The organism is Sphingomonas sp. FW306-05-A (assembly GCF_058782275.1).
Genome location: NZ_JBYSXN010000004.1, coordinates 1 through 57,671 on the forward strand (window position 1 = coordinate 1; position 57,671 = coordinate 57,671).

Here is a 57,671-nt window from a genome sequence, read left to right on the forward strand (position 1 = left end):
TGAAACGACCCATCCGACGTCTCCAGATGACGCCGACAAGCATAGCATATCAGGACGTTTTCACACAGCCTCGGTGGATTGCCGCCCGTCCGAGTTCGGATGGCAATCGGCGTAAGCGGACGTTCGTTCAGCTACGGCTCGCCGATTAATTCGAAGGCGGGGCTCGAGACCGCGGCTTCGCCTGCAGAACTTGGGCGGGGTGATGTGTCGGACGAAAGCCGGGGCCGTCAAGCGGGCGAAGGTGGCGCGTGGGGGTCTAGGCCTCCGCCAGCGCCTTCAGGCCGCTGTAGTGAAGTGGTGCGACCGCCTCGATCATCTCAAGCAGGTAGTTCGTGTTCTTCTGGGTTTCCGCCACGAGGGCCGGGTCGAACGACTTGCCGGTGTGGTGCGAGAGATCGTTGGCAAACTTGTAGATTGCCGTCTTCTTGTGCGGGTCGAAGTCGGTCTCCTCGAGCTTCCGGTGCAGGCTCCGGTTGGAGGGCACGTGGAAGTCGAGGAACGTCTCCAGTACCTTACGGGCTATGTTCGGGACGTGGTAGCAGCCGAGGATCGTCCCGTCCGACTTGAAGGTTTGCAGCACTTTGAACAGGTAGTGGTATTCGGTCGCGTGGTCGATGAGTAACCGGTCGAGTCGCGCGAGGCGTGCGGAACGGCCCTCCTCCGTTTCGGAGCATAGGACCATCGTGAAAGTCTTCTCCGCTCTGGGTCCTGGAATGTTCTGGAGCCAGTTGATGACCAGTCTGAGAAACTCGAAGTTATGGGTGAGGATGAAGAGCTGCTTGGCACCCTGTGTCCTGTTCTTCAGGAACGAGAAGGCTTGGTAGATCGCCGAGGCGTCGAGGCTAGAGATCGGGTCGTCAATGATTACCACTCCCTCGGAGATGTCGAAGTCGCGGTCCTTCAGCTGCACCAGGAAGTATAGGAACGCAATCGCGGTCTTCTCACCCTCGCTGAGGCGCCTCGCCGGCCTGCCTCGTCGCATGACATGGTAGCCGTCCACGCCTGAGTCGAACCGTAGATCGGTCCTGCCCAGGAATTGACAAAGATCCCTCGTCAGGTTCTCTCCGCCCTTGTGCTCGTTCGAGACCTGCGCCTGCTTCGCCGCGATGGAGGCGTCCAGCGCCGCGATACTGCGCACGTCCGGCAGGCCCTCGCCACCGTTCCGCAGCAGTGCGATCTCGACCGCGGCGGCGACTATCCGTTCGGCGCGCTCATCAGCCTGCCCCTTGATCGAACGCAGGTAGTGCGCCTCGATCGCGTCGCGCGAAGTATTGCGCGCGCTGTCGAAGCCGGCGGTCTTCTCATTATGGCGGTCGATGATTGCGTTAAGGTCTTTTAAGGACTGCGCCAGCCTAGCCGTATCGCTGGACGCCTTGGCCTCGTATGATCGGGTGCGGTTAGCCAGCTTGCTCGTAAGCGTGGCGTCAACCACGCCCAGTTGGGCCTTGAGCTCAATGAGCGCGGCGTCGAGTTCTTTTGTCGCTGCGTCGTAGCTTTCACGTAGTTCGGAATAAAGGGCGAGGCGGTCCGGCGCGATGATCCGGTTCAGGCCCTCGATTGCCGCCGACAACCGGTCGCGCTCGCGCTCGATGCGCGCCTTCAGTCGTTGGTCCTCCGCGCTGAAGTGGTCCGCCAAAGCTGCGAGCCGTTCAGCGGGCATCGGTCGCGCGCAGAATTCGCAGGTGTCCGAGGAGTGCCGGCCGTGCAGGGAGATGCCTTGCTCGACCCAGCTCGCGATGTCGGGCTTCCCCAGCAGGCGTTCCAGGACGTTCGACTGCGCGGACTCGGCCGCCAGGTCACACGCGCGCCGCGCAGCGCCTCGCGCTACGGCGATGGCGCTCTCTGGTTCGTCAACGTCGAGCCGGACGCTCGGCTCCTGGATTCGGCCGATCGACGGTATCATGTCCTGATGGACGGTGGTGTGGTGGAGGGCGAGCTCGTCGTCGGAGAGCCGCTCGCCCCCGGTAAGGTTCCGGAAGGCGCCCTCCGCGTCAGGCTTGCGGTAGCTGCGGAGGGTCGCCCCGCTCGTCGCCTCGCCGATCGTCTTCGCGATGCCCGAGAACAAGCGCCCGCGCTCGATCTCCAGCTTTGCGACCGATGCGTTCAACTCCGCGATGCGCCTGAGGCGGGCGTCCCGCGTGTCGATCTCTGACTTGATCTCCTCCGCGACCAGCTTGTTCTCCTCGCCCAAAATGAGAATGTGACGCAGCGGCCCGTCCAGAAGGCCGATGTTCGCCTCGATGAAGTCGCTGTTGAACGACCGCACCTTGCGCCCATACTGGGTTCCGCGCGCCAACGCGCCCGATTGGCTTTCGATCGTGAACTCTAGGTCAGGGTGATCCGCGTGCTCGCCCGCCTCAAGGCAGGCGAGCAGACGCGAAAGCGTCGTCTTGCCCGAGCCGTTCTCGCCATAGATCACGTTGTATCGGTTCAGGTCGGGGACGTCAGGGCTGCGCGAATAGTCACCGAAGACCCCGAAGTTCTTGATCCTTCGTATCTGTGTGAGCACCGGCCCGCCTCCCCTAGCCTTGATTAGCATGGCAGGTTTCAGACGAACAGAGCGTGATGTCCGGTCGTCGACGCGCTTCCAGCGACAGCCCGCCTCACAGCTAGCGCCAAGCAAGGTTGCGGCGCTCGCAACTCCTGCCGGTCGGCTCCGACAAAGAATCGGAGAGCGACTTCCAGCTCATCGCAGGCATCAACCGAGACTTGGGCGAGGCCGTCGCGCAGGGCAGGTTTCGCGATGGCCTCTACGCGCAACGAGACAGCGTCCCGCTCTTCCGGCGCGGCAGCCAAGTGCTCGCCCTTGTCCTACACGCAGGTCGCTTGCGTGTTAGCTTGGGTGAGCTTCAGCTTCGCTGTCGTCACTGCGATCACGGATCCGTGCCTTAGCGTCGGCTGCAGCCGCGGCAGTCTGCTGGTCAGGGACACCAGCATCGTTCCTCTCGGATATCAACGCTGCGAGACGGCAATCGGGTACGGCGAAGGATCTGAATGGCTGGATCCGGAGCGAGGCTTATCCTTACTCGTCTAACCACTCAGCTGTGATCTCGCCTCTGTGCCCTTTCGGCGCCAGTGCGACGCGGAGGGCTTCCAGCAGGAGCGGTAGCCCTTGCGTGAAGGCGTAAGGCGGATTGACGATAAAGAGGCCTGCGCCGTTATAGATGCCGGGCTGATCAGCGTCATACAACCAATGCTCCACCGACATGAATTTCGGGATGCTGAGCTTACGTAAGTTGTCCTTCCACCGCTGGTGCGTCGCGCGGTCTTTCAGCGGATACCAGATCACCGTCACGCCATGTGCCCATTTCCGGTGCGCCGCGGCAAGGGTGGCGGTGATGCGGTCGCGTTCGTCAGTCTGCTCGTATGGCGGATCGACCACCACCACGCCGCGAGCCGTACGGGTCGGAAGCAACGCCAGCCAAAGCTCGTAGGCATCGCGTTCGTGCACGGCAGCAGACGTGCCGCGCATCGCGCCGCGGAGGGCACGGACGTCCTCGGGATGCTTTTCATTGAGCATCAGCAGGTCCTGCGGGCGTAAAAGCTGCGCCAGGAACTGCGGAGAGCCGGGGTAGAGGTGTGGCTCTGCCCCGACATTCACCGCTTGTATGGCGGCGCGATAGCTGTCCAGCAGGGGATCGGTGTCGGCAAAGGCCCGCAACACGCCGTGCGCGGCTTCGCCGGTGCGCTGGGCCTGCTCGCCGCCAAGATCGTAAAGCCCGCAGCCGGCATGGGTGTCAATCAGGGTCAGTGCGCCCGGCTTTTGCTGCAAGGCCCTGACAAGGGTGATGAGCAGGCTGTGCTTCACGACATCAGCGCTGTTACCGGCATGGAAGGAGTGGCGATAATTCACTGGAACTCAGAACCCTGGCAACTACACAACTCTTTAAATTGGCCCGGTGATGGGAGCAGCCTAGTCATCGTGAGCCTATATCGGTTGGCGGTGACCAAGTCCTATAGTGCATACCGCCGTAGGATAGGCGGCCTCCTAGTTTCAGCCGCATGCCTCCAGCGCGTGAACGAGCGACCGCTTTCGGGACCGCCACATCTGTCGCTGAGCGGCCGATTGTGGGTCTTCACCGATTAGGCCGCCCGTGCGCTATAGCCAGTGATGCTCGGCATCCCACCCTTGACGTCACGCGAGGGAGGCAGGCCGAACAGACGGACATATTCCCGGCTGAACTGCGACGCGCTTTCATAGCCGACGGCATACGCAGCGGCAGCGACGTCTCGACCTGCAACGATCAGCCGACGAGCTTCCTGAAGCCGCAGGCTCTTCTGATATTGTAGTGGGCTCATCGCGGTGGCTGTGCGGAAATGGCGATGGAACGAGGCAGGGCTCATGCCAGCCTCTTCGGCCAGTGACTCGCTGCGGATCGGCTGATCGTAGCGATCGCGGATCATCGCGATCGCGCGGCGCACCTGCGAGAGGCGGCTGTCTGCACGTGCAATCTGACGCACGATCGATCCCTGGGGCCCTTGCACCAATCGATAGAGGATTTCCCGCTCGTAAAGTGGTGCCAGCGCGGCAACGTCCTCCGGTCGTTCCAGTAGGCGAAGAAGGCGCAGCCAGGCATCGAGCAGATCGGGTGTAACCGGATTGACGGCAAAGGCCGGCTCGGGGGAGGGCGGCTCCGCCTCGACGTCCGTCAGCACCGAGGCCAGTCGCTCGCTGTCGAGGTCGAGGCTGACCGCGAGATAGCGTTCGTCCGGCAGATCCAGCTTGACGCAGCCCGAGGCCGGCAGCTCGACGGTCGCGATGAAGTAGCTCGCCGGGTCATAGCGAAGGCGTCGGTCGCCTATCGCGATCTCCTTCGCGCCGCTGATGATCAGCGCCATCATCGGCTGGTAGACGCCTGAAACCGGCTGCGGCGCGGCGCCATCCTTGTAGAGTGCGACGCGTGGCAGGACGCTGGGCTGGTAGCGACCGGCGGCATGTCGGTCTACGATGGTGCACAGGCTCGCCAAATTCTCGTCCATGCCGCCAACCTGAGCGACTCCGTCGTCGAAGACAAGGTGACTGATCGGATCAGGCAAATTCTCGCGCGGATCGCGCATGCCGGACGCCAGGGGCATCCCATTTGACGAGCCTCTTTTGGAGGAATGCGCATGACGGACAAGCGAAACGCCCTGGTGACAGGAGCGAACAAGGGTATTGGACTGGAGATCGCTCGAGGGCTCGGGAAGCTCGGTTACGCGGTCTGGCTGGGCAGCCGCGACGAGCAGCGTGGTGAAGCGGCGGCGGACGCGCTTCGTCAAGAGGGTCTTGATGTCCGCTTGCTGCTGATCGACGTCGCAGACGACGCCAGCGTCGTAGCGGCCGCAGAAGTGCTGAAAACTGAAGTGGGCAAGCTGGATGCGCTCGTCAACAATGCCGGGATATCGACTGGTTGGGTGGCGCCGAGTGAGGATAAGGTCTCGGACGTGCGCGCGATCTATGAGGTGAACGTATTTGGCGCGATAAGAACGACACAGACTTTACTGCCGTTGCTGAAAGCCTCTGACGCTCCGCGGATTGTCATGATGTCCAGCAGCTTGGGCTCGCTGGCATGGGCGTCTGACTTCGAGGCGCCGATGGCAGACCAAGCGAACCTACTCGGCTACAATAGCTCCAAGTCGGCTCTGAACGCCGTGACAGTGGCGTTTGCCAAGGAGTTGGCGCCCCTCGGCTTCAAGGTGAATGCCGCCTGTCCCGGATACACGGCAACCGACTTGAACCAGCACAGTGGCCCTCGCACCCCGGAGCAGGGTGCCGCGATCGCTGTCCGACTGACCACGCTGGCCGATGACGGCCCGACGGGTGGTTTCTATGAAGATGCGGGCGTGGTCGCCTGGTAGCCACTCCGCGGGCGGGCGCTTGTTCGTGCGAATGAACGACCGTCCGCTTTTGGCTGTCCTCCAAAGGCGCTCGAACGGCCGCAATTGGGTCGATGCGGAAAAATACGCAGCGTTACTCGTGTCTGCTAACCTTACTTTTCAGTGTTATTTGTGGGCTGCTAATCCGTTTTCCCGTAGCATGAAATATCGCGTTACCTATTGTTAGTGCCACCCCAACCACGCCAATCTTACCGACGCTCTTACCGCCTAAAGTTGCGGCCTTCAGATCGGGGTGCCAATCGAGATCGCTTGCATGTCAGGGACGTCGGCGTTCACTGGCACCGCGTAATCTGAAAGAAATTGGCATTGACGGTGCGTCCGTCACGATGATCAATCAGTCCTTCTTCGAGAAGGGTCTGTCCGAGGCCCATGATCATACCGTCGAACCACTGGCCTTCGGCGAGCTTGGGATTAAAGATCCGGCCACTGTCGAACGCTGACACAATCCGCTTCGCGCGGATCGTGCCGAAATTCTCGTCAACACTCACCTCTACGAACTGCGCGCATCAGGCACAGGCGGATACGCCACCCTCGGTCGCTCCCTTCAACTGCGCGGGGCTGCGGTCAGCAGCCTTCTTAATATCTTCGGTAACATCCGCGGCAAACGTGTTGCCCTCGATTGCGAGCTTTACCTTGCCGACCGCCTTGAAAAGGTGACCGATCGCCAGACTTCTGCCGGGACGGCGGGTCGGGCGTATCGCTCTTGCGGAGTAAGTCAGACCGCCGACCATCGCTGTCGCGAGCGGCGAGCGGGGGGGGCGTTCGGTGCCAGCGCCATCAGCGCATCGCGCGTTCTTCGCGGCGCGCGTGACAGCACCACCGAACGGTGCGTACAGAACGTTACCCAGGAAAGCTGCGTAAGGTTTCGCGAATACTGCCAAGTTTCGCAGCGCGCCCCGACGCGTTAACCGGGTGCGAGATCGTGCCCTTGCCCCCGCCAAGCGAAATCGTCGTGACGTTGTTGACGCGGACGCCGGACGTCTCGGGCACCTCGACCGCGCTAGCGAGCACGATCGACGGATCCGCGGTGAAATTTGCGTATACCCCGAAACCTATCGCTTTATGACGGCGGACATGATCCGCAACCTTGTACGCCGCCCAACCGCGATCCGAACCTGCGCGCCATGCGCGTTGGCTTGGGGGATCGTAGGGAAGCTCGTTCTGATAAAAGAAGGTGCGGCCGTCCTCCCCGTTCCAAACGGTCTGCCAGCCCTGGAAGTGTTCGACGAACAGGCCGTAGCACGTGACGGCATCACCATTGACGACGAGGCCATGTGTCCCCCGGCTCTCGTTCCAGCCGACATGAACCTGACCGTGCTCGTGATCGCCATGATCCGCCCGCCAGATCCATAGATGGTCCCCAACGACGTTGTGGCTGTTGATTTCCAGGCACGTCCCGACGTTGCCGATGGCCGCCCCGCCGACGCGGAAGAATACGTCGGCGAAGAGCGTCGGATCGGCACCGTGATCGCGGGCGGCACCGCGCGGACCGACCTCCACAAGCACGGGGGAGGGGCGGAGCCCCGCGTCGATCAGCAGACCTGCGACGGACACGCCCGGTACGTCGGCGATCGTCAACGCCGCATTCCCATCCACACTGAGCAACGTCGCCAGACCGATTCCAAGCACCACCGTGCCGGGGCGACTGACGCGGATCGGTTCGCGCAGGGGGTATATGCCGGGCGTCAGCAACAGGTGACGGCCATCCGCCAGTGCCCGGTTGATCACGGCAATCGAGGTGGTCGGATCGGCGATCAGGAAGGTTTCCAGCGGTAGGTCGCGCCCGGCTTGCTTCTCCCGCCACGAGACACCGCTTGCGTCCCGCCGCAATCCGGGCACGAAGACCCCCCATTCGCCATCCGGTTGCACATGGAGGAAGGGTTTTTCGCGAATTACCGGCACTGTCGGCAGCGTGGTATAGGGTGGCTCGGGGAAGCTGTCCGGGGGTGCCCCCGCGACACCCATGAACATCATGTTCCAGTTGGAACCCTGCCATCCGCCAAGTCGCGACGTGCGGGTGAACCATTGCTGCTGGGTCCCGGAGCGGACGGTGCCTTCGATCAGGCAATCGGCCATGAATCCGCCACTCGACCAGCCGCCGTCGTCGAGCGCGAGGTCCCCGGCGAGGTGGACACGCCGATATGGCGCGGCCTGGGACACCGCCCAGCGATCCGCCCGATCGGGTGGTCGCACCGCCATGTTCTCAACCGAACGCCAGAAGTTCACCAGCGCCATGCCCTTCGCCCAATCCGCCTCGGCATGGACGTGGCCAGTGACGGTCACCGCATCGGGCGTCAGACCGAGACCGGCGACCTGCGTAAAGAAACCGACGTTGATATCGAGCCGGTGCGTGCCCGGCTTCAGCAGCACGGCGTAGCGGCGATCGGTAAAGTGCGCGCTCTCCTGCTGGGCGAACCAGCCGTCGATGCGACGCTGCGCGTCGGACGCGCCGGGGTCGACGATCAGCACGTTCGGTCCAAGATCCGGATTTTGCGGCGCCTTTCGGCTTCGCGTGGTGACCGTATCGGCACCGATAGCCGCAATGCCGGCCAGCACGCTGCGCCGCGTCGTCTCTCCGGTCACCCGATGTCCTTTTCCTGCAGGATCTTAGCGTGGTCCTACGCTAGCGTATTGCGCGCATCCTTGGCTACCGCCGGGCATCCTCGATTTCGGATGGTTTTGCGCGTGCCCCGGTCCTAGAGCAGGTCGATGCCGGATCGCTCGAGACCGATCGGCCACGGATGAGGTGACCCGTTGACGATCATCGTGACCCTGCTTGCACAGGCGGTGAGCCTCGCGGCAACCAATTATACCGTGGACGTCCCGATGCGCGCGCCCGCTACGCGCCCCGAATGGGCGGATGACTTCACCCGCTCGATCGACCGGACGCGCTGGCGCTACGACACCGATCGCAACCGACAGGGCTGGCCCAACCACGAACGGCAATATTATTCCGACCGTCGCCAGAACGCCCGGATCGCGCATGGCGCACTGGTGATCGAGGCGCGGCACGAAGCGTTGCGCTCGGCACCCGACTGGGGCGGGCAGGGGTATAGTTCCGCCAAGCTCGTCAGCCGCGCGGCGCTTGGTTACGGTTTCTACGAAGTCCGCGCGAAGCTGCCCTGTGGCCGCGGGAGCTGGCCCGCGGTCTGGCTTTTGCCGCAAAACGGGACCTGGCCCGACATGGGCGAGATCGACCTGATGGAGATGGTCGGCTGGCAGCCCAACGTGGTGCATGCGACCCTCCACAGCGGCGCGTTCAATCACAAGCTCGGGACGCAACGCGGCGCTGAAAAGCGAGTGGCGAGCGCGTGTACCGCCTATCATCGCTACCAGCTCGACTGGCAGCCGCATGAAATCACGATCGGCGTCGACGGGCACGGCTATATGCGCGTTACCGACGACCAACCCGGGGGACATGCCGCCTGGCCGTTCACCGTACCGTATCAGTTGATTCTCAACCTGGCGGTGGGCGGGGACTGGGGTGGCGCGAAAGGGATCGATGATGCCGCGCTGCCGCAGCGCCTGTCGGTTGACTACGTGCGCTACTGGCGCAAATCGTGAGCGCACCATCGTTCACCGTCCACCATGTCGGGCGTGAAGCACAGCCGGTCGTCGTGATCGACGGTTTCGCCCCCGATCCCGACGCCTTGCGTGCAGCGGCGCTGGAGGCGCCATTCGGTCCGGCGCTCCAGCATTATCCGGGTGTCCGCGCAGCGTTGCCCGACTCCTATATTCCCGCGCAACGGACGGTGCTGGCGCAGGTGCTCGGACCGATGCTGGGGCGTTCCGGCGCGGTCGAGCTGGTCGACGCGAGCTTCTCGATCGTGACGACTCCGCCCGAGGCGCTCGATATCCGCCAGCGCATCCCGCATTGCGACGCGTTCGGGGCGGAGCGGATTGCGCTGGTCCATTATCTTGCGCCTGACGGCGGGGACGGGACCGCCTTCTTCCGGCATCGCTCGACCGGGTTCGAGACGATCGACGCGGAACGAGCGCCGATCTTCTTCGGTCAGCTCGATGCCGAGTTCCGCTACGGTGGCCTCCCGCCCGCGCGCTATGTCACGGGCGATACCAATCTGTTTGAGCAGACGCTTGCGGTCGAGGCGCGTTACAACCGCGCGCTCGTCTATCCGAGCTATCTGCTCCACAGCGGCGCGATCGCCCCCGATGCGGTGCTGTCGAGCGACCCGGCGCTGGGGCGGCTGACCGTCACGGCGTTCCTGTCGGTCGGCTGAGGACGAGCCGTCAGGGCTTCATCGTCGTCGCCGAGACCGTCGCGGTCGATACCAGCGCACGGTCGCGCGCGTCGTGCGCGAGCGCGACACGGTAGCGCCCGCCCGCCACGCGCCACCCCGGCAAGGCCGTGTCATACTCCGCGAGAATGCGCGACTCGGCCACCAGCGTGACGCGAGTCGTTTCGCCGGGCTTGAGCATCACCCGCCGGAATGCGGCAAGCCGCATCGGGACTGTCGCGCCGTCGCGATTGACGTACATCTGCGGCACGTCGGCCCCGGCGACCCGCCCGGTGTTGACCACGTCAAAGCTGATGCTGAGCGTAGCACCGCCCTTTACCACCGGGTTGCGATAGGCGAACTGTGAATAGCTGAGGCCGTAGCCGAACGGGAACAGCGGCTTTGCGTTGGTCTTCTCGTACCAGCGATACCCGACGTCAGCGCCCTCGACATAGTCGACCGGGAAGCTCGCCAGTTGATGCTCGCTCGCATGGCCCGGGTCCGCGGCAGCCTGCGCGTCGGCGGCGCTGAGCTTGTCGAGCCCGACGGGCGCCGCACGGGGTGCCTCGCTGGCACTGGCGGGGAAGGTGATCGGCAGACGGCCCGACGGATTGACCCGCCCGGTCAGGATATTGGCGATCGCCGGTCCGCCGCGCTGGCCCGGATACCACGCCTGTACGACCGCGGGCACCGCCGAGAGCCACGGCATCAGCACAGGGCCACCCGTTTCCATCACCGCGATCGTCTTCGGCTGGGCCGCCGCCACCGCGGCGATCACAGCGTCCTGCCGATCGGGGAGCGACAGATCGGGGGCGTCCTGCGCCTCGGTCGTCCATTGCGTCGCGAAGACGATTGCGACGTCCGCGGCTTTGGCAGCCGCGGCGGCGGCGGCCGGATCGCGACCGTCGATCCAGGTCACCTGCGCCTGCGGCATCGCCGCGCGAATCGCGAGCAGCGGGGAGGAGGCATGCCACGTCACCCGCGCGAACGACGACGCGGCACCACTGGTGAGCGGGATCTCGACCGGCGCGCCACCGACCGAACGCACTTGGCTCGATCCGCCGCCCGACAGGACGCCGACATCCGCCCGGCCCCCGATGAGCACGACGCGCTTCGCGGTGCGCGCGAGCGGCAGGAGGTTGCCGTCATTCTTGAGCAGGACGATCCCGGCTTCGGCGGCGCGCTGCGCGACTTCGGCATGGGCTTCGTACGGGATTAGCTGCGCGACGCTGGCGGGCGTGTCATAGGCACCGGTCTCGATCAGGCCGGTCAGATAGCGCGTCACCATGTCGTCAAGCCGTGCCATCGGCACGCGACCAGCGGCAATGTCGGCCTTGAGCGCGTCGGCGAAGTAGATCGCGTGATCGAGTTCCTGCCCCGATTCCTGGTCGAGCCCTGCGTTCGCCGCCTTGGCGGTCGAATGGACGGCGCCCCAGTCGCTCATTACCCAGCCGCGATAACCCCAGTCGCGCTTGAGAATATCGGTGAGGAGATGCTTGTTCTCACATGCCCAGTCGCCGTTAACCTTGTTGTACGCGCACATCACCGAGCCCGGCTTGCCCGTCTCGATCGCGATCTCGAACGCGAGCAGATCGCTCATCCGCAGCGCCGCCTCGCCGATCCGCGCATCGATCACGGTCCGCCCAGTCTCCTGCGCGTTGAGCGCCATGTGCTTGACCGTCGAGACGATCCGGTTCGACTGGACGCCGGCAATATGCGCCCCCGCCAGGGTCCCCGCGAGCAGCGGATCCTCGCCGAGATATTCGAAGTTGCGCCCGTTCCACGGATCACGCGTCAGGTTGACGCCGCCCGCAAGCAGGACGTTGAACCGTTTCGCGCGCGCCTCCGCGCCGATCATCGCGCCGCCGGCGCGCGCGATCGCGGGATCGAACGTCGCAGCGGTCGCGAGGCTCGACGGCAAGGCGGTCGCGACATCGCCCTTGCGCTGTTCGACCTGATTGGCGACGCCGAGCGACGCATCGCTCTCGCGGACGAGCGGGACACCCAGATGCGGGATGCCGTCGATATGGCCGGCGGACGGGATCAGTTCGTTGGGGGTCTTGCCCTTTGCCATCGGCGGGAACAACCCGTGGACGAGCGCGATCTTCTCGTCGAGCGTCATCCGCGCGACGATCGCCGCGGCGCGTGTACGCGCGTCCTGCACCGAAGCCCGGGGTTTCGAATCGCGTGCCATTACCGGGTAGGTTGCGCCCGCGCCGCACAGCAGCGAGGCTCCCAGTAGCCAGACGTGAATCTTCCTTGCCATCCCGAAATGCTCCCCTGGTCTCGCGACCATGTCCTTGCCCCGCGGTCTCCCCGCCGGGCGGTGCTGCCGCTGGTGTTGCGCGTAAACAGCATATTCCGAGAACGTTCACAACCGGGCGATTTCAGAGTGTTGCTGGCTTGACAATCGCTTCGTCGCAGATCAGGTGAACGTTCTCAAGCAAGAGGGCGCAGGGGTTACAGCGCCACGTTTACAGGGAGGATGACGATGGGGGGCTTCAGCACTCGTTTGGCTACGCGACTCGCACTTGGCGCGTCGATGCTTGCGCTCGCAAGCTATCCGATGATGGCTTCGGCACAGGACACCTCCTCGACGATGGGCAACACCGGCCCCTCGACGATCCAGGACCAGCCAAGCACGCCCGCGACCACGCAGAGCACCGCAGTGGCGGACGGCACCGCGGCCGCAGACGGGACGCAGGCTCCCGGCGATATCGTCGTCACCGGCATTCGCGCCAGTCTCCGCAACTCGATCAACCTGAAGCGCGACGCGCAGGGTATCGTCGATGCGATCTCGGCAGAGGACATCGGCAAGTTCCCCGACACCAACCTGGCAGAATCGCTCCAGCGCATCACCGGCGTGTCGATCGACCGGTCGAACGGCGAAGGCCAGTTCGTCACGGTTCGCGGCTTTGGCCCGGAATATAACCTCGTCACACTCAACGGCCGCCAGCTCGCGACGTCGACGATCGGTGACGGCAACAGCGCGCCGGTCTCGCGCTCGTTCGATTTTGCCAATTTGGCATCCGAAGGCGTCGCCGCGCTCGAAGTCTACAAGTCGGGCCGTGCAAGCATTCCATCGGGCGGCATCGGGTCGACCATCAACATTCGGACTCCGCGTCCGTTCGACAAGCCTGGGATCCGTGGCTCACTGTCTGCGCGTGGCGTCGTCGACACGTCGCAGAACGGCGGCAAGGACGTCACCCCCGAAGTCTCGGGCATCTTTTCCGATACGTTCGCGGACGATCGGATCGGCGTGCTGATCCTCGGCTCATTCCAGGAGCGCCATTTCAGCGCGAACTCGGCGAATATCGGTTTCCGCGACGGGTATCTCGGTGCGGAGAACAACTGGGGCTCGCTCGCCCAACCTGGGGACGCGCGCTACGCCAACATCACGAACCGCCCCGGCGCGACCGATGTCTATCAGGTGCCGCAGAACGGCGGCTATGACGTCGTCAACGGCAAGCGTCAGCGCATCAATGGGCAGGCTGTCCTGCAGTTCAAGCCGACTGACACGCTGACCGCGACGTTCGATTACACCTATTCGCGCAACACGGTCGACATCCGCGATAACAGCGTCGGCATCTGGTATAACCACAACGACACGTCGAGCTCATGGACCAACGGTCCGGTCGCAGGGCCGGTGTTCTACACCGAGCGGTTCCAGGCGGCGGAGACCAAGGATCTCGCTTATTCCGCCTCGCAAACTTCGGCGCGCAGCGAGAACAAGGCGATCGGCGGCAACCTGACGTGGAAGGGCCCCGGCGGCGTCACCGTCGTGCTCGACGTCAACCATTCGACCGCGGAATCGAAGCCGAACAGCCCGTATGGCAACAGCAACTCGGTCGGCACCGCGGTGTTCGGCATTCAGAACCAGACGATCAACTTCGACAACCGGCTCCCTGTCATCTCGTACAACATGTTCGGTGGCATCGATCCTTTCAATGCCGCCAACATCGTCCCGACCGGCAACGCGTTCCGCAATTCCTACTTCCGCGACGAGATCAACCAGATCCAGCTGAAGGGGCATTACGAACATGACAACGGTCTGCTCGACAGCCTTGACTGGGGCGTCCAGTACACTCAGAACAAAGTGCGCTCGGCCTATAGCGTGCTGCAGAACGACACGTGGGGCGGGACCGGCGGCGACAGCGCGGCGCAGCGTGCGGCGGCGGCGGCGCTGCTGCCCGACAACCTGTTCAACCTCGTCAGCATCCCCGACAAGTTCTCTGGCATCAGCGGCTCGAACGCGACCGACATCGTCAAGTCGTTTTATTCTTTTAACCTGCCAAGCGTAGTCACCTTACTCGATCAGGCGTACAAGATCTGTGGCGGCAACGGGCAGTGCTTGCTCCCGTACACCACGGACTCGCGCGTGACCGAAAAGACGATCGCGCCGTATCTGCAGGTCAACGGCAAGTTCGAGGTGATGTCGGTCCCCGGGCACATCATCGGTGGCGTGCGCTACGAAACGACCGACGTCAGCGCGTCCGCGCTGGTGCCGACCCCGTCGGGTGCGCGGCAGAATTCTCAGAACGAGTTCAACATCCTGTTCACCGGCAGCGGGTTCACACGGTTCAAGGGCAGCTACCAGAACTGGCTGCCGTCGGTCGACTTCGACATCGAGCCAACTAGTACGGTCAAGCTGCGCGCCTCGTACAGCCACACGATAACGCGCGCGGATTACGGCAGCCTTCAGGGCGGTCGCCGACTCGATACGCTGTTCCGCATCGGCGGCGGCACCGGTTCGGTCGGCAATCCCAACCTGATCCCTTACAAGTCGAAGAACATCGATCTGTCGGCGGAATGGTATTACAGCAAAGAGAGCTACATATCGGTCGGCTATTTCCACAAGAATGTGTCGAACTACATCAGCAGCACCGTGGTGAACCAGACGATCCCCGGGGTCACCTCGCCGACAACGACCTTCAACGGGGTGACGCAGAACGGGCCACGCTATCAGGCGGCGCTCAATGCCCTAGGCACCAACGCAACATTCGGGCAGATTCGTGACTATATCGGCGCCAATTATCCAGGTGGCGTGGTCAACGGGACAATCGTCGCGCAGTCCAATGATCCGCTGGCCAACTTCGTCGTACAGACGCCGTTCAACAGCGATCAGACGGCGAACGTCAACGGCTTCGAATTCGCGATCCAGCACTCCTTCTGGCACACCGGGTTCGGCACGATCCTCAACTACACGATCGTGAACGGCAACCGGAACTACAACAACCGGCTGCCGTCGAGCGTGTCGCAGTTCGCTATCACCGGCCTTTCGGACAGTGCCAACGCGGTACTGTTCTACGACAAGAACGGCCTACAGGCCCGCGCTGCGTATAACTGGCGCAAGGGGTATCTGTCCGGAACGGGCGTCAACCCGTTCTACGTCAATACCTATGGCCAGCTTGACGTCAGCGCGAGCTATGCGCTGACCAAGAACATCTCGGTGTTCGTCGAGGGGATCAACGTCAACAGCGAGGATCGCAGCGGTCATCTCCGGTCCGAACGCAACATCAACTTCGTCACTAAGCAGGATCCCCGCTACTCGGCGGGTGCGCGGATCTCGTTCTAAACCTTGCGGAGACCATCCACGCGCGGCGTGGGTGGTCTTTTCGCCCGGCTGAGGGCACAAGGCTATCGAACAGGGCTTGGATACGGGCCACGCAACAGGACGGGCCACAGTGGATACGGCCATCACGAAGATCGTCATCGTCGGCGGCGGGACCGCGAGCTGGCTTGCCGCCTGCCGGATCGCCGCCGCGGCGCATCCCGCCGCCGATCCAATTACCGTCACACTCGTCGAATCCCCCGATGTCCCGACGAACGGCGTTGGCGAGGGCACGTGGCCGACAATGCGCGCCACGCTGGAGCGGATCGGGATCGGCGAGGCCGACTTCCTGCTCGCCTGCGATGCGTCGTTCAAGCACGGCTCGCGCTTCCGCGGCTGGGCGAGCGGTGCGCCCGACGATGTCTATTTCCTCCCCTTCAGGCCCCCGGTCGAGTCCGATCCCCGCACGCTCGTCGCAGCATGGCAGGCGGAAGCCGCGGGCGAGCCGTTCGCCGACGTCGTCACCCCACAGCCGCACGTCGCGCGCCAGTGTCTCGCGACCCGCCAGCGGGCAATGCCCGATTTTGCGGGGGCGCTGAGCTATGGCTATCATCTCGATGCGGGCAAGCTCGCCGCGCTGCTCCAGCGGCATGCGACCGAGAAGCTCGGCGTGCGGCATCTGCGCGACCATGTGACCGGCGTCGATCGGGCCAATGACGGCACCGTCACCGCCGTCCGCACGCGCGACAATGGCGCGGTCGCGGGTGACCTGTTCCTTGATTGCTCGGGGCATGCGGCGCTGCTCGTCGGCGACGTGCCGTTCATCGACCGGAGCGACGTGCTGTTTAACAACCGCGCGCTGGCGGTGCAGGTGCCGGTCGCGCTCGACAGCCCGATCGCCGCGCAGACCGACGCGACGGCGCATGCCGCGGGATGGATCTGGGACGTCGGCCTGCCAACCCGGCGCGGGGTCGGTTGCGTCTATTCCTCCGCGCATATGAGCGACGACGAAGCGCTGGCGACGCTGGCGGCGTATCTTGGTACGCCCGAGCCGATCGCTCCGCGCCGGTTGCGGTCCCGGTCGGGGCACCGCGCGCGATTCTGGACGGGCAATTGCCTTGCAATCGGGTTGTCGGCAGGGTTCCTCGAGGCGTCGGGGATCGTGACGGTCGAGCTGTCGCTCGATGCGCTGCTCGACGACTGGCCGACGCGCGCGACGATGCCTTTGGTCGCGGCACGGTTCAACACGCTGTTCCGCTATCGTTGGGACCGGATCGTCGAGTTCCTCAAGCTGCATTACGTGCTCAGCCGCCGAGAGGGGCGCTACTGGCAGGATCACCGCGATCCCGCGTCGATCCCGCCGCGGCTCGCCGAACTGCTCGCGCTGTGGCAGCATCGCCCGCCGTTGCGTACCGACCTGCCGATGGTGGACGAAATGTTCCCCGCCGCGAGCTATCACTATATCCTGTACGGCATGGGAGCGTCCCCGCCCGCCACGGGGCCGCTGGGTGCGGGCGCGCTGCCGTCGCTCGCGCCGATTGCGCAGCGTACGCGGAGCATGGTGGCTGCGCTGCCGCCGATACGGGCCAATCTCAACGCGTGCCGGGCGGCGCGCCAACCGATCGCTATGGAGCAGTTTTCCTGATGGCCAACCACGTCCTTCTCACCAGCGAGGAGCATCGCGCGCTGCGGATCAACCCGTCGCGCGGTGCAGATTTTGGCGATGCGGTGATGTCGTGCCTGATCGTGCCGAGCGAGTTTCGCCGCGTCCAGAACGACTATCCAATCCTGTTCCGCCTGACGCCGCAGCGCGACCGCTTCCAGGCACTCGCGATGTTCGGGTTCAAACCCGGCGAGAACCTGTTCCTCGACGGCACGCGCTGGGATGCGCGCTATCGTCCGCTCGCGCTCGAGATCCAGCCGTTCCTGATCGGCCACGCCGCGACGCCGGGCGGCGACAAGCAGATCCATCTCGACCTCGACAGCCCCCGCGTCGCGACCGGCGGGGAGGGGGTGCGCGTGTTCGACGACGTCGGCCGCGCGACGCCGTATCTCGAGCGGGTTGCCGAATTGCTCGGCGAGCTGGACATTGGCTGGCAGGCGACCGACGGGTTTTTCGCCGCGCTCAACCGGCATGAGCTACTCGAGCCGCTGACGCTCGAGATCACGCTCGACGATGGTACGACCAACCGGCTGGTCGGCTATCACGGGATCGCCGAGGAGCGGCTCCAGCAACTCGACGCGGCGGCGCTGGGGGAGCTTCACGCCGAGGGGCATCTCATGCCGGTGTTCATGGCGGTGGCGTCGCTCGCCAACGTCGCCGAGCTGATCGCGCGCAAGAGCCGTCGGGAAGCCGCGCGTGGCTGAGGCGGATCGCGGCATCTTCGCGGATCTGGCGACGGTGCCCGAGGTCCGTGTCGCGGATGCCGCCGAGCTCGATGCGCGGCTGCGCGCTGCCGACACGCCGTTCGTAGTGCGCGGGCTGGTGAAGGACTGGCCGCTGGTCGAGGCGGGGCGTCGCTCGTCGCGCGACGCGCGCGCCTATCTGCTGCGGCACCACCGCGACATGGCGTTCACTGTCGCGGTCGGCGAACAGGGCGCGGACGGTCGGTTGTTCTACGATGCGGCGATGGCGATGAACTTCCGGACGCTGCGCGCCAAGCTGCCCGACATCTTCCAGCGGATCGACTCGATCGAGGGGCGCGCGGGGGCACCGCCGGTCTATCTCGCGTCGATCGACATGCACCAGTTCTTTGATGGGCTGTACGAGGCGAACCACGTCGACCTCGGGGAGCGGACGTGTCTGGCGAGCATCTGGATCGGCACGAAGACGCGGATCGCCGCGCATAACGATTTGCCCAACAATCTGGCGTGCGTGGCGGCGGGGCGGCGACGCTTCACGCTGTTCCCGCGCGAACAGTTCCGCAATCTGCACCTGGGGCCGATCGACAATACGCCCGCGGGGCGTGCGATCAGCATGGTCGACTTCCACGCGCCCGATGCGCAGCTCCACCCGCGCTTCCCCGATGCGCTCGCGCATGCGCAGGTCGCCGAGCTCGAGGCGGGCGACGCCTTGTATATCCCGGCGATGTGGTGGCACCATGTCGAGGGGCTCGCCGACTTCAACGTGCTGGTGAATTACTGGTGGCGCGAGACGCCGCGGTGGATGGGTTCGCCGCAGGATGCGCTCAATCACGCGTTGCTCGCAATCCGCGACCTGCCGGCGGACCAGAAGCAGCATTGGCGCGACCTGTTCGACTATTACGTGTTCAACAACGAAGATGACGTGACCGCGCACATCCCCGCGGAGGGACGTAGCGTGCTCGCCCCGCTCACCCCGGAAAGCGCCGACCGCATCCGCGCGTTCCTGCTCAGGAATCTCAGCCGATGATTGCCAGCCCTCGCCGTATCATCGTTGCCGGGGGCGGCACCGCGGGGTGGATGGCGGCCGCCGCGATCGCGCGGACGATGGGCCGCACTGCCGAGGTCACGCTGATCGAGTCAGACGCGATCGGGACGGTCGGGGTCGGCGAATCGACGATCCCGCCGCTCGTTACCTACAACCGGTTGCTCGGCATCGGCGAGGCCGATTTCATGCGTGCGACGCAGGCGACCTTCAAGCTCGGCATCCTGTTCGATGGCTGGAAGGACGGCACCGACCGCTATTTTCACTCGTTCGGGATCACCGGACAGGATCATTGGTCCGCAGGCTTCCAGCATTTCTGGATGAACGGCCGCGAGCGCGGGCACGATGCGTCCTACGACGCCTATTGCCTCGAGCTTGCCGCGGCGATGGAAGGCAAGTTCGCGCATCTGCCCGACGATCGTATGAATTATGCGTATCAGCTCGATTCCTCGCTCTACGCGAAGTTTCTGCGGCGCATGGCCGAAGCCGACGGCACGCGCCGGATCGAGGGCCGTATCGCGCGCGTCGCGCTCGACGGCGAGAGCGGGGATGTCGCTGCGCTGCATCTCGAATCGGGCATTGTGGTCGAGGGCGACCTGTTCCTCGACTGCACCGGGTTCCGCGCGCTGCTGGTCGAGCAGGCGCTGCACGCCGGTTACGACGACTGGAGCCACTGGCTGCCGTGCGATTCCGCGATCGCGGTGCAGACCGAGAGCGTCGGCCCGCCCGTGCCCTATACGCGTGCGATGGCGCATGATGCGGGCTGGCAGTGGCGCATCCCGCTGCAGCATCGCACCGGCAACGGCATCGTTTACTGCAGCCGCTACCTCGACCGCGATGCTGCGCTGGAACGGCTGCTCGGCAACGTCGAGGGCGCCGTGCTGACCGAGCCGAACACTATCCGTTTCGTCACCGGCGCGCGGCGGCGGCAGTGGCACCGCAACGTCGTCGCGATCGGGCTTTCGGGCGGGTTTATGGAGCCGCTCGAATCGACCAGCATCCACCTCATTCAGCGCGCTATTCTGCGGCTGATCCGGATGATGCCGGGCGGCCCGATCTCGCCGCGCGATATCGCCGAGTTCAACGACCAGCAGTTCGCGGACATGGAACAGATCCGCGACTTCCTGATCCTCCACTACAAGGCGACCGACCGGCGGGTCTCGCCATTCTGGCGGCAATGCGCCGCAATGGACGTGCCGGAGAGCCTGGCGCAGAAGATCGCGCTGTTCCGCGAGACGGGCCGCGTGTTCCGCCGCAACGAGGAGCTGTTTGCCGAGAACAGCTGGGTGCAGGTGATGATGGGGCAGGGCATCATGCCCGCCACTTATCACCCGATTGCGGCCAAACTGCGCGACGAGGAACTCGCGAAGTTCCTCGCAAACCTGCGTGACAATGTTACGCGGACGGTCGCGGGGCTGCCGGGGCACGCTGACTACGTCGCTCATTATTGTGGGGGTTGAAGGCAGTGGCGCGCAAGCGGCAGGCCGTCACGATCAAGCATGTCGCGGCGGATGCCGGGGTGTCGCTGCAGACGGTCAGCCGTGTCATCAACAAAGAGACCGGAGTTCGGCCGGAGATGGCCGCGCGGGTCCAGAAAGCGATCGACCGGCTGGGGTATGTGCCCTCGATCGCGGCGCAACGGATGGGCGGTTCGCGTTCGTATCTCATCGTCGCGCTGAACGATCGCGAGCGGACGATCGCGGACTGGCGAGCGCGCGAGGGGACTGATTGGGTCGACCAGATGTTATTAGGCGGGATGCTGACTTGCGCGACCTATGGCTACCGGATGATCGTCGAACTGATCGATACGCATAGCGACCATATCGAGCGCGAACTGATGGGCGCAATTGCCGCCTTGCAGCCCGATGGAGTGATTCTTACTCCGCCGCATTCGGAGAACCCACTCATCATCAACCTGCTGGAGTCACACGGGATCAGTTTCGCCCGGATTGGCTCGCGGCGCGTGGGGCCGGGCTTTGCGCTGACGATGGACGACGAGCACGCGGCCTCGAGCGCGACCGAGCATCTCGTTACCTTGGGGCACCAGCGGATCGGCTTCATCGCAGGCCCCTCCGAATATCACTTGAGCTCTTGGCGTATCGAGGGGTGGCGTGCCGCGATGGCGGCGGCGGGATTCGAGGATGACCTGCTGGCGCGTGGTGATTTTAGCTACGCCTCGGGGCAGGCGGCGGCCACCACGCTCCTCGACGCGGCCGAACCGGCAACCGCGATCATTGCCAGCAACGATCAGATGGCCCTTGCAGCGCTCGAAACCTGTCGAGATCGCAAACTCGTCGTTCCGCGCGACGTATCGTTGATCAGCTTCGATAACACTCCGATCGTTCGTTTCGCGCATCCACCGCTGACCGCAATCGACCAGCCTATCGCTGATCTGGCGGTACGCGCCGTCGAACTCATCATCGCCGAACTTGCTGGTCGCGACGCTCCGCAGCAGCCGGTTATCGTTCCCGCGACGCTGGATTTGCGCCAATCGACCGCGCGGCGTTGCTAGTGTGGCTTCAACTTCCGCTACGCTGACGGTGCCGTTGGCTAGGGTCAGGACTCATTGAAGTGGCAGGCACGATCTGATTCAGGCTTTGCGAGGAGACCTGAGATGAGCGACCAGTACTGGTTGACGGACGAGCACACCAGACGGAAAGCGCTTCCCCCGCCATTGAGCTTGTCGTCCTACCGATCGTTGGTCGCCGATCCACGTCATGTTTGAACATGAACGAACGTCCGGAAGTGGGAGGTAGGGAAGGGCGAGTGAATGTCCGGCTTTGGGTCTTGTCGGCTGAGAAGCTGCCGGACAGCTAGCGTCCAATAGCGGTCGGTAACGTCTTAGCAGCTGCCGGAAAGGGGACGTGATTCCTCAGCTCGTAATTGGGGCCGCGCCTGCCTCAGCTATGCCCATGGCCTTTAGTCGAGCCAAATTCTCAGATACCGCTTGGGAATCTTCGTTGGCATCGATGGCAACGACCTTTCCCCACTTCATGTGAACGATATGCACGCCATGGTTGCGGTAGGCGAAGCCGTCAGGCGGGGTGTCCGTCGCCGACCAGCGGATGATGATGGTAGTGTCGTGTGGCAGGCCTTTTACCCAAATGTCCTCGACCGTAAGGGTTAGGTGCTCGGCTAAACGTCCGAGCCTGCCGAACCACTGACGAAGCGCCTCCCGGTCATGGCGTTCGCCGCCCAGTGCATGATTACCCCCGAATTTGTGATGGATGTCGGGTGCGCAGTCGCGAAGCAGGGCGTCGTAATCCTTATCGTTGACCCGGAGAAAGTTCTTGCGCGCAATGCGCTTAACGATGGCGTGGTACATGGACGCTCTTCCCTGCTCCAGTCTGCCCGATCAGGCTAGCTGGGAGGATGTGATCTTGCTATCTTTTCCAACCAGAAGCTGCCGTTCGGCTTCCCACCACATATCACCGTTCAACCCATTCGCGGGCGCTAATCCTGTCCGAAAGCCGACCGGCAGCTATCGGGCGGGAAAGCTGCCAGTCTGCAAGCGCCCAATTGCCGTCGTTCACGTGCGCGGCATTAAGGGCCGAGCCTGTGGTTGTGATCCGTCTATTTCAGAAGCCGTATCATTTTTTTCAGCAATCAACTTCAGAAAGTGCTGCCTGATTGACTCCGAAGTTGACGACAGTAACCGTCGCATTTTAGCGTCGTATAGATCGGCAGGGTCTGCAGCGCGCCTATGGACCATCGTCCAGTAACCAAACTCACGAAACGGTATCATCCAGTCTCTAAGGAGGCGAAGATGATGGTGGCGACTGTCCGCTCGGATGCGTGCAAAGGTGCTTGCCACGCTTTCAGGGTGGCCTTCTATCACTTGCAGGAAGTGCATTCCGTCGGACCATAGAAGACCCGTGATGCCATCTAGCGCGTTGTTGTGTCGAGACTGCTCGAGGATACCAACAAGGTCGGCTCCGTCGCCGGGAATCGTGCTGCGGCTGACGTAAAGGATCTGCTGCGTTGGAGCGACATGCGTCGCTGAGATGGGTTGCATCGCTCGCCTTTGATCGCAAGCGAGAGCTATCCCGGCTCTCGGGCGTCATCCTGCTCGCGGCATAATCGGTGACGATGTGAGAACCGTACCATGGATGTCGATAGACTGTCCTGAACTAAATTCGGGCGCGTAACGATATTTCAGTGACGCCACCGACCGCCCTTCATTCACAAACGTCCTGAGCCCAGCGTTACGTCAACGGCAGCTATTGGTGGTTAGAAGACGGTCTACTATTTGCTGAAACACAGAAATCCGACGAAGATCTGGCCCTGCAGGGGACACAGGGGTGATCATTTTGGGCAATATCACAACCTATAAGGCTGCATCCAGCGCGGATATTTGGACTGGGAAACGGTCAATTATAAGCTATCTCATTAGCCCAATTGATGAAGTTCGAACGGAGGCTGTTCATGAAAAGTAGTTCAAAATATGACATGCATCTTTACCTAGCGCCGATACTAGCCTTAGTATCCTCTTGTGACAAAGTTGCCTCTCATGAACCGATACGTAATAAGTATACAGCAGAAATTGCTCGCATTTGCAGCGTTCCAGAGAGATCAGTGTTTATGGACACTTTTATGACACGGTCTTTAGGTAGGCCAATTGTCTCGTCAAATAACTTAACAGCCCCCATAGGGTCTAAGGCCCGTTCCTGCTTGTCACAGCAGGCAAATGCTAAAGGCATGGAATTGATTATATTTTAATACAAAATATAGTTTGTTGAAGCACGTTGATGGAGATTTGATGGGTTATTGAAACTGCGGCCGAACGTCGCAATCTGGGCGATAGCAGAAGGGCCGCTTCTCCTCCGGCACGGCTCCTCCTTAGCCCTGCTCGTAACTTCAACGGTGCCGTTTGAATGGGTGCCGTATGGTCCTCGTTGGCTAACACTTCAGCCGGACCTGACGAGAAAATCGGCAAGGATTTTATGCGTCATTTCCTGACGTAAAGAGGACCGACCTAGAGAGGTGCGCTGAGGATATACTCAAAAGACACCGGTGCTGCATCGATCAATCTCGTACTCTTTACAGGGGCGGGCAGGGGGGCTGTCGAGCATGGGTGCCCCGACGTAGATCTATCGGTGTCAGCGCATAAGACAGACGAAAGTGTACGTTTAGAGCCCTGTCGGAAAACCTCTAGATTTCGGCTTCCGCACAGTCGGCCAATACGACAGGGTTTGTCGATTATATCACGCGTAGATATGGACGCGCGTCAGTAGTCTTGGCAGCGACTGCCGAAAATGATGTGTTTTACGACGCGGGATCGCGGCAGCTTTCGACCAACTTAAGCCGTTCCCTGCTAGCGCGTGAACGGCGGGTCCTGCCGGAACCTGCCAGTCCCTTTCCCCAAGCGGCCCGGCAGCAGTGCCACGCGGGGCGGCAGGAGGATTGGCGCGGTCCTGAGTTTCTATTCGGCGCGTTTTCCTGCAAAAGGAAGCGCTTGCTGCAGCAGTTCGAGTAAGCGTCCGGACGCTGTACCTCTGGCATGGGTGCGCGAGCCGACGTCGCGAGCAAGCGCCTATATCCGCGCGTCGGGTCATTCGTGACGGTCGAAGATGCCCGCTCCGCGACAGGAGGGCGGCCTCCTCACAAGGGGACAGCCGATGACTCGCGTACTGCTCATCGGCGCAAGGGACGCATTATGTCCACGCTCGAGACTATCGCCTCGGGGCGCAAGATTGGCAGGCGAGCATCTCACGCCCCTGTCGCCACCGCTCCTCTATCAAGGGCGCGATCGAGATAGGGTGCGGTGCGGCTTGCCCGGCAGGCGGAGACCATCGCCGGCCGACCGCTGACGACGATCCGGCCGCCCTCGTCGCCCGCGCCGGGGCCGATATCGATCACCCAGTCGCTCGCCGCTGCGACCTTCATGTCGTGATCGACCAGGACGACGCTGTTGCCGACATCGACCAAGGCATGAAGCTGGCCGAGTAGACGCTCGACGTCGGTCGGATGGAGGCCGGTGGTCGGCTCGTCGAGGACGTAGAGGGCACCACCGCGTTGCGCGCGCTGGAGCTCGGTGGCGAGCTTTACTCGTTGCGCCTCGCCGCCGGAAAACTCTGTCGCGGGCTGGCCGAGACGGAGATAGTTGAGCCCGACCTCGCGCAGCACCTTTAATGACCGGCAGACATGGGGCGCGTCGTCGAAGAACGCCCACGCATCCTCGACGGTGAGCGCGAGCACCTCGGCGATGGTCTTGCCGCGATAGCGGATCTCGAGCGTCTTGGGGTTGTAGCGCGTGCCGTGACAGGTGGGACAGGGGGCGTAGACGCTGGGCAGGAAGAGCAGCTCCACCATGACGAAGCCTTCCCCCTCGCAGCGCGGGCAGCGCCCCTTGGCGACGTTGAACGAGAAGCGGCCAGCATCGTAGCGGCGCTTGCGGGCTTCGGGCGTGGCGGCGAACAGCGCGCGGACATGGTCGAACAGGCCCGTGTACGTGGCGAGGTTGGAGCGCGGGGTGCGGCCGATCGGCTTCTGGTCGACCTCGATCAGCCGCTTGATGCCTTCGAGACCACCGGCGATCCGGCCCTCAGTAGCATCGGCGGGGCGGTCCTCGAGCGCGGCTTCGGCGTCGGGTTCCTCCCCGGCAACGGCCGGGGCGCCCAGCGCAGCGCCGACCAGCTCGACCATCGCCTGGCTGATCAGGCTCGATTTGCCCGAACCCGAGATCCCGGTAACCGTGGTCATCACGCCGAGCGGGATCGCGCAATCGACCTGCTTCAGATTATTGCGCGAGATTCCCTCCAGCCGCAGCCAGCCCGTCGGCTCGCGCTGCCGGCTCGGCATGCCGCCACCTTCGTCGAACAGATGGCGCCTTGTCTCCGATGCCGCGACCTTGCGCAGGCCATCGATCGGCCCGCTGTAGAGGATTGTGCCGCCATGCTCGCCAGCGGCGGGACCGACATCGACGATCCAGTCGGCGCGGCGGACGACGTCCATCTCGTGCTCGACCACGAACAGCGAGTTGCCGACCGCCTTCAAGCCGTCCAGCGCGCGTAGCAGCGCTTCGGTATCGGCGGGATGGAGCCCGGCGGACGGCTCGTCCATCACATAGACGACCCCGAACAGGTTCGAGACGACCTGGGTCGCCAGGCGCAGCCGCTGCAGCTCGCCCGGCGACAGCGTGGGGGTGCTGCGTTCCAGCGTCAGATAGCCGAGGCCGAGATTGAGCAGCACCGAAAGCCGGCGGCACAGATCGCCGGCAATGCGCTCGACCACCAGTGCCTTTTCCGGGTGGGTCTTGCGCAGCGTCCTGAGCTTGCCGGCTTTCGCCTCGGCATAGGGCGCGAAGATCGTCGAGAAGCGTCCCATCGGCAGGCGGCTCATCTCCGCGAAGTCGAGGCCCTCGAAGCGGACCGACAGCGACTCTCGGCGCAGGCGCTTGCCGTCGCAGACCGGGCAGAGCCGGGCGATCATGAAGCGCGCCGCGCGCTTCTTCATCATCGCGCTCTGGGTGGTGGCATAGCTGTGGGTGACATGGCGTTTCGCGCTCGAGAAGGTGCCCATATAGGCGGGGTCGGTCTTGCGCCGGATCGCGCGCTGGATCTCGTCATGGGTCCAGCCGGGATAGACCGGGACCTGCGGCTGCTCCTCGGTGAACAGGATCCAGTTGCGCACCTTCTTCGGCAGGTCACGCCACGGCGTGTCGACGTCCACGCCGCGGCTGATCAAGATATCGCGCAAATTCTGGCCGCCCCACGCCATCGGCCAGGCGGCGACCGCACGCTCGCGGATCGTCTTTGAGGGATCGGGCACCATCGAAGACTCGGTCACCTCGTGGATCCGGCCGAGGCCGTGGCAGCGCGGGCAGGCGCCCTCTTGCGTGTTGGGAGAGAAGCTCTGCGCATCGAGATGCGCCTGGCCCGGCGGATAGTCGCCAGCGCGCGAATAGAGCATGCGCAGCAGGTTGGAGAGCGTGGTGACGCTGGCGACCGACGAGCGGGTGATCGGCGATCCGCGCTGCTGCTGCAGCGCCACCGCCGGTGGCAGGCCCTCGATCTCGTCGACCTCGGGTACTTCCATCTGGTGGAACAGGCGGCGCGCATAGGGCGAGACTGATTCCAGATAGCGGCGCTGGGCCTCTGCGTAGAGCGTCGAGAAGGCGAGCGACGACTTGCCCGACCCCGACACGCCGGTGAACACGACCAAAGCGTCCCGCGGTATGTCGACATCGACATTCTTGAGATTGTGCTCGCGCGCACCGCGAACGCGGACGAAGCCGGAGGCCTTGGTAACTGGCATGCGAACCTCCTGGTCTGTGATACGCCCGGGCGTTCAACACGGTTGCACGGAGCTACAGCATAGGCAGCCGCGACGGTTTCGGTCCGCGCGGGAACGCCGCGTCGATCCGGGCGAGCTCGGCCTGCGTCAGCCGCAACGCGCCGGCGCCGGCATTTTCGGTGGCGTGATCGATGCTGGAGGCCTTGGGGATCGCGAACACGTTCGGGTCCCGCACCAGGAAGCGAAGCGCGACCTGGCGCGCGGTGGCGCCATGGCCTGCGGCGATCTCCTCCAACACCCGGCCACCCGGCGTTCGCGGGCCGGGAAAATCGCCATGGCCGAACGGGCTATAGGCAGTCACCGCGACGCCGCGTTCGGCGCACCAAGGCAGCACGGCGTGCTCGATCGCCCGCTTACCGAGATGGTAAAGCAACTGGTTGCAGACGATCCGCCCAGCGCCGCCGGCTTTCCAGGCGGCCTCCAAGTCGGGCACGTCGAAGTTGCTGACGCCCCAGGACAGAATCTTGTCCTGTTCGCGCAGCCGCTCGAAACCGGCAAAGGTTTCCTCGAGCGCATGCGAGCCGGGCCAATGCAGCAGGTAGCAATCGAGCCGGTCCGTCCCGAGCCGCGCGAGCGAGCGCTCGCACGCCGCCACGGTCCCGCGGCGGGAGGCGTTGCTGGGGAGCACCTTCGACACGAGGAAAACCTCGTCCCGCCGCCCCGCGATCGCCTCGCCGACCACGAGTTCGGCGTCGCCGTACATCTCGGCCGTGTCGATATGAGTCATGCCGAGATCGAGGCCGCGGCGAAGCGCAGCCACAGCCGTCGGCCGGTGCGCGTCGTCTATGTACCAGCTGCCCTGGCCGATCACCGCGACGTCGCGTTGCGCGGTGCCGAATGGGCGGCGCTCGATCCGCGGCGCATCCATCATTCCGGCACCTGGCCGCTTTCACCGGGCAGCTTGTAAGCGAGGACATGGCCGTGTTCGATCTTGGGCATGCCTTCAAGCAGTTCGGGGGTGCGCAGGACCAGAGCGCGGCCGACCTTGCCTGCGAGGTGGGCGAGGCGTCCTGCATTGTTCGGAAAGGTGTCGAAAATCGCGAAGTCGTGATCGCCGAAACGCAGCGCATACCAGGTGGTGGTATTGGGTTCCTCCAGCACGGCCGCGAGCCCGTCGCGGAGGAAGGCTTCGACCTCGTCGCCCTTCCCGTCCTTGGCGGTGAGGCGGACGAACAGCGCTTTCACAACGGGTGCCGTGTGTTGGTCAACCATGAGTTAGGTCCTTTAACGCGGTTTTGCGTTCACGAGGCAGGATCATTCGGGGCATCCGACTGGGTCGCGATAGACCGCCGGTCGATCTCTGGCATCGCGTATCCCAAGGTCGGCGCAACGCGCGTGACGAGCGGTTCCCATTGCTGGCGCGCGGCGACATACGCGTCGACCCCATCCGTCCCCACCGCGATCCCGGCGCTCGCAAGGGTTTGCGTCGCGGCAAGATAGCTCTGGCGAAGGCGCCAGGCGTCGGCAGCGTCATCGCCGCCGCGGGTCGTGGGGAAGTTCAAGTCGAGCGTCTTGAGCAGCATCGTGGCACCGCGGCGTATCGCGGCTACCGGGGCGGAGCCCGTGACGCTGCCATAGCGCCGCCGATCGAGCGCCGTCTCGATCAGCGTGGTCGCGTCGAGCAGGACGAAGCAAAACCGCGATACGGCGTAGTGCGGCTCCTCGAAGCGGAAGTAGAAGAGCAGCGGGTAGAAATGGTGCGCTTCCTTGGTCGCGGCGAGCGAACGGACGATATTGCCCAGTTCGCCCGTCACGTTCGCTGGATCGCCTTCGGGCATGAGCCGCGCCAGCATCACCGCTGCGTCGCCGGTGCCATCGGTCATCAGGTCTATCGAGAGCGCCAGCGCGTTGCGTTCGCGCAATCCCGAATAGACCTGGACGAGATAGCTCAGCACCAGCGACAGCACCGACGCGCCGATCAGCGAGTTCGTCAGGAACAGCAGCCGCGTGCCGCTCGTATGCGGCGAGAAGTCGCCGCCGCCGACGATCGACAGGCTGTTGCCGGCGACGACCAGCGCGGTGACGAAGTCCCGCGGCGCTTCGCCGCTGGAGGGGCGGATCGCGGTACCGAGCTCGGGCTGGACGATGAGCGCCGCGCCCACCGTCAGACCCATCGCCCAGAAGCCGATCAGCGACACGACGATGAGCGGGCCGGCCAGCGATAGCAAAGTGCCGCGGCGCCTGCCGAGCAGGTTCGCTAGGCCGTGGAGCAGCGCCCATATTCCGCGGTTCCAGCGAGGCGCCATCAGCCCCGAGCCGGCGCGGGCGTACAGCACCGTCAGGAAGACATCGGTGAGGAACAGCAGCATCACCGCCGCGCCGAGGACCTGTTCGATCATCATGACCAGGCTCGGGTCCGCGACCTCTTCACGGCATGAAGACGGCGCGAAGACAGCCGTCCTCCTTGTGCTTGAACATGTGATAGCCCGTCGGACTATCCTCGAGCGAGAAGCGATGCGTGGCCAGGGCGGCAGGCGTGAGTTCGCCGCGCAGGGCATGCTCGAGAAGGCGCGGCACATAGGCCTGGCCATGTTGCTGCGCCGTTCGGACCGTGACGCCCTTGTTCATCAGGAGACCCAGCGGGAATTTATCCATGAGGCCGTAGACGCCGAGGATGGAGAGCGTGCCGCCCTTGCGCACCGCGAGCATCGCCTGACGCAAAGCCGTGCCGCGATCGGTCTCCATGTAGAGAGCCTGTTTCACCCGGTCGTAAGCGCCCTGTAGTCCGGTGCCGGCGGCCTCCATCCCGACCGCGTCGATGCACGCGTCGGGGCCGCGTCCGCCGGTCAGTTCCTTCAGCGCCTCGATCACGTCAACCTTGGTGAAGTCGAGCGGGATGGCGCCGAACGCTGCCGCCTTGGCGAGCCGCTCGGGATATTGGTCGATCGCGATCACGCGTTCTGCGCCGAGGATCATCGCCCCCTGCTGCGCCATCAGGCCGACGCCGCCGCACCCCCAGACCGCGATCACGTCGCCGCGCTGGATGTTGCAGAAGTCCGCGCCCATGAACCCGGTCGGCGCGGCGTCCGAGATGAACAGCGCGTCCTCGTCGGCGAGGCCGTCGGGGACGATGAAACAATCCGTGTCGGCGAACGGCACGCGGACATATTGGGCGTGCGACCCCGCATAGCCGCCGAAGGCGTGGGAATAGGCGTAGATGCCGGCGGTCGGATAGCCGAGCAGCGGCTCCTGCAGCTCCGGCTTGGGATGGCTGGTGTCGCAGAGCGAATAGAGGTCGTGCTGGCAATACCAGCATCGGCCGCAGGCGATGAACGACGGCACGACGACGCGGTCGCCCCGCTTCACCTTCGTCACTTCGCGGCCGACATCGACGACCTCGCCCATGAACTCATGACCGAGGACGTCGCCCTCGCGCATCGTCGGGATCAGGCCGTCGATCAGGTGCAGGTCCGACCCGCAGGTGGTGGTGAGGCGGACCTTCAGGATCACGTCCTGCGGGTTCAGGATCTCGGGGTCGGCGACCGTCTCGACGCGGAGGTCGTTGACGCCGTTCCAGCAGAGTGCGCGCATCGGCTTTGCTCCTAGCGATCGGTCCCGTCGTGGCGGGCGGCGGGTTGCGGATCGGTGGTGGGGATCTCGCCGGTCAGTGCGAGCGCACGGAACTTGTAGAGCGCCGTGCGCACGATCTCGCCTGGAACGATGTGGAAGAGCTTGCTGACGGCCTCGCCGACGACTCCGCCGGGGGGATCGAAGCGCACCGCCAGATGCAGCTCGGTGCCGCGATCGCCCGGCGACGGCCGGAAGGCGAGGTCGCCGGTGTTCGGGACGTCGGCGCCGTCCCGTGACGTCCACCGGATCTGGTCCGAGCCGGACTCGACGGTGTCGGTGCACCACCGGTATTCGCCGCCCGCCGGGCCGCGGGCGACCCAATCGGCGGAGTGGGGATCGCGTGCTGTCACCTCGGCGAAATGGGCCCAGATGCGCGACTGCGTCCTCGGATCGAGCCAGAGCGTGCGAAGCTCATCGGCCGGTCGGTCGATCGTGATCGCCGCGCGCGCTGCCGCCGCGAGGTCGGGTTCGGAGGCGGCGCCGGTCATGACGCGAGCGCGGGTAGCGCGTCCGCGACCGTGCCTTCGGCGCGGTAATCGGGCGGGATATCGAAGTCCTGCCGGGCGAGGCCGCGCGACGCCTGTGCACCGCGCGGGAAGCCCGAGCGATCAGAATAGTCGCGATCCGCACTGCCGGGATCGCGGCGGTGCGCGGCCTTGACGCCGGCAAAAGCGACGAAATCGAGCAGCGTGATTCCTGCCACCATCGCGGTCGCGATCGCGGCATTGCGCCGCTTGGGATTGTCGCGATGCAGCGCGGTCGCCAGCGTGCCGAGGTCGAGCGCGTCGCCGCCGATCCGGGCGGCAAGCCCGATCGGCTTGTCGATCGACAGCGTCGGGATCGCGCTGGCCAGTTCGCGCGCGCCATAGGCGCGGATCAGGCCTTCCTTGTCGTCGAGGCCGAGCGTACGCGAGATGCGTCCGGGGGCCACGAGTTCGGTGACGCCGAGGCCGATAGAGAACCAGCCCAGCGCGCGGGCGAGGCGGTCGGCCCCGCTCAGCGAGCTGGGACCCTTGCGCTCGACGCGGGGATCGCCCTCCGACCGCGCGATTCCGGTGATGTTGGTAAGTGGCATGGGTGCCTCCTTCAGGGCTGGAGCATGACCTTGATGCAGCCGTCCGCCTTGTCGCGGAACGTCGCGTACATTTCGGGACCTTTGGACAGGTCGACCTTGTGCGTGATCACGAACGAGGGATCGATCTGCCCGTCCTCGATCCGGCGGAGGAGATCGCCCGTCCAGCGCGGGACGTGCGCCTGCGCCATGCGGAAGGTCAGGCCCTTGTTCATCGCCATGCCCATCGGGATCTTGTCGACGAGGCCGAGATACACGCCGATGATCGAGATGACGCCGGCGGGGCGGCAGACGAAGATCATCTCGCGCAGCACATGCGGGCGGTCGGTCTCCGCCATCAGCATCTGCTTGGCGCGATCGAGCATCGTATCGGGCTGCCCGAAGCTGACATGGCTCTCGGTCCCGACCGCATCGATGCATTTGTGCGGGCCGAGACCGCCGGTCAGCTCGTTCAGCCGCTCGACAACGCTTTCCTCGTCGAAATTGATCGTGATCGCACCGGCCGCCGCCGCCATCGACAGCCGCTCTGGCAGATGGTCAATCGCGATGACCTGCTCGGCGCCCAATAGGATCGCCGAGCGGATCGTCATCTGGCCGACGGGGCCGCAACCCCAGACCGCGACGGTGTCGCCGGGCTGGATGTCAGCCTGCACGGCGGCCTGCCAGCCTGTGGGCAGGATGTCGGAAAGGAAAAGGAGCTTCTCGTCGTCGATTCCGTCCGGCACCTTGATGTGCGTGGTGTCGGCGAACGGCACGCGGAGGTATTCCGCCTGACCTCCCGGATAGCCCCCGGTCAGGTGAGTATAGCCGAAGAGCCCTGCGGTCCGGTGGCCGAACGCCTTGTCGCCCAGCTCGCCCTTGCGGTTGGTCCGCTGGCAGACCGAGAAGTTGCCGCGCCGGCACTGGTCGCAGTCGCCGCACTGGATGGTGAAGGGGATGACGACGCGGTCGCCCTTTTTGAGCGATCCCTTCGCCCCGCTGCCGACCTCGACGACTTCGCCCATGGTCTCGTGGCCCATGATGTCGCCGGGCATCATCGCGGGAACAAGATTGTGGAACAGATGCAGGTCCGACCCGCAGATTGCACAACTCGTGACCTTGATGATCGCGTCGCGGGGATCTTCGATCGTCGGATCGGACACCGTGTCGTACCGGATGTCCTCCTTGCCGTGCCAGACCAGGGCTTTCATGCCGTCCTCCTCGTTGGATGGCACCGACCTATGTTTCATGAAGTTTTGGTCACATACGGACGATCCCTAGGGAACCTTCCTGTGTTGCGACGTGCTGCTTTATCGCTGGCAACCCGCCCGCGGGAGGGGCGTTACGTGTCGAAGGACCGTTTGCATGTTGAGCATGCGCTAGAGGCCTCGACCCGCGGCAGTGTGGAGCGCGCATTGCGCGACGAGCGCCTGCTGTTTGCGTCCGTACTTACGAACCTGCCGCTGGGAGTCGGCGTTTACGATCGCCGTGGCGAACTCCTTCACTCGAACGAGTCCCTGCGTGCCTATGGCGACCTGAGCCGACTACCATCGCTCGAACCCGTCGAAACGCGGCGCTGGCGGGGCTACGATGCCAACGGCCGCTTGATCGGGCCGAACGACTATCCGGGCGCACGTGCGCTGCGCGGGGAGCGCGTCATACCGGGGATCGATTTCCTCTACGACTCCGGCGTGGCGCGGGAACGCTGGATACGCGTCAGCGCGGTTCCCTTCCGTCGTGAGGGGGCGGACGGCGGTGAGGCGATATTGGTCGTGCAGGATGTCGACGATCTTAAGCGCGCCAGCGAGCGTATCGAAGCGGCGCGGGCGGAGCTCGCCAGCCAGTCGCGGTTCTTCGAGGCGACGCTGTCCTCGATTCCCGATTATGTCTACGCGTTCGACCAGCAGCGACGCTTCGTCTATCCGCTATGACGAGCGCCTAGACCAAGACATGATTGCCGTACCGATCGGGCCGCGCGTACAGCGTTTTGCGACGGCCGCTTCACCGGCCTATTTGAGCGCTCATGGACGCCCGAGCCATCCGCGCGACTTGCTCTCTCATGCCTGCCTTCGCGGTCGGTTTACGAGCGGCGCTTTGACGAGCCCTTGGGAATTTGAGCGTGAAGGGGAGATCGTACGAATAGAGCCACAAGGTCCTTTGATTGCCAGCGTCGCGGCCGCGGCCGATCTCCTTGTCGACGTCGCTGTTGCGGGTGGCGGCATCATTTTCCTGTTTGAAGACTGGCTTCGACCGGCGATCGATCGCGGCGTGTTGGAGCCGGTGCTGCCAGACTGGTGGCAGACGTTTTCGGGACCATTCCTCTACTATTCCGGCCGCCGCCTGGTGCCCCCGCCGCTTCGGGCCTTTCTCGATTTCATTTACAACTAGAAGTTTGAGGCTTTAGGGACCGACCGCCTGAACGGACGTCCGGTTTCAGAGCGCGGAGATCTTGTTGAGAATGACCGCTTCTGGGTGTTTCTCTCTTAGCCAAGGGGGCACAACAAGCTCAGGCTGCGCGCTGGCCCATCAGTTCGCCTAAGCGCACATTCCGGTCTGGCGTCCAGTCTTCATTGAACGCGATGGCGCCCTGCTTCCACAGCATCACGATTGTCGAACCCAAGAGAAAGCGGCCCATTTCCTCGCCCTTCTTCAACAGGATGTCCTGGTCAGTATATGTCCACTCTGACGTCCTGTTGGTGCGCTTCGGATTGACCACACCGTGCCATACAGTCGCCATGCTTCCGACGATGGTGGCTCCAACCAGCACCATCACGAACGGGCCATGCTCCGCCGAATCAAAGACGCACACCACGCGTTCGTTGCGCGCAAACAGGTTCGGCACGCCGCGTGCTGTGACAGGGTTTACGGAAAAAAGCTTCCCCGGCACGTAGATCATGCGCGAAAGCTTGCCATCGCAGGGCATGTGTAGGCGGTGGTAATCCTTGGGAGACAGGTACAGGTTTGCGAAGCTGCCATGGCGAAACTGACTGGCCAGTACGGCGTCACCGCCAACAAGCTGCGTCGTGCTGAACCGATGCCCCTTCGCTTGTAGCATGTGCTGGTCATCAATGGAGCCGAACTGGCTAATCGCGCCGTCGACTGGACAGACGAAGTCGGCAGCCGCGACTGGGCGTAAACCTGCTTTAAGGGGACGGGTGAAGAAGTCGTTGAAGCTCTGGTAGCTCTTAATGTCCGCATCTGCCGCTTCACTCATGTCTACGGAATATCTGCCCACGAACCAGCGGATGAGCCGCGTTGTCATTGCACCGCCGTGCGCTCCGGCGATGCGACCTGCCAGTGTGGTGAGGCGCTGCTTCGGCAGGATGTATTGGAGCAGGACCGGCAGGCGATCAGACATCAGAACCTCAGAGCTTCGACATCATCCTTGTAGGGGTATGAACCGTCAGTCGACATAGGGAATTCGCATGCGAACGATGAGGCGTCTTGATCGCCAGGAGTGGACCGGCTGAGCGCCGAAAACGCCATCGTCTCAAGCTGAACGAATGGCCGAAGTTTGGAGACGGGTAGGGCACACTGAGTGGCCGCAAGCGGGTCTTTCTAGCCGTGAAGCTGCCGTTCCACTGGAGCCCACATACGGAAACCTGGCCCGGCTAATTCGGGTCTAACGTGTCGACGATAGGCCTGCGCAAATTTGGCATCCTGGCCATCCGTCGCGATACGATTCGGCAAGCGCATTCGCAAGCCTAGCTCGCAGGTCCGCGTTGCAATATGTGGCCGTGCTCCTGTTGCTTGTCATCTCCGTCAGCCGGCTTTGGGGGCGGCTTGACGATCCACCGAATAGGAATACCAACCCAGGCTTCGTCAACAGGCTTGCCGTTCCGACGCGGCGGATAGACACGAAAAATGCGTGACGCGGCGACAGCCGCGGCGCCATAGCCCAACCCGGCTGCGCTCTCAGCGACAACTCTACAGTCGTGGACGCGCTTCGAGAGCTGCACTCTGCACGCTATGATTGCCACGCCGGACTTGTGTTCTGCAATAGCCTCAGGCGGTATGAAACGCCTGAGAGCGTCATCCGATGGTTTCCACACCCAGTTAGCCTTGTTGAGAACAAGCGTTATTTCCGAACCGTCGCCGTCGCCGTCGCCTCGGCCTTGACCCATTCCCCTCCCACCGCTCGCGCCCGCGGAAAGTGCTTTCCCGCCGCTATCAGGATCTGGCGCTGACAGGGGCGACTCATTTGCCACGGCTACTCGGGCGTGCTCGAGCGCTATCGGCACCAGGGAAGTAGCAGCAACATGAGCAGGCGCATCGGCCCGCTTCGTCAGCGCCGGCTTATGCGATGGACGAAGACTTTGGCGACGTTGCTGACCGCCAGCCTTTACATTCGTTGCCGGTTGCTTAAACCGCACAGGTGAAGGCTTCAACGATGGTAGTGTCGGTAAGGGAAGAAGAGAAACGGTCAGGACGGGGTTGCTTGTGATTCTGCTTGTGGGCCGAGCCGTGGGCTGCATCACAAGCCAAAACAATAAACCCATCACAAGAAGGCTTATACATGACGCCTTACTACGGCGCACAAACTGCTCTCGCTTTGACCCGCCAAAAGACAATTGGCCGTCAAGTCCAGACAAAGCTAGCCCTTCTCTTTCACTAAATGCCGGTTTGCAAGCGGGCATATCGCTAACGTTGTCCGCTAAAACACTCATTAATGCAATATCTTGCTTGGAGTTGGCCTCGGTTTTGAGGCGGCCATGACATTGCAAGAAGCAAGGCGTTTTTATCCCCGGTTGCGAAGGAACCGCCCGACTGCAGACGTTCTGATCATGACAACGAGGTTATTAGACAACGTTTCGACAGGCAGCTTTTAGATAGCAATGCGATCCGGCGGGAAACACCGATTTGCAGACATTACGCATCCGAGTACCATGCCCCTACGGGGGCGAGTCACATGAGGCGTTTGTTGTCGACGGCGGTGGGAATGGCGCTGATAGCCCTGCCGCCGTCTCCGCTGCATACTCACGACAATCCAAGCCTTTTCGATGTCTTCAGCATTCGCGCAACCACTGGAGGCTACTACCTCCGTACGGTCTCTCCAAAAGGAGATCGGATTAACGCCACATGTCAGTCAATTCGCAAAGGCACATGGGACTTTGCCGTAGAGGTTTATCCCGCCGCTAGTGCGACTGTGAAATATCAGGCATCACCCGCCCTTAACTTGTCCGGAACCGGGTATACCCACTCCGGGCCCAGGGCCACAATTATTTCCTTTGGACTGCCCCCAACTCTGCGGCGTTTGCGCTATTCCTACAACGGGTGAGCGGTATGGGATGGGGTCAGAACTTCGTGTCCCGTGACCTCAACGTCGACTTCCAAAGCCACGGATCAGACGACGCTGGGACAATCGCCGCTTTCGCGCACCTCTGCCGCTTACCGGGGGCCTCGCCCAACGCCTACTGAGAGACCGCGCACACCCAAACGTCCGCTTTCCACCAATCCGGTCATTGATGATGGAAGATCAGGAGCCAAAGGGGTCAGCGGCGAAATGAAAGAATATCTGATATTGGGGAGCTGGGAAGGGCGCACGAATGTCCGGGTTTGCGTCTCGTTACATTACGGAAGGATGTCTGCTTGCATCGGCTTCATCGCAGTAGCGTTCCACTTCTTTGATGGCTTTGGACGCGCCATTACGCGGCAACGGCAAGAAACTTGATCGCTTCATCCGCGGGCATGGGCCTGCCAAACAGGTAGCCTTGCGCATGGCTACAGTTTCGCGTGCGCAAATAGGCCGCCTGCTCCGCGGTCTCCACGCCTTCGGCTACGACATCAATGCCAAGCTGATTTGCCAGTCCCAGCACCGCGTTTACGATCGCAGCATCGCCAGGATCTGTTAGAAGGTCTGCGACGAAACTGCGGTCAATCTTAATGACGTCAACGGGGTATTCTCGCAGGTGTTTGAGTGAGGCGTAGCCTGTGCCGAAATCGTCCAGCGCGACGGTGACCCCGGCATTGTGGAAGGAGGCTAATGTGTCTCCGACGCTCTCTGCGCCGCGGCCGAGGAACACACTTTCGGTTACCTCGAGCTCAAGCAGCGTCGCGGGTAGCCCGTGGCTATGTAGCTGACCCATGATGCGGTCGAACAGATCCTCGCGACGGAACTCGGCCGGCGACAGGTTCAGCGCCACGCGCGTCAGCGTTAGGCCGTTGTCGCGCCAGCGCGTAAGGTCAGCGCAAATCCGTTGCAACATCCGCTCACCAAGGGACGTAGCTGCTGTTAGATCGTCAAATGCGGCAGCGATCGTGTCAGGCCCCTGAATACCCAGTGTGTCGTGTTGCCAGCGTAGCAGCGCTTCGAAGCCCGACAGAGCACCGTCGCTCAGCCTGACTTTCGGTTGATAGAAGGGCATCACCCGATCATCGTGTGCGATTATTCGGGCTACGGAAAGCATTGATGTGCGGCGCTGCATGTTCGCACGCATCTCCGGACGAAAGTGCGAGAGTTCGCCACGCGCGCTCGCTTTACCGGCGTAAAGCGCGAGGTCAGCCGTCTTTAGCAGATCGCTCGCGCTGTGCCCGTCCTGTGGGTAACAGGCTATACCCGCCGTTGCTTGGCACTCGAGCGTGATCGAGTCGGCCAAGACCGGTTCGCGGAGCGCGCGAAGCGCAAGTCGAATGCGATCCTCCGCCGGTTTACTTAGCGAGCCTTCTACAATCGCCGCGAACTCATCCCCGCCCAGGCGCGCCACAATTGCGTCGTCGCCGAGGGCCGTAACTAGCCGGTCGGCGACGGCACGCAGAAGCAGGTCACCGCCGTCATGCCCGACTGTGTCGTTAATTTCTTTAAAATGGTCGACGTCGAACAAAGTGAGCGTGAGCCCTGCTGCGTCCGACAGATCCGCTCGTTCGATCGAGTCCTCGAGCAAGCGGTTGAAGGCGGCGCGGTTGGTAAGCTTGGTCAGATGGTCGTGTTCAGCCGCCCAGCGGATGCGCCGCTCTGCCGTAAGCTGCTCGGTGACATCTCGGACGGTAACTAAGATGCGTTCTATCCGCCCGTTCGCCGCTTTAACTCGCCAGCCACTCGTCTGCATCCAGCGAAGCTCGCCATCGTTGGCGCGGTGGATGCGGACCGTCAACTCGAAGCGAGGCTGAGTGTCGCCGTAGCTGATTGAGTCGACAAGCTGTTGTAAGATCGGTCGGTCCTCCGGAACGACCAAGGCGAGCGCGGTGGCAGGCTCTGCCGGCACATCTGGGGCGAGGCCGATCAGTGCTCGGAATACGTCCGACCAGAGGCGACGGCCAAGCAGGGCGTCGTAGTCCCAGATGCCGATGCCCGCCGCCTCTGCGGCTAAACGGAAACGCTCTTCGCTTGCGAGCAACGCAGTCTCGGCCCGCTTTCGATCGTCGATATCCTCCAACGTCCCGAACCAGGCAAGCACCGCCCCGTCGTGATCGAAGCGGGGTGACGCACAGGAGCGGAACCAGCGATAACCGCTGGACGTCCGCAGCCGATAGTCGACGTCTATCGACGATGCCGTCTCGAGCGCCAAGCGCCATGCGCACATGGTTCGCTCCACGTCGTCTGGGTAGAGTGCGTCAAGCCAGCCGCTATCTAGCGCTTTGGTGACATCGATGCCGGTAACCTCCGCCCATCATGCGCTGACGGTACGGATGGCGCCGCTTGCATCTGCGCTCCAACTGATATGTTGTGCCATCTCCACGCTGGTGCGGTAGTGATCGGCTTCTTGCTGTACGGCAGCAAGCGTATCTAGCAAAGGCCACGAGGTGGCGAGCGGCTTCGATGCGGCATCGTGCTTCATACTTGCCGCTGTATCCGCCTAGCTCTTAGCCTGCCCAACCCCGCCCAACCCGTCCGAAACATCGTGATGAACTGCGTGATCGACATATGCACACCAACGCTTTCTACTTGGTTAGCGCAAGCCAAGCGTACCGCCAAAAAACGAGCGAAACATTAGACATAGGTCTAATATCTGCGAGAATCTTGAGCGGTCGACAACCAATCCTGCTGATTGGAATGGAGCAGGGTTTGGGACGGCTACAGCGTTGCCAAAGAAGATATCGAGCAACGCGGTAACTATTACCCGACAAGCTATCTCCGCTTATAGCGTTATAGCCGGCATCGTTCGAGTGAAGCTTATCACCTTCGCTAAAACGTGCGGCAATTTTCGGGGGGTCGGCTCTGTCGGCGACGGACGACGCGAAGTCGATAACGCCGTCGAAGGCGCCCTAACTTTGTATTCATCTGTTGAGCGCCTGCCGCACCACTTCGCCCTGCTCGCCCGCGTAACCCGCGTCCTTGTATGGGGTGAGCGTGGCACCGATCACGCGGATGCCGCGCTCATGCGCGCGCTCGATGATCTGCTTGTCCGCTGCAATCAGCGCGTCGGCCGTTACCGGGTCGCTTGGCCCACGGGGGCTGAAGCTGCGGCCGATGTTGTCGATGCCCTCAAGCAGGATTACGGCCTTGACGCCGGGCACGCCCAGCACGTCTCTGTCAAACCGTGCCAGTGCATTAGGACCGGCACCATAGCCGAGCAGACGATTGCCTCAAATTCCTGAATTCTCAGCACCGCCCAGGGTTGTTTCCCCGGTCGCTCCGCCAGCCGCTCCGCCAACCGATCGGTCCAGCCACGAAAGGCGTTGTTGGTTGAACCATAGCCCTCGGTGATCGGGTCGCCTAGCGCGACGATGACGTTCGTGGGTTGGGTGGACGCAACTTCGACCTGGGTAAGGCAAGAACAGTTATGGGTTTTTCAACCCAATGAACGCTTGCTCTATCGCCGCTTCCGCCACCGGTGTCATCCGCGCATATCCGGCGGCGAGAGGATGTATGCCGTCGTCGGTTAGATCATGGCGTAGAAGTCCAGATCGGTCGACTACCTGTGCGTAATAATCGGCATAGCCGTAGCCGCGGGTCGCGCAGAAACGTCGAAGCCAAGCGTTTAGAGTGCGCAACGCGACGGGGTTGCGCTCGTTAAGCACGTTCCTTGCGCTGTCGGTATAGTTGTTGACCGGCAGCAACGAGGCGAACACCAGCTTGATGTCATGACGATCGGCCAGATCGGCCATGGTCTCCCAATTGGTCTCGATCTGCTCGGGCGTCTCTTGCTGAAGAAAGCCCTGTAGGTCGTTGATCCCTGACAAGATCACCACCACGCTTGGCTGTAATGCAACGACGTCTTGGTGAAAGCGCAGGACCATTTGCGCAGTCACTTGGCTGCCGATGCCCCGGTTCACATAGGGCTTGCCGGGGAAGCTTGCCGCTAAGTTCCAGCGATCGGTGATCGAATCGCCAAGGAATACCACGCGGCGCTCGCCGGCTTTCGGCGGGGGCAACGCGCGGTTCGCTGCGGCATAGATGTAGCGCTCGCCGAAATCCTGCATTAAGCTTGGCACGGAACGGCTTAAGCCATGGGCCCCAGTCCTTGTCCTTTGCCGCTGTTCGCTCCGGCGAACTCTGACAGATAGGGGTGGTGGGTAGCCCGGCCGTACCCTGAGCAAAAGCGGCGTTGCTGGCGCTGAGCAGGATCGCCATTAGCGCGGGCATTACTCCCGAAGATTGTATTCCGCCGTCAAGGGATATGGGCGCCGCAACGGTCAGCTCAAGCATGGATCAAATCCCTTCATTAACCGCCGTAACATTATCCATCGTCGGCTTAAACCGGTCCGACGGCAAGTACACAACCGCCGCTTCGCTGGCGCTGAACGAACAGCTGATATCAGGGCAGCCCCTGGGGACTGCTAATTGCCCGCTAGCGGGCCCTGCCAGCAGCAAGGCGGCCAGTCGGCCAGCTTTCAATCGTGGACGGTGCTGCGCGCGAGACATTGCCCCACAGTTGCCACCTGCGGCGTTTCCCTTCGCATACCTAATCTGCTCGAACAATGGTGCGTTACCTTATCGATCTAAGGCGCATCAGGTCATGGGCCGAACGTTGCGCAGAGTTGTGGTAACCCTCGATCTGCGGTTTTGCATTGCGACAGGATTCCCAGCGTTGCAGTGACGACGAGCATCTGTAGGCTTAGCGGTTCAGTCCTCGTGCGGCTCTCGGCGGCAGTTTGCCCTGCTCAGCCATGCGCCTTGTCAGTTGACGCCTTGCCGCCCGCCGGCCACATGTGTTTACCCATGAGCAATTGCTTCACCAGTGCATCGCTAGAGCGCTGCAGTCAGACGTACGGAATCACCATTGCTGCTCGCAAACGGTGCAGCCATGGGTCACATTGACGCGGTACTAAAGCGAAGCGTGTCCTACGTAGAGAGATGGTTGCCCACGAAAGTGAACACGTTCGCGATCATGTAGGGAACCTAGGAACAGGAGAGAACACGTCATGACAACCGCATCGCGCACTACGGCGTCGCTAGCAGTATTTGCGGGGTTGATGCTTGCTGTGACGCCGGTATTTGGGCAGTCGACCGAGGTTCCCCACATCGTTTCCAAGAACGGTCGTCACGCGCTGATAGTGGATGGCGCGCCGTTCCTGATACTTGGTGCGCAGGTCAATAATTCAAGTAATTACGCCGCTGCCTTGCCTAAGGTATGGCCGACCGTTGACCGGATCCATGCTAACACGGTCGAGGTGCCAATCGCTTGGCAGCAGGTCGAGCCGGTTGAGGGGCGGTTCGACTACAGTATTGTCCAGGCGCTGCTCGATCAGGCGCGGGCGCACGGCAAGCGGCTCGTGCTGCTGTGGTTCGGGGCGTATAAAAACACCGCGCCGGGGTATGTGCCCGACTGGGTCAAGGAGAATAACAGCCGCTTTCCCCGTATGAAAAAGCCGGACGGGACGGACCATTATGTCCTGTCGCCGCATGCACGCACGACTTTAGAAGCGGACAAGCGGGCGTTTGTGGGCTTGATGACGTATCTGCGCGATCACGATCAGCAGAACACGACGATCCTCGTGCAGGTTGAGAATGAAACCGGCAGCTACGGCGTGCCGCGCGATTTCGGTCCGGCCGCGCAGAAGCTATTTGTCGCGCCTGTGCCCGCTGGGCTAGGGCGCAAGGGGACGTGGGCGCAGGCTTATGGCACCCAGGCGGATCGCGCGTTCAACACTTGGTACACTGCGGCATATTGCAACGTGCTGGCGGAGGCAGGGAAGGCAATTAAGCCGTTGCCGATGTACGTTAACGCAGCGCTCGCTGACCCCTTCAAGGTGCCGGAGCCAACCGCAGTGGCGAGTGGCGGACCACAACAGGACGTGGTCGAAATCTGGAAGGCGGCCGCGCCCGCGATCGATTTTGAAGCGCCTGATATTTATGAACGAAAGAGCGCCAACGTGTTCGCTTACCTCGACGCATATCGCCGACCCAATAACGCGTTGGCGGTGCCCGAGATCGGCAATGCGGCGGAATATGCCCGGTATGCTTGGGCCGCGTTCGGGCGTGGGGCAATCGGGTTCGCGCCGTTCGGGATGGATGACACGGGTTTCTATAATTATCCGCTCGGCGCAAAGACGCTCGACAATGCGACACTTGATGCCTTCGCGACGCCGTACCGCCTGTTTGCCGGGATGCAGCGTGACTGGGCCAAGATCGCGTTCGAGCATCCGACCTGGGGCAGTGCCAAGCCGGACGACGGGTCGCCGCAATCGACGACAATGGGCGGCTGGACAATCAAAGCAAGCTACGGCGAGTGGCAGTTCGGGCACCGCACCGACACCTGGATCGCTTCCGTGCCGCCCGCCTGGGCCGCCGAAGCGGTAGGCGGTGCGGTGGTCGCGCACATCGCGCCGAACCAGTATCTCGTCGCCGGCGATCACGTCCGCCTCGATTTCACTCCTGGTGCCGGCGCACCAAAAAATGCGATAATCCTACGGGTTGAAGAAGGGCGGATGGTTGACGGCACTTTCGTCGTCGACCGCGTATGGAATGGAGACCAGACCGATTACGGTCTGACGTTTATCGATCGCCCGGTGCTGTTGCGCGTGACAACGGGGCAATATCGCTAGTCAGGGTCGATCCGCCTCAAGGCGTTGGCGCAGCGCAAGTTGCGGTGATGAAGGCGGCATGGTCCGGCATCGCCGCCACGCCTTGTGCAATCGCGTTGCGTATGCGGGGCAGGAGGGCAGCGAGGCGCTCGCTTTGAAGCGTGGCGAGCGGATCAGGCAGATCCGGGGTAAGGCCTTGTCCCTCCATCACCGCGATCCAGCTTGGCTCCAGGAACAGATCGAGCTCGGCCGGGAAGAAGCGCCCGCGACTGCGGTACAGGTCTATCCGCGCCGACAGCGTATCAGGGATCGTCATCGTACGGCAATGTCGCCAGAAGGGGGAATCGTCGCGTGCGGTGGCGTGATAGTGCAGCACTAGGAAATCGCGGATCCGTTCATATTCTAGCGCAGTGGTACGGTTGTAATAGTCCACGTCCGGCGCGGCGAAGGCACGGTCGGGGAACAGCGCGAGCAGCCGCGTGATCGCCGATTGAACTAAATGCAGACTTGTTGATTCGAGCGGCTCAAGAAAGCCGGCCGACAGTCCGATTGCGAGCACGTTGCGGTTCCACGCCTTACGCCGACGCCCGGTTGTGTACCGCAACCGTCGCGCGTCGGCGAGCGGTGTTCCTACAACGCTCGCACGCAACTGAGCCTCTGCGGAGTCGGCATCTAAAAAGGCGCTGCAAAAGACATGGCCGTTACCGGCGCGATGCTGCAACGGAATCCGCCATTGCCATCCCGCGGTTTCCGCGATCGATCTGGTATATGGCAAAGGTGCGCCAGTCCGGGTGGTGGGCAATGCAATTGCGCTGTCGCACGGCAGCCAGTGGCGCCAGTCCTCATATCCGGTTGCCAGCGCCTCTTCGATCAACAGGCCTCGAAGCCCCGAACAGTCAATGAAAAAGTCGGCATCAAGCGAACGCCCGTCGGCGAACGTTACGCCCGCCACGTCTCCGTTCGCGCTGCGATTAACATCAACGACGACGCCTTCCAGTCGCACCACTCCGTCCGCTTCAGCGCGGTCGCGCAGGAAGCGGGCGTAACGACCGGCATCGAAGTGGAACGCGTAGCTGATGTTCGAGAGCGTGTTGCGCGGGTCCGGGCTGGGTCGGCAGAACTTGCCGGCGGCTGCGGCCATTGCGGGCAGGCTGTAGGTGGCGAGTGACCCTGCGGACGCGGGATCGCGCCGTGCCAGCGCATGCCAATAACTATGGAATGGCAGGGGGCCGATGTCCGCGCCGAACCGGCCGAACGGGTGAAAATAGCGCGTCCCCGGTGTTTCCCAGTTCTCGAATTGGATCCCCAGCTTGAAGGTAGCGCCCGTCGCGCGGATGAACGCGTCCTCCTCGATCCCGAGCAAGGCGTTGAACTGTCGGATCGGCGGGATCGTTGCCTCACCAACGCCCACTGTGCCAATCGCGTCCGATTCGACTAGCGTGATCCGGCACGAGCCGCGCGGCAGCGTCCGCGCAAGCGCAGCGGCAGTCATCCACCCGGCCGAGCCTCCGCCGACGATCAAGATCGAGCGGATTGGCGTATTGGGAGCGGCAAATGTCATCAATACATCTCGCATGGCGGCAGTGGGACCACTGGGCCGTACGTACAACGACCGGTCCGTTTGACTGTTTATATATGAACTCTATGAGCACCTATCCACAAAAACATTGACCACGCTGTCAACGGAGGGTAGCGAGCCGGCTACGAGACCTTTTCGACACTGTGGTGAAGCGAGAGAGGCTCATTCGGGGAGGGGATTGGCATGTGCCGGCATCTTTTCCTGCTGATCGATTTACCCTGCGTATGCGGGGGTTTTGGCTTGAATGGGAAGCGACTATGGTAGGTGTAGCTGGTGTTCGCCGTGCGGAATTGGGGAAGGGCCTATTGCTCGGTGTATCGCTGGTGGCGATCGCCGCCCCGGCCTCGGCAAGGCAGGTAACTCCTGCCGCCGACGCGCCGCCGCTTTCCACCATCGACCAGTCGACCACGCCGACGCCGGAGAATGGATCGGTCCCACGCAACGCCGACAATCAGACCGCCGCTGTCCCAGCAGCGGAAGCATCGCCGGACATTGTTGTCACCGGCTTCCGTAAGAGCCTTGCGACCGCGCAGGCGATCAAGTTCAATTCCGACCAGTTCGTCGACTCGATCACCGCGACCGACATCGGCAAGCTCCCCGACAAGAACATCGCCGAGGCGCTCCAGCGCATCTCGGGCATCCAGATCAGCCGCAACTATGGCGAAGGTTCGGCCATCGCGATCCGCGGGCTGACCCAGGTCAAGACGACGCTTAACGGTCGGGACGTGTTCAGCGGCAGCGGCGGTCGCTCGCTCAGCTTCGAGGACGTGCCCTCCGAGCTGCTCGCGGGCGTCGACGTCTACAAAGACCCATCGGCTAAGGAGATTGAAGGCGGAATTGGCGGTCTCGTCAATCTGCGCACACGCATGCCGTTCGACGAGAAGGGCTTTGTTCTCTCCGCCAGCATGGGCACGAACTATTTTGACCTGTCGAAGGAGCCACGCTTCAACGGCTCGGTGCTCGCCAGCAAGACTTGGAACACCCCGATCGGCGAGATCGGCGTGCTGGTCGACGTCTCTTATTACGAAAGCGCGTTCCGCCGTGACCAGGCTACGATCGAGCCCTATGTGCCCACCACCGCGATCCCGGGCCGCTTGGGCGAGACGCTCTCGGTGCCCGACGGCGCGGGCATCCAGGTGACGCAGGGCAACCGCAAGCGCCAGGGCCTGTATGGCGCAGTGCAGTGGAAGCCAGCGAGCAATGTCGAGGTGTACGGCACCTATTTCCGCTCGAAATATGACATCGCGACGCCGAATTACGCCAGCTTCGTGACGAACAGCACGAGCAGCGACTATCTCAACTACATGCAGCCCAACGGCGCATTCGCGTTCAACAATGGCGCGTTCGTGTCGGGCGGATTCAACGGGTTCGTCCCCGCTTATTCGCAGCCGCCGTATGTCAACACCGCACTCAACGTGCAGAACAACACGCAGTTGGCCAATTCGCGGACGGTTACCACCGATTATTCGGGTGGCGTGAAGTGGAAGCCGACCGATCGGCTGCACGTCAACGTTGACCTGCAATATGAGCGCGCGACCGCGAGCGTGCAGAGCTACACTGCGTTCGGACAGAAGAACCTTGCGGGCTACAACCTCGACCTGAGCGGCGACCTTCCCGGCATCACGTTCCAGAGCCCGCCGGGCGGTTCGTCCATCTACGATCCGTCAGCATACAACCTCGTTGCGGTGATGGACCATATCGAAGACAGCGTCGCGACGCAAAAGGCTGGTCGGCTCGATCTCCAATGGGATTTCGACAACAGCATCCTGACGTCTATCCAGGGTGGCGTGCGCTATACCGATCGCGAAGCGATCAATCGTAGCAGCCCGTATAACTGGACCGCGGCAACGCCCGGCCTGACGCTGGCAAGCCCGGGCGTCCCGGGCATTGCAGCACCCTATGATGCGCTGTTCGGCGGGGCCGGCGCCGGGATCATCGGCGCGGTCCCCTATGTCGATGCATCGGTATTCGGCGATCCGGCGGCTGCGTTTCAGTCGCTCGGCGGTCGGGCGCTGACGACATTCAGTCCGCAGGATATCAATACGCAGCGCGAGAAGACCTACGCGGGCTATGTTGCGGCATATTTCAAGTTTGACGCGGGTCTGCCGATCGACGGGAACATCGCGGTGCGCGTCGTCAAGACCGACACCGCGGCGGCGGGCGCGACGCGCTTGTCGTATCGCCCCGACCTTTTGGCGACGAGCAACCAGATTACGGTCGATCAGCCCTATTCGGTTGATTCCTCCTACACGAAGGTGCTGCCGAGCTTGAACCTGCGTGCGCATGTCACCGACCGGCTTCAACTTCGCGCCGGTGCATCCAAGGGGCTGGCGCGTCCCGAGTTTAACCAGTTGAACGCCAATCGTCAGCTGTCGATCGGCTACACCCAAATCACTGTCACCAATCCGGACGGTTCGAGCACGGTAACGGGCTATGCGCCCAACAACACGAACACCGGCACCGGCGGCAACCCGCTGCTCCGGCCGCTGACGGTCGACCAGGCGGATCTCGCGCTTGAATGGAACGCGTCGCGCACGACCTTCCTGTACGGCACGCTATTCTACAAGAAGCTAAAGAACTTTACCCAGGCGGCGGTGTCCAACGTCACCTATCCGGTGCCGGGGCAGGCAGACCAAACGTTCCGCACGACGACCTTCGTCAACGGGACGCGCGGGACGGTGAAGGGCGCAGAAATCGGCGGTAACACCTTCTTTGACTTCCTGCCGGGGCCGCTCGCCGGTCTCGGCGCGCAAGCAAACGTGACCTATGTCGACAGCAACGCCCCCGGCGCGACCGGCACGCTGATTACCGGACAGGCGGTGCCGACCGAATTGCAGGGTTTGTCCAAGTGGAGCTACAATCTCGTCGGTCTGTACGAAAAGTACGGGTTTAGCGCACGCGCTGCGTACAACTGGCGCAGCAGTTATCTGTTCGACAGCGCGAGCAACGGAACAGGCGGGATTCCAATCTACAACCGCGCGTTTGGGCAGCTCGATGCGTCGATTTCTTACAATTTCACGCCTAAGGTGTCTGTTACGATCGACGCGACTAACCTGTTGCGGGCGCGCTATGACAGCTATCAATATTATGCTACTAATCCGCGCAACTACGAACTGAACGACCGCCGTTTTGGTTTGACGTTCCGGATGCGTAACTGATTTGGCGCTGCGTCTTTGACGGCGTGGACCTATCGATGTCCCCCCCACTCGCGTTCGGGAGCCGTAGTTCTCTACGGTTTCCGGACGCGTCTTTTTTAGTAATACAAAAAGGTCGGGCGCGTTAGGGTCGCGTGCATCACGTGCAATCCCCTTATCGTTTCCTCGACGTAGGCCACGACCTAACAGCGATCGCGGACGTGACGGGGGCAACTGACTCGCCGCTTTGGGCAGAAGAGCTACCTCGGCTTTAAGCCTCCTACCTCACGAACGCAGTTAAGCAGCGGTTTCTGCGCGGGGCGAAATTCTGTAGCGTCAGATTTCGCAAGGCAATCACAAATTTGTGCCAAAAGTTCGCCCTGCTGCGTTGCAGCGGGACGAAAGAATATTACTTAGCACGCTAATGACATTGCCACGCCTCGCGCTTGAGTCTTCCTACGCTCGCACCCTTCTGCCGCTCGCGCGGATGTGGCGGCAGGCGGCGGATGGTGCGCTCAGTGGCATGGGGCTGTCCGCTTCGATCGGCTGGGCGCTGATCCAGGTCGGGCGATTGGGGAACGATGCGCGCCAGACCGATCTGGCGAATGAGCTCGACGTCACTCAGGCGTCGCTCGTCCGTTCGCTCGACCAAATGGTGAAGGGCGGACTGGTCGAGCGGCATCGTGACACTGACGATGCGCGGGTCAGCCGGATCCGTTTGACCCCGCATGGTCGCACACTGGTCGCGAGGATCGAAGCGACCCTCGAAACGCTGCGGCGGACGATGCTCGACGGCGTTAGTGATGACGATCTCGCGACTGCGCTGCGCGTTGCCGAGAAAGTCGGGACGCGCTTTCAGCAGGACCGTGCTCGATGATCGGGGCGCGGTTCGGCAGCCGGGAAGCGCTGTTCGCGGCGAAGTGCTTCGTCGCGGCGATCCTGGCTTATTATATCGCGCTTCGGATCGGGCTGACGCGGCCGTACTGGGCGGTAACGACGTCGTACATTGTCGCGCAGCCGCTTGCGGGCGCGGTGCTGTCGAAGGCGGTGTTCCGCGTCGCCGGTACGGTGCTGGGCGCGATCGCGGCGGTGGGGCTGGTACCCAATCTGGTCAACGCGCCCGAACTGCTCTCGCTCGGTCTCGCGCTGTGGCTCGGCCTGTGCCTCTACATCTCGCTGCTGGACCGGACCCCGCGCGCTTATTTATTCCTGCTGGCGGGCTATACCGCGAGCATCATCGGCTTCCCGTCGGTCAATGCGCCCGATGCTATCTTCACGACGGCGGCGCTGCGCGTGCAGGAAATCACGATCGGCATCCTGTGCGGCAGTCTCGTCCACGGGCTGGTCTTCCCGCAGACGGTGACCGCGACATTGCTCACGCGGATCGACACGATCCTCGGCGATGCGGAACGCTGGTCGTGCGATTCGCTGGCGGGGACGGCGGATGCGGCGCTCGACCGCGACCGCCGCCGCCTCGCGCTCGACATCAACGAGCTGCATCAGCTTTCCATCCATCTGCCGTTCGACACCGCACGGCTGCTGCCGCGCGTGCGCACGCTGCGCGCGCTTCAGGCCGAACTGTCGATGCTGCTCCCGCTAGCGAGCGCGGTGGACGACCGGATCGGCGAGCTCTTGCGCAGTGCCGATGCGCCGCGGCCCGAGGCGCTCGCACTGATCGCGGACGTCCGCGAATGGCTGCGCGATCCGCCCTCCACCGCGGACCGCGGCGCGACCGCTGACGCGCTGATCGCGCGTGCGCGCGCCCTTGAACCCGCCCCCGCGCCATCGATGATCTGGCGCGATGCGCTTCGGCTCAGCTTGCTCGCGCGTCTCGCCGAACTGATCGACGCGCATCGCAACGCGCGCGATTTGCGCGACCAGATGCGTTCGCCGTCGCGCGCGCCCGTCACGCCGGGGGTTTCCGCGCTGCTCAAGCGCGCCGCGCGGCGTCCGCTCCACCGCGACCGCGGGATTGCGCTGCGCGCGGCTGGCGGGACTGTGGCGACGATTTTGCTCGGCTGCGCTTTCTGGATCGGGACGGGCTGGTCGGACGGCGCGGGGGCAGTGCTGATCGCGGGGGTGTGCTGCGCCTTGTTCGGCAATAGCGACGATCCGGCGCCCGCGATCATGGCGTTCTTTTACGGGACGATCGTCGGGCTGGTCGTTGCGGCGGTCTATGCGTTTGCGATCCTGCCGCGCGTGACTGACTTCGTCACGCTGGCAGCGGTGCTGGCACCGCCGATGCTGATCGGCGGGATGTATCTGGCGCGACCGTCGACCTTGCTGATCACGCTCGGCGCGTTGCTCGGCGGGCTCAACACTGTGGGGCTCAACGATCGCTTCGGTGAGAGCTTCGACGCGTTCATCAACGGCGGCATATCGCAGCTGGTGGGGACCTTGTTCGCGGTCGTCACCGTCGGCCTGTTCCAGACGATCGGCGCGGATACCAGCGCGCGGCGGCTGATCCGGGCGGGCTGGCGCGAACTCGCGGCACGAAGCGATGCGCGCGGGCGGCCCGATGCGGCGGGTTGGGTCGCGCGGATGCTCGACCGGATCGGGCTGCTCGCGCCGCGCCTTGTGCTTCAGGGCGAGGACCCGGGGAAGCCGTTGCTCGATGCGCTGGCCGATCTGCGGATCGGCGTCGCGGTCGGCGAGTTGCGGCAGTTGCGGCTGGACGGCTCGACGACCGAGGACGCGCTGATCACGCCGGTACTGCTCGGCGTCGGCACGCATTACCGCGCTTTGCGGCCCAACCAGCCCGCGCCGCCCGAACCGGCGCTGCTCGCGGGGATCGATCGCGCGCTGACCGGCTTCGGCATGAGCTTGCCCGAGCGGCACCGCAGCGGAGTGCTCGCGCTGACGTCGCTGCGCCGTAACCTTTTTCCGCAGGCGGTTGCCTATCAACCGGGCGTGGAGCTGACGGCATGATCGGTGAGGTTTCGATCGGTGGCGTGTATCTGCCGACCATCCTGCTGCTGGGCGTTGCGGCCCTGCTGCTGACCGCTGCGGTGTCACGCCTGCTGGGCTTTGCCGGGGTCTATCGCCTGGTCGCCTATCGACCGCTCGTCGACGTCGCCTTGTTCATCATTCTCCTCGGGCTGCTCGCCCTGCTGACCGGACCTTCCGCATGACCTCCGCCCGCCTGAAATCGCTGATCGCCCCGCTTGGCCGGTCCGCCATCACCCTGATCATCGTCGCGCTCGCGGTGCTGGTCGCGATCTGGCTGTGGCGGCGGTACGAGACCGATCCGTGGACGCGCGACGGTCGCATTCGCGCCGATATCGTCCGCGTCACGCCCGACGTGGCGGGGCTGGTGACGCAAGTCGCGGTGCATGATAATCAATCGGTCAAGCCCGGCGACATCCTGTTCGTGGTCGATCGCCCGCGGTTCGAACTGACGCTCGCGCAATCGGACGCGTCGATCGCGAGTGCGCGCGCGACTCTGCTGCAGGCACGACGCGAGGCGCAACGCGATCTGGCGCTGGGTGATCTGGTCGCGAAGGAAACGCACGAACAGAATGTCGCACGCGTCGCCACCGCCTCGGCGGCACTGGCGCAAGCGCAGAGCGCGCGCTCGACCGCCGCGCTCAATCTCGCGCGGACGACGGTGCGCGCGACGGTGCACGGGATCGTAACCAACCTCGATCTCCACCCTGGCGACTATATCGCGGCGGGCACGCAGGCGATGGCGCTGGTCGATACCGACTCGCTTCGCGTCGAGGGGTATTTCGAAGAGACCAAGCTCGGCGGGATTCATCTTGGCGATCCGGTCGTCGTCCATTTGATGGGCGAGCCACGCGCGCTGCACGGGCGGGTCGACAGCATCGCCGCGGGGATCAACGACAGCGAACGGACCAACACGTCCAACCTGCTGCCCAACGTCAACCCGACCTTCAGCTGGGTCCGGCTCGCGCAGCGCATTCCGGTGCGGGTCAAGCTGGGGCAAGTGCCCGCAGGCATTTCGCTGATCGTCGGGCGGACCGCGACGGTGACGGTCGAGCAGAAGGCTGGTCAGCCGGTGGTGGCGGCATGACGCGCCTGCGGACCGCACCGCGGCGGACGTTGCCCGCGCTGATCGCACTGGCGCTGGCGGGGTGTACGACCGCCGGACCGAATTACGCGCTTCCGGAGGCGGCGGCGGTCAATCGCCCGTCCGCGCAGAACAGTTTCGACAGCGGGCATGACAAGGTCTTCGCCGACGTGCCGCTGCCCGATCGCTGGTGGCAGCTTTACGGCGACGCACGGCTCGACGGCTTCGTCACCGAGGCGCTCGCCGCGAACACCGATCTGCGCGCGGCGGACGCGAACCTGCGCCGCGCGGATGGGGTGGTCGCGGAAGTGGCGGCGGGCAGGACGCTGTCGACCGTGCTCGGCGGCGGGACCTCGGTCGATCGCCTGACGACGACCGGCGGCTCGCTGCCGGGGACGCTCGATTACAACCTCGGCATCTCGCTTGCCTATCCGCTCGACCTGTCGGGGCGGATCCGGCGCGGGATCGAGGCGGCGCAGGGTGATGCCGAAGCGGTCGCCGCCGCGCGCGACAACGTCCGCGTGACCGTCGCCGCCGAGACCGCGCGCAGCTACGCCGCCGCCTGCACCGCCAACATGGTGCTCGCCGCCAACAATCGGATCCTCGCGCTGCAACGCCAGACGCTCGACGTGACGCTGCGGCTGCAACGCGGCGGTCGCGGGACCGCGTTCGACGTCACCCGCGCGCGCTCGGCGGTCGAGCAAAGCGCGGCGCTGATCCCGACACAGATCGCGACCCGCACCGCAGCGCTGTACCGGCTCGCGACGCTGATGGGGCGCGCGCCCGCGGATTACCCGCGCGACGTCGCCACCTGCGCGCGGCCGCCCGCGCTGACGCGTCCGCTGCCGATCGGCGACGGTGCGGCGCTGATCCGCCGCCGCCCCGATATCCGCTGCGCGGAACGCTCGCTCGCCGCCGCTACCGCGCGGATCGGTATGGCGACCGCCAACCTGTACCCGCAGGTGAGCCTCAGCGGCTCGGCGGGCTTCACCGGCCCGGTGTCGGCTTTGGGGTCGGGCAACGCCTTTCACCTCGGGCTGGGACCTTTGATCAGCTGGAGCTTCCCCAATCGCCCGGTCGTCCGCGCGCAGATCGCGCAGGCGGGGGCGTCCGCCGATCAGGCGCTGGCACAATTCGATTCCACGACGCTGGAGGCCTTGCGCCAGACCGAAACGGCGTTGTCCGCTTATGCGCGCGAGGCCGACCGCAACGCGGCGCTGTCGCGCGCGCAGGGGAGCGCGGCGACCGCGGCGGATCAGGCGGGGCGACTCTACCGTTTCGGGCGGACCGATTTCCTCTCGCTGCTGACCGCGCAGGCCGCGCTGACCAGCGCGCAGGCCAATCTGGCGGCATCCGACGCCTTGCTAGTCGATCGGCAGGTCGACGTATTTAAGGCGCTTGGCGGAGGGTGGCAGGCATGAGGCTGCGCCGTCGCGGGCTGGCCGCGATCAACAGTGAGATCCGCGACGGCATCCTCCCCGCCGCGGACACGATCGCGCAGGTTGCCAAGGAGCCGGGCACCGTCCCGCACACGCCGCGCAACTACCGCGTCACTGCGCTGATTATCGCCTGCGCTTTGTTCATGGAACAGATGGACGCGACCGTGCTCTCCACCGCTCTGCCGACGATGGCGCGCGATTTCGGTGTGCCCGCGACCAGCATGGGGTCGGCGCTGACCTCATATCTGCTCGCGCTGGCGATCTTCATCCCGGCGAGCGGGCGACTTGCGGACCGGTTCGGGTCGCGCACCGTGTTCCGCGCCGCGATCCTGATCTTCGTCGGCGGATCGATGCTGTGCGGCTTCGCCACCAGCTTGCCGTTCATGATGGCGGCGCGCTTCCTGCAAGGGCTCGGCGGTGCGATGATGATCCCGATCGGGCGGCTCGTCCTGCTGCGCAGCGTCGCAAAGGAGGACATGGTCCAGGCGATGTCGTGGCTGATCATGCCCGCGCTGATCGGGCCGATCCTGGGACCGCCGGTGGGGGGGGCGATCGTCACCTATCTCGACTGGCGCTGGATCTTCTATCTCAACGTACCGATCGGGTTGCTCGGGGTGGTGCTGGTGACGCGCTACATCGGCAACGTGCGCGAGGATCGCCCCGCCAAGTTCGACGTCCCCGGCTTCTTGCTTTCGGGGGTGTCGCTCGGCTGCCTGCTGTTCGGGTTCGAAATGACGAGCCGGACGGGGGAACTGGCGCACGCGCTGATCCTGATCGGGATTGGACTAGTCTCCGGTATTCTCTACATCCGCCATGCCAAGTGCCGCGCTGACCCGATCCTCGACCTCTCGCTTATGCGGATCCCGTCCTTTCGCCTGTCGGTGATCGGTGGGTCGCTGACGCGCATCACGCAGGGCGCGCAGCCGTTCCTGCTGCCGATGATGCTGCAGCTCGGCTTCGGGATGACCGCGGCGGCGAGCGGCGCGATCACAGTGGCGGGGGCGATCGGGTCGCTGTGCATGAAGGGGCTCGCGCCGCGGCTGCTGCGGCGGTTCGGCTTTCGCAATAGCCTGATCGTCGGCGGGATCGGCGCGAGTGCTGGCTATGCCGTGTGCGGGCTGTTTCGCCCCGACTGGCCGATCCCGGCGGTCTTCGGCGTGTTGATGTTGTCGGGTTTCTTCATGTCGTTCCAGTTCTCGGCGTACAATACGATCGCCTATGACGAGATCCCGTCGACTCGCATGAGTAGCGCGACTAGTTTCTATGCAACGTTCCAACAGTTAATGCTTTCGCTCGGCATTTGCGTCGGGGCGGCGGCGTTGCATGTCGGGATGTTGGGATCGGGACGCGGGACTCCGGCGCTGAGGGACTTCACGTTGGCGTTTCTTGTGGTCACTGCGGTTTCTGCATCCGCAACGTTATGGAACCAACGGTTCGAGCGGGATGCCGGTTCAGAATTGAGCGGGCACCAAGCGTAGGGTAAGGTTTGAGATCAGTTGCAGGCGGAGGGGGGAACATGTCCCAAGCGATCGGTCCGTACTTGGGCGACCCGACGCGATTGTGGTGGCCAGGCCTGGCTTACCGGACCTACTGCTCACACCGCGCCAAGGCGCCTTGCTAACAAGCTCCCCAATGAGCGGCGTAGACGGGAGCCGGCATTCTTCGGACCGTCTCACGGATCACTTACGACCGACTGCGTGGCATAAGTTCATTAGGATCGAAGCGATTGTCGAGCAGGGGATGGCGGGGAACGTCGCCCCAAAAAGCGTGTAAAGCCTTGGTCTCCTAGCTGTTGCGAACACAGTTACGCATCGTAATAGCTTGACGCAGTTGTACGATGGTGTCGACACGAAGTGTGGCGCGGCTTGGGTTGTTCCGTCCAGGACAACCGGACTTGTTGGGCAAATCAGGAGTTTCGTGTTTCAGCCTTATGACCATAGGGTACTGCTAACCCCCCAAACCTTCCCGGGTAACGGGGCGGCTAGGGCCGCAGCTTTATCGCAATTTGGCTGCAGCCCGCCTTCAGCATTCGCCCTGAGACGCCGTCCTAGCGAGTTCGGTCGGTACAAAAAGCGCGTTATGAGGTCATCGGCGGTTTGTGCCAACTGGGGCAGTAGAGGCTGGTCGCTCTTAGCTGCTTACACATGTTGCCGACGTCGATTACTCTTAAATTAAAGGAGAAATATGATCCACCCGCCCCGTTAATGGCTGCGTGTGGATCGCCGAGGTTCCGAGCGATACCGTGCGCTTTAGCTGCTGCCTTAGCATGATCATCGTATTTCGATCACACATAATTAACCAACTTTCAGGTCCGAATTTCGCTTTGCCTTTTCGGGACACCGTTAGCGTTCTTAAACGAATTTTGGTGCAGTAACCGGATCGCTGAGACGGCGGGTGAACTTTCTCCTTCGAGCAGCAGCGGTGAGCCCCACAACGATCCAAGTGTGCACGCCAACTTTCAACTAGTATCGATACAACTAGGCAAATGGAGTAGTCGCGCGTCGAACGATGATTGAGGGCGAATGTTTATGTGGTTTGATCGAGCATTGGCAGCGCTTCTGGTGCTGTCCGCCCCCGCGATTGCGCAAACGTCAAGGGACCGTGCACGTGCCATTGCGGGCGAACCGGAAAATTCAGTGCAGCGGTTGACGCTGAGGGACATACCCGTGCCGACCGGCAAGCCGACCGTGTTGTTTGACGGGCGCAGCCTGAAGGGCTGGGCGCCTTGGCTCGGCTATGCCGACCCCTCAATCACGTATCAGTCGAACCCAGACGCGCCGCCGATCGGTACCAACCGAGACACCAGCAGCGACTTCGCCGTGCGCTCCGTGGATGGTGCTCCTGCGATCTGGGTGAAGGGCAAGACCTGGGGTAGCCTCGTCAACACCGTCGACCTTCGCGACTATCACTTGCGGCTGCAGTTCAAATGGGGGGAGAAGACTTGGGCGCCACGTGCGACGCTGCCGCGCAACAACGGGCTGCTTTATCATACCCACGGCACCCCCGGCGAAGTCTTCGGGACTTGGCGTCCATCCGTCGAGTTCGAAATTATGACCGGATCGACCGGCATGATCGTCGCGGTAGGCGGCAAGGTGCGTGGGCGCACCGGCGTGAAGTTTGATCCATCGTTGGTCGAACCATATCTTCGCTTCCGCGCCGGGGGCCGCGAGATCGACATCGTCAACAGCACCCCGACCTGGAACGTCGAGGCCGCGACCGATGCGGAGCGCCCCGTCGGCGCGTGGAACACGCTCGACCTGTATGTCGTTGGCAGCCGCGCGGTGCATGTTGTAAACGGCGTACCAGTCGCCGAAGTGCACGACTTGGCGACGATCGCGACCGACGGCACTCGGCGGCCGCTAACGCATGGTCACATTCAGCTGCAATCCGAAGGCGCCGAGACGTGGTTTCGGGCAATCACCGTGGAACCGATCACGACACTTCCAAAGATCGTCGTTGCGGGAAGGTGAACGTCTTGGGCTTGCATCAAAAACTACCTTTCTGGATGATGCCGCGGCGGGTTATCAGAACGACAGCCGCTGCATGATCTCGCAGTCTCGAATGTCTGGCCGCGATGTAGTTGCCGCAATGCGGGTGAAT

General features: G+C 63.4%; 43 protein-coding genes and 2 pseudogenes. 21 read left to right on the forward strand and 24 right to left on the reverse strand.

Going from position 1 to position 57,671, the window contains the following annotated elements:
* Nucleotides 1-256: 256 nt before the first annotated feature.
* Nucleotides 257-2,509: an AAA family ATPase gene (locus AC3WJR_RS17970; protein ID WP_492726720.1), complete on the reverse strand. Its 2,253-nt coding sequence runs from the start codon at nt 2,507-2,509 to the stop codon at nt 257-259.
* 116 nt (nt 2,510-2,625) lie between these two features.
* On the opposite strand from AC3WJR_RS17970, the gene AC3WJR_RS17975 reads away from it, so the two are divergent.
* A complete protein-coding gene (locus AC3WJR_RS17975) occupies nt 2,626-2,892 on the forward strand; it encodes a sigma 54-interacting transcriptional regulator (RefSeq protein WP_492726722.1) in 267 nt (88 codons plus the stop codon).
* A 130-nt stretch (nt 2,893-3,022) separates the two neighbouring features.
* Here the strand turns inward: AC3WJR_RS17975 and AC3WJR_RS17980 are convergent, their stop codons facing one another.
* The gene (locus tag AC3WJR_RS17980; RefSeq protein WP_492726723.1) at nt 3,023-3,853 is read right to left on the reverse strand and encodes a 23S rRNA (adenine(2030)-N(6))-methyltransferase RlmJ; all 831 of its coding nucleotides are present in this window, start codon (nt 3,851-3,853) and stop codon (nt 3,023-3,025) included.
* Nucleotides 3,854-4,083: 230 nt separating this feature from the next.
* The gene (locus AC3WJR_RS17985; protein ID WP_492726725.1) at nt 4,084-5,058 is read right to left on the reverse strand and encodes an AraC family transcriptional regulator; all 975 of its coding nucleotides are present in this window, start codon (nt 5,056-5,058) and stop codon (nt 4,084-4,086) included.
* Between the two features lie 51 nt (nt 5,059-5,109).
* On the opposite strand from AC3WJR_RS17985, the gene AC3WJR_RS17990 reads away from it, so the two are divergent.
* Nucleotides 5,110-5,838: an SDR family oxidoreductase gene (locus AC3WJR_RS17990; RefSeq protein ID WP_492726726.1), complete on the forward strand. Its 729-nt coding sequence runs from the start codon at nt 5,110-5,112 to the stop codon at nt 5,836-5,838.
* Between the two features lie 311 nt (nt 5,839-6,149).
* Here AC3WJR_RS17990 and AC3WJR_RS17995 read toward each other — a convergent pair.
* Both AC3WJR_RS17995 and AC3WJR_RS18000 read right to left on the reverse strand, forming a co-directional pair.
* Nucleotides 6,150-6,368 (reverse strand): annotated as a pseudogene (locus AC3WJR_RS17995) (molybdopterin cofactor-binding domain-containing protein); the annotation flags it as partial.
* A gap of 349 nt (nt 6,369-6,717) precedes the next feature.
* Complete coding sequence (locus tag AC3WJR_RS18000) at nt 6,718-8,460, reverse strand: pectate lyase-like domain-containing protein (RefSeq protein ID WP_492726728.1); 1,743 nt, start codon at nt 8,458-8,460, stop codon at nt 6,718-6,720.
* A gap of 183 nt (nt 8,461-8,643) precedes the next feature.
* Between AC3WJR_RS18000 and AC3WJR_RS18005 the strand changes: the two genes are divergently transcribed.
* Nucleotides 8,644-9,441: a glycoside hydrolase family 16 protein gene (locus AC3WJR_RS18005; RefSeq protein ID WP_492726729.1), complete on the forward strand. Its 798-nt coding sequence runs from the start codon at nt 8,644-8,646 to the stop codon at nt 9,439-9,441.
* Nucleotides 9,438-10,115, forward strand: a complete 678-nt coding sequence (locus tag AC3WJR_RS18010; protein ID WP_492726731.1) for a DUF6445 family protein — start codon at nt 9,438-9,440, stop codon at nt 10,113-10,115. The genes AC3WJR_RS18005 and AC3WJR_RS18010 overlap by 4 nt, the downstream gene beginning before the upstream one ends.
* 10 nt (nt 10,116-10,125) lie before the next feature.
* On the opposite strand, the gene AC3WJR_RS18015 is transcribed toward AC3WJR_RS18010, so the two are convergent.
* A complete protein-coding gene (locus tag AC3WJR_RS18015) occupies nt 10,126-12,378 on the reverse strand; it encodes a beta-glucosidase (RefSeq protein WP_492726732.1) in 2,253 nt (750 codons plus the stop codon).
* A 219-nt stretch (nt 12,379-12,597) separates the two neighbouring features.
* Between AC3WJR_RS18015 and AC3WJR_RS18020 the strand changes: the two genes are divergently transcribed.
* The 6 genes from AC3WJR_RS18020 (at nt 12,598) to AC3WJR_RS18045 (ending at nt 21,581) form a co-directional block, all read left to right on the forward strand.
* Nucleotides 12,598-15,687, forward strand: a complete 3,090-nt coding sequence (locus AC3WJR_RS18020; protein ID WP_492726734.1) for a TonB-dependent receptor — start codon at nt 12,598-12,600, stop codon at nt 15,685-15,687.
* A gap of 109 nt (nt 15,688-15,796) precedes the next feature.
* Nucleotides 15,797-17,308: a tryptophan halogenase family protein gene (locus tag AC3WJR_RS18025; RefSeq protein WP_492726735.1), complete on the forward strand. Its 1,512-nt coding sequence runs from the start codon at nt 15,797-15,799 to the stop codon at nt 17,306-17,308.
* Nucleotides 17,308-18,030, forward strand: coding sequence for a SapC family protein (locus tag AC3WJR_RS18030; RefSeq protein WP_492726737.1), 723 nt, complete (start codon nt 17,308-17,310; stop codon nt 18,028-18,030). The genes AC3WJR_RS18025 and AC3WJR_RS18030 overlap by 1 nt, the downstream gene beginning before the upstream one ends.
* Nucleotides 18,023-19,054: a cupin-like domain-containing protein gene (locus AC3WJR_RS18035; protein ID WP_492726739.1), complete on the forward strand. Its 1,032-nt coding sequence runs from the start codon at nt 18,023-18,025 to the stop codon at nt 19,052-19,054. Before AC3WJR_RS18030 ends, AC3WJR_RS18035 begins: the two co-directional genes overlap by 8 nt.
* Nucleotides 19,051-20,529, forward strand: coding sequence for a tryptophan halogenase family protein (locus tag AC3WJR_RS18040; RefSeq protein WP_492726740.1), 1,479 nt, complete (start codon nt 19,051-19,053; stop codon nt 20,527-20,529). Before AC3WJR_RS18035 ends, AC3WJR_RS18040 begins: the two co-directional genes overlap by 4 nt.
* 5 nt (nt 20,530-20,534) lie before the next feature.
* Nucleotides 20,535-21,581, forward strand: a complete 1,047-nt coding sequence (locus AC3WJR_RS18045; RefSeq protein ID WP_492726742.1) for a LacI family DNA-binding transcriptional regulator — start codon at nt 20,535-20,537, stop codon at nt 21,579-21,581.
* 360 nt (nt 21,582-21,941) lie between these two features.
* Here the strand turns inward: AC3WJR_RS18045 and AC3WJR_RS18050 are convergent, their stop codons facing one another.
* From AC3WJR_RS18050 to AC3WJR_RS18095, 10 genes are all read right to left on the reverse strand, one after another.
* Nucleotides 21,942-22,394, reverse strand: a complete 453-nt coding sequence (locus AC3WJR_RS18050) for a nuclear transport factor 2 family protein (protein ID WP_492726743.1) — start codon at nt 22,392-22,394, stop codon at nt 21,942-21,944.
* Between the two features lie 204 nt (nt 22,395-22,598).
* The gene (locus AC3WJR_RS18055; protein WP_492726744.1) at nt 22,599-23,084 is read right to left on the reverse strand and encodes a BLUF domain-containing protein; all 486 of its coding nucleotides are present in this window, start codon (nt 23,082-23,084) and stop codon (nt 22,599-22,601) included.
* Between the two features lie 1,694 nt (nt 23,085-24,778).
* A complete protein-coding gene (locus tag AC3WJR_RS18060; protein ID WP_492726746.1) occupies nt 24,779-27,325 on the reverse strand; it encodes an excinuclease ABC subunit UvrA in 2,547 nt (848 codons plus the stop codon).
* A gap of 52 nt (nt 27,326-27,377) precedes the next feature.
* A complete protein-coding gene (locus AC3WJR_RS18065; RefSeq protein WP_492726748.1) occupies nt 27,378-28,235 on the reverse strand; it encodes an aldo/keto reductase in 858 nt (285 codons plus the stop codon).
* Complete coding sequence (locus tag AC3WJR_RS18070) at nt 28,232-28,549, reverse strand: putative quinol monooxygenase (RefSeq protein WP_492726750.1); 318 nt, start codon at nt 28,547-28,549, stop codon at nt 28,232-28,234. Before AC3WJR_RS18070 ends, AC3WJR_RS18065 begins: the two co-directional genes overlap by 4 nt.
* A 56-nt stretch (nt 28,550-28,605) precedes the next feature.
* Nucleotides 28,606-29,703, reverse strand: a complete 1,098-nt coding sequence (locus tag AC3WJR_RS18075; protein ID WP_492726751.1) for a hypothetical protein — start codon at nt 29,701-29,703, stop codon at nt 28,606-28,608.
* Nucleotides 29,704-29,731: 28 nt separating this feature from the next.
* Nucleotides 29,732-30,895 (reverse strand): zinc-dependent alcohol dehydrogenase, encoded by a 1,164-nt coding sequence (locus tag AC3WJR_RS18080; protein ID WP_492726753.1) that lies wholly within the window; start codon nt 30,893-30,895, stop codon nt 29,732-29,734.
* A gap of 11 nt (nt 30,896-30,906) precedes the next feature.
* On the reverse strand, nt 30,907-31,422 hold the full coding sequence (locus tag AC3WJR_RS18085; RefSeq protein WP_492726755.1) for an SRPBCC family protein: 516 nt from the start codon (nt 31,420-31,422) through the stop codon (nt 30,907-30,909).
* The gene (locus AC3WJR_RS18090; RefSeq protein WP_492726757.1) at nt 31,419-32,009 is read right to left on the reverse strand and encodes a hypothetical protein; all 591 of its coding nucleotides are present in this window, start codon (nt 32,007-32,009) and stop codon (nt 31,419-31,421) included. Before AC3WJR_RS18090 ends, AC3WJR_RS18085 begins: the two co-directional genes overlap by 4 nt.
* A gap of 11 nt (nt 32,010-32,020) precedes the next feature.
* Nucleotides 32,021-33,196, reverse strand: coding sequence for a zinc-dependent alcohol dehydrogenase (locus tag AC3WJR_RS18095; RefSeq protein WP_492726759.1), 1,176 nt, complete (start codon nt 33,194-33,196; stop codon nt 32,021-32,023).
* Nucleotides 33,197-33,331: 135 nt separating this feature from the next.
* Here AC3WJR_RS18095 and AC3WJR_RS18100 point away from each other — a divergent pair, with 135 nt between their 5' ends.
* Nucleotides 33,332-33,916 carry a nitrogen regulation protein NR(II) gene (locus AC3WJR_RS18100; RefSeq protein ID WP_492726761.1) on the forward strand — a complete coding sequence of 195 codons (585 nt, stop codon included), beginning with the start codon at nt 33,332-33,334 and terminating at the stop codon, nt 33,914-33,916.
* Between the two features lie 19 nt (nt 33,917-33,935).
* Entirely contained in the window at nt 33,936-34,373 is a 438-nt protein-coding gene (locus AC3WJR_RS18105) for a LysR substrate-binding domain-containing protein (RefSeq protein WP_492726763.1), read from the forward strand.
* A 118-nt stretch (nt 34,374-34,491) separates the two neighbouring features.
* Here the strand turns inward: AC3WJR_RS18105 and asd are convergent, their stop codons facing one another.
* The 7 genes and pseudogenes from asd to AC3WJR_RS18140 form a co-directional block, all read right to left on the reverse strand.
* Nucleotides 34,492-35,343, reverse strand: coding sequence for an archaetidylserine decarboxylase (gene asd / locus AC3WJR_RS18110; RefSeq protein WP_492726765.1), 852 nt, complete (start codon nt 35,341-35,343; stop codon nt 34,492-34,494).
* 346 nt (nt 35,344-35,689) lie between these two features.
* Nucleotides 35,690-36,652, reverse strand: a complete 963-nt coding sequence (locus AC3WJR_RS18115; protein WP_492726972.1) for a TonB family protein — start codon at nt 36,650-36,652, stop codon at nt 35,690-35,692.
* 978 nt (nt 36,653-37,630) lie between these two features.
* Entirely contained in the window at nt 37,631-38,422 is a 792-nt protein-coding gene (locus AC3WJR_RS18120; protein ID WP_492726974.1) for an EAL domain-containing protein, read from the reverse strand.
* A 30-nt stretch (nt 38,423-38,452) separates the two neighbouring features.
* Nucleotides 38,453-39,580, reverse strand: a pseudogene (locus AC3WJR_RS18125) (diguanylate cyclase domain-containing protein); the annotation flags it as partial.
* Between the two features lie 12 nt (nt 39,581-39,592).
* Nucleotides 39,593-39,760 carry a hypothetical protein gene (locus tag AC3WJR_RS18130; RefSeq protein WP_492726767.1) on the reverse strand — a complete coding sequence of 56 codons (168 nt, stop codon included), beginning with the start codon at nt 39,758-39,760 and terminating at the stop codon, nt 39,593-39,595.
* A gap of 439 nt (nt 39,761-40,199) precedes the next feature.
* The gene (locus tag AC3WJR_RS18135; protein WP_492726768.1) at nt 40,200-40,448 is read right to left on the reverse strand and encodes an SGNH/GDSL hydrolase family protein; all 249 of its coding nucleotides are present in this window, start codon (nt 40,446-40,448) and stop codon (nt 40,200-40,202) included.
* A 255-nt stretch (nt 40,449-40,703) separates the two neighbouring features.
* Nucleotides 40,704-41,345: a GDSL-type esterase/lipase family protein gene (locus tag AC3WJR_RS18140; RefSeq protein ID WP_492726770.1), complete on the reverse strand. Its 642-nt coding sequence runs from the start codon at nt 41,343-41,345 to the stop codon at nt 40,704-40,706.
* A 942-nt stretch (nt 41,346-42,287) separates the two neighbouring features.
* Between AC3WJR_RS18140 and AC3WJR_RS18145 the strand changes: the two genes are divergently transcribed.
* Nucleotides 42,288-43,910, forward strand: a complete 1,623-nt coding sequence (locus AC3WJR_RS18145; protein ID WP_492726771.1) for a DUF5597 domain-containing protein — start codon at nt 42,288-42,290, stop codon at nt 43,908-43,910.
* A gap of 16 nt (nt 43,911-43,926) precedes the next feature.
* Here the strand turns inward: AC3WJR_RS18145 and AC3WJR_RS18150 are convergent, their stop codons facing one another.
* Nucleotides 43,927-45,450 carry a tryptophan halogenase family protein gene (locus tag AC3WJR_RS18150; protein ID WP_492726773.1) on the reverse strand — a complete coding sequence of 508 codons (1,524 nt, stop codon included), beginning with the start codon at nt 45,448-45,450 and terminating at the stop codon, nt 43,927-43,929.
* 323 nt (nt 45,451-45,773) lie between these two features.
* Between AC3WJR_RS18150 and AC3WJR_RS18155 the strand changes: the two genes are divergently transcribed.
* The 8 genes from AC3WJR_RS18155 to AC3WJR_RS18190 all read left to right on the forward strand — a co-directional run bounded on the left by AC3WJR_RS18155 (nt 45,774) and on the right by AC3WJR_RS18190 (nt 57,541).
* Nucleotides 45,774-48,626, forward strand: coding sequence for a TonB-dependent receptor (locus AC3WJR_RS18155; RefSeq protein WP_492726775.1), 2,853 nt, complete (start codon nt 45,774-45,776; stop codon nt 48,624-48,626).
* Nucleotides 48,627-49,026: 400 nt separating this feature from the next.
* Entirely contained in the window at nt 49,027-49,479 is a 453-nt protein-coding gene (locus tag AC3WJR_RS18160) for a MarR family winged helix-turn-helix transcriptional regulator (protein WP_492726777.1), read from the forward strand.
* On the forward strand, nt 49,476-51,530 hold the full coding sequence (locus AC3WJR_RS18165; protein WP_492726779.1) for an FUSC family protein: 2,055 nt from the start codon (nt 49,476-49,478) through the stop codon (nt 51,528-51,530). Before AC3WJR_RS18160 ends, AC3WJR_RS18165 begins: the two co-directional genes overlap by 4 nt.
* Nucleotides 51,527-51,733 (forward strand): DUF1656 domain-containing protein, encoded by a 207-nt coding sequence (locus tag AC3WJR_RS18170; protein ID WP_492726781.1) that lies wholly within the window; start codon nt 51,527-51,529, stop codon nt 51,731-51,733. Before AC3WJR_RS18165 ends, AC3WJR_RS18170 begins: the two co-directional genes overlap by 4 nt.
* Nucleotides 51,730-52,635 carry an efflux RND transporter periplasmic adaptor subunit gene (locus AC3WJR_RS18175; protein WP_492726783.1) on the forward strand — a complete coding sequence of 302 codons (906 nt, stop codon included), beginning with the start codon at nt 51,730-51,732 and terminating at the stop codon, nt 52,633-52,635. Before AC3WJR_RS18170 ends, AC3WJR_RS18175 begins: the two co-directional genes overlap by 4 nt.
* Nucleotides 52,632-54,053, forward strand: coding sequence for an efflux transporter outer membrane subunit (locus AC3WJR_RS18180; protein ID WP_492726785.1), 1,422 nt, complete (start codon nt 52,632-52,634; stop codon nt 54,051-54,053). Before AC3WJR_RS18175 ends, AC3WJR_RS18180 begins: the two co-directional genes overlap by 4 nt.
* Nucleotides 54,050-55,549, forward strand: coding sequence for an MDR family MFS transporter (locus tag AC3WJR_RS18185; RefSeq protein ID WP_492726787.1), 1,500 nt, complete (start codon nt 54,050-54,052; stop codon nt 55,547-55,549). The genes AC3WJR_RS18180 and AC3WJR_RS18185 overlap by 4 nt, the downstream gene beginning before the upstream one ends.
* Nucleotides 55,550-56,707: 1,158 nt before the next feature.
* Nucleotides 56,708-57,541: a 3-keto-disaccharide hydrolase gene (locus tag AC3WJR_RS18190; RefSeq protein ID WP_492726789.1), complete on the forward strand. Its 834-nt coding sequence runs from the start codon at nt 56,708-56,710 to the stop codon at nt 57,539-57,541.
* Nucleotides 57,542-57,671: the final 130 nt, after the last annotated feature.

Excerpts from the sequence above, each read along its gene's own strand:
- AC3WJR_RS18115 (WP_492726972.1), bottom strand. The coding sequence starts at position 36,652 with ATGAGTGTTTTAGCGGACAACGTTAGCGATATGCCCGCTTGCAAACCG.
- AC3WJR_RS18140 (WP_492726770.1), bottom strand. The coding sequence starts at position 41,345 with ATGCAGGATTTCGGCGAGCGCTACATCTATGCCGCAGCGAACCGCGCG.
- AC3WJR_RS18015 (WP_492726732.1), bottom strand. The coding sequence starts at position 12,378 with ATGGCAAGGAAGATTCACGTCTGGCTACTGGGAGCCTCGCTGCTGTGC.
- AC3WJR_RS18120 (WP_492726974.1), bottom strand. The coding sequence starts at position 38,422 with ATGCGTGCGAACATGCAGCGCCGCACATCAATGCTTTCCGTAGCCCGA.
- AC3WJR_RS18105 (WP_492726763.1), top strand. The coding sequence starts at position 33,936 with ATGATTGCCGTACCGATCGGGCCGCGCGTACAGCGTTTTGCGACGGCC.
- asd (WP_492726765.1), bottom strand. The coding sequence starts at position 35,343 with ATGTCTGATCGCCTGCCGGTCCTGCTCCAATACATCCTGCCGAAGCAG.
- AC3WJR_RS18040 (WP_492726740.1), top strand. The coding sequence starts at position 19,051 with ATGATTGCCAGCCCTCGCCGTATCATCGTTGCCGGGGGCGGCACCGCG.
- AC3WJR_RS18095 (WP_492726759.1), bottom strand. The coding sequence starts at position 33,196 with ATGAAAGCCCTGGTCTGGCACGGCAAGGAGGACATCCGGTACGACACG.
- AC3WJR_RS18160 (WP_492726777.1), top strand. The coding sequence starts at position 49,027 with ATGACATTGCCACGCCTCGCGCTTGAGTCTTCCTACGCTCGCACCCTT.
- AC3WJR_RS18090 (WP_492726757.1), bottom strand. The coding sequence starts at position 32,009 with ATGCCACTTACCAACATCACCGGAATCGCGCGGTCGGAGGGCGATCCC.
- AC3WJR_RS18085 (WP_492726755.1), bottom strand. The coding sequence starts at position 31,422 with ATGACCGGCGCCGCCTCCGAACCCGACCTCGCGGCGGCAGCGCGCGCG.
- AC3WJR_RS18030 (WP_492726737.1), top strand. The coding sequence starts at position 17,308 with ATGGCCAACCACGTCCTTCTCACCAGCGAGGAGCATCGCGCGCTGCGG.
- AC3WJR_RS18060 (WP_492726746.1), bottom strand. The coding sequence starts at position 27,325 with ATGCCAGTTACCAAGGCCTCCGGCTTCGTCCGCGTTCGCGGTGCGCGC.
- AC3WJR_RS18150 (WP_492726773.1), bottom strand. The coding sequence starts at position 45,450 with ATGACATTTGCCGCTCCCAATACGCCAATCCGCTCGATCTTGATCGTC.
- AC3WJR_RS18185 (WP_492726787.1), top strand. The coding sequence starts at position 54,050 with ATGAGGCTGCGCCGTCGCGGGCTGGCCGCGATCAACAGTGAGATCCGC.
- AC3WJR_RS18020 (WP_492726734.1), top strand. The coding sequence starts at position 12,598 with ATGACGATGGGGGGCTTCAGCACTCGTTTGGCTACGCGACTCGCACTT.
- AC3WJR_RS18165 (WP_492726779.1), top strand. The coding sequence starts at position 49,476 with ATGATCGGGGCGCGGTTCGGCAGCCGGGAAGCGCTGTTCGCGGCGAAG.
- AC3WJR_RS18065 (WP_492726748.1), bottom strand. The coding sequence starts at position 28,235 with ATGATGGATGCGCCGCGGATCGAGCGCCGCCCATTCGGCACCGCGCAA.
- AC3WJR_RS18055 (WP_492726744.1), bottom strand. The coding sequence starts at position 23,084 with ATGCAACCCATCTCAGCGACGCATGTCGCTCCAACGCAGCAGATCCTT.
- AC3WJR_RS18050 (WP_492726743.1), bottom strand. The coding sequence starts at position 22,394 with ATGTACCACGCCATCGTTAAGCGCATTGCGCGCAAGAACTTTCTCCGG.
- AC3WJR_RS18180 (WP_492726785.1), top strand. The coding sequence starts at position 52,632 with ATGACGCGCCTGCGGACCGCACCGCGGCGGACGTTGCCCGCGCTGATC.
- AC3WJR_RS18145 (WP_492726771.1), top strand. The coding sequence starts at position 42,288 with ATGACAACCGCATCGCGCACTACGGCGTCGCTAGCAGTATTTGCGGGG.
- AC3WJR_RS17990 (WP_492726726.1), top strand. The coding sequence starts at position 5,110 with ATGACGGACAAGCGAAACGCCCTGGTGACAGGAGCGAACAAGGGTATT.
- AC3WJR_RS18170 (WP_492726781.1), top strand. The coding sequence starts at position 51,527 with ATGATCGGTGAGGTTTCGATCGGTGGCGTGTATCTGCCGACCATCCTG.
- AC3WJR_RS17985 (WP_492726725.1), bottom strand. The coding sequence starts at position 5,058 with ATGCGCGATCCGCGCGAGAATTTGCCTGATCCGATCAGTCACCTTGTC.
- AC3WJR_RS18075 (WP_492726751.1), bottom strand. The coding sequence starts at position 29,703 with ATGATCGAACAGGTCCTCGGCGCGGCGGTGATGCTGCTGTTCCTCACC.
- AC3WJR_RS18175 (WP_492726783.1), top strand. The coding sequence starts at position 51,730 with ATGACCTCCGCCCGCCTGAAATCGCTGATCGCCCCGCTTGGCCGGTCC.
- AC3WJR_RS18080 (WP_492726753.1), bottom strand. The coding sequence starts at position 30,895 with ATGCGCGCACTCTGCTGGAACGGCGTCAACGACCTCCGCGTCGAGACG.
- AC3WJR_RS18130 (WP_492726767.1), bottom strand. The coding sequence starts at position 39,760 with ATGAAGCACGATGCCGCATCGAAGCCGCTCGCCACCTCGTGGCCTTTG.